Raw genomic sequence first — 55,482 nt, 5'->3', positions numbered from 1 at the left:
CGCCGGCCCGCGCGCCGGGGGTGGCCGGGCACGGCCCCGGCGAGGGCCTGTGGACCCCGGACGACGACGGCGGCACTCCTCGGTAGAGTGCCGCCGTCGTCGTCCGTGTCGTACCGTGACATGACCACAGCGCCCGCGCAGCACCGCCCCACCCCTACACCGTCGGAAAGCAGGAACGGATGCCACAGGCCCGCAAGCTCGTGATCGTCGAGTCTCCCACCAAGGCTCGCAAGATCCAGGGCTACCTCGGCGACGACTACGTCGTCGAGGCCAGCGTCGGCCACATCCGTGACCTGCCGCAGCCGTCCGACCTGCCGGCGGAGATGAAGAAGGGCCCGTACAAGAAGTTCGCCGTCGACGTCGACAACGGGTTCGACCCGTACTACGAGGTGTACGCGGACAAGAAGGCGAAGGTGCGCGAGCTGAAGGCCGCGCTCAAGGACGCCGACGAGCTCTTCCTCGCGACGGACGAGGACCGCGAGGGCGAGGCCATCGCCTGGCACCTCATCGAGGCGCTCAAGCCCAAGGTGCCGGTGCACCGCATGGTGTTCCACGAGATCACCCGTGAGGCCATCGCGCGCGCCCTGCAGAACACCCGCGAGCTCGACTCCGACCTGGTGGACGCCCAGGAGACCCGCCGCATCCTCGACCGCCTCTACGGCTACGAGGTGTCGCCGGTGCTGTGGCGCAAGGTCCGCCAGGGCCTGTCGGCGGGCCGGGTGCAGTCCGTGGCGACGCGGCTCGTCGTGGAGCGCGAGCGCGACCGCATGGCGTTCGTCACGGCCGACTACTGGGACGTCACCGGGTCGTTCGCGCCCGAGTCGGGCGACGACGCCGGCCAGCTCTTCCGTGCCCGGCTGACCGGGCTCGCCGGCGACCGCGTGGCGGCGGGCCGGGACTTCGACGACCTCGGCCGCCTCAAGGTGCGGACCGGCGTCGTGCACCTCGACGAGGCCGGTGCCCACGCCGTCGTCGCCGGGCTCGACGACGCGTCGTTCGCCGTCCGCTCGCTCGAGACCAAGCCGTACTCCCGCAAGCCCGCCGCGCCGTTCACCACCTCCACGCTGCAGCAGGAGGCGTCGCGCAAGCTGCGGATGGCCTCGCGGCAGACGATGCGCACGGCGCAGGCGCTGTATGAGAACGGCTACATCACCTACATGCGGACCGACTCCCCGGCGCTGTCCGCGGAGGCGACCGACGCGGCACGGCGCCAGGCCGCCGAGCTGTACGGCCCCGAGTACGTGCCGGGTGCGCCGCGGCTGTACGCCTCGAAGAACAAGGGCGCCCAGGAGGCGCACGAGGCGATCCGTCCCGCCGGGGACTCGTTCCGCACCCCGGCGCAGGTCGCCCGCGAGATCTCCGGCGATCAGTTCAAGCTCTACGAGCTCATCTGGAAGCGCACCGTCGCCTCCCAGATGGCCGACGCGAAGGGGTCGACGGCGTCCGTGCGGCTCGCGGCGCGGCTCGGCCAGGGCGCGGGCGAGCGTGCCGGCAGCGACGCGATCTTCTCGGCGTCCGGCACGGTGATCACGTTCCGCGGGTTCCTCGCGGCGTACGAGGAGTCGCGCGACGTCGACGAGGCCGAGGCTGGTGCGGGTGGCGCGGCCGGGGGCTCGGGCGCGACGAAGGAGAGCAGGCTGCCGCGCATGGCCGAGGGCGACGCCCTCGCGAGCACCGAGCTGGCGGCGGAGGGGCACTCGACATCCCCGCCCGCGCGCTACACGGAGGCCTCGCTGGTCAAGGCGTTGGAGGAGCTCGGCATCGGCCGTCCGTCGACCTACGCCGCGACGATCTCGACCGTCCAGGACCGCGGCTACGTGCGCACCAAGGGCCAGGCGATGGTGCCCACGTGGCTGGCGTTCGCCGTCGTGAAGCTCCTCGAGGAGCACTTCGGCCGCCTCATCGACTACGACTTCACGGCCACGATGGAGGCGGACCTCGACGAGATCGCGGCGGGTGAGCGGGAGCGCGTCGCGTGGTTGACCCGGTTCTACTTCGGGGAGGGCGAGGGCGCCGAGACCTGGGGCCTGCGCGACCTGGTGGCGGACCTGGGCGAGATCGACCCGGTGGCCATCAACTCCGTCGAGATCGGCGAGGGCATCCGCGTGCGGGTGGGCCGGTACGGGCCCTATCTGGAGGACCTGCGTGCCGAGCCCGACAAGGAGGGCAAGGCTCCGCGCGCCTCCGTGCCCGAGGACATCGCACCGGACGAGCTGACGGTGGCGAAGGCGCGCGAGCTGCTCGCCGCGGGTGCCGACGACGGCCGCGTGCTCGGCGTCGACCCGGAGTCCGGGAACGAGGTCGTCGCGAAGAACGGGCGCTACGGCCCGTACGTGACCGAGGTGCTCGACCTGCCGGAGATCGACCCGGACCTGTCGGCCGCCGCGAAGAAGAAGGCGAAGGCCGCCCAGCCGAAGCCCCGCACCGGCTCGCTGCTCAAGTCGATGGCGCTGGACACGGTGACCCTCGACGACGCGCTGAAGATCCTGTCGCTGCCGCGGGTGGTCGGCAAGGACCCCGAGTCGGGCGACGAGATCACCGCGCAGAACGGCCGCTACGGCCCGTACCTGAAGAAGGGCACGGACTCGCGCACCATCTCCTCGGAGGAGCAGCTCTTCACGATCACGCTGGACGAGGCGTTGAAGATCTACGCCGAGCCGAAGCGGCGGGGACGGGCTGCTGCGGCGCCTCCCCTGCGCGAGCTGGGCGATGACCCGAACAGCGGCAAGCCCATCGTCGTCAAGGACGGCCGGTTCGGCGCCTACGTGACCGACGGCGAGACGAACCGCACGCTGCCGCGGGACCTCACCCCCGAGTCGATCACGCCGGACCGTGCGATCGAGCTCCTCGCCGACAAGCGGGCGCAGGGCCCGAAGAAGCGCAAGGCACCGGCGAAGAAGGCTCCCGCCAAGAAGCCGGCCGCGAAGAAGGCGCCGGCAAAGAAGGCGGCCGGCAAGTCCTCGTCGACGTAGGCGGTCGCCTGCTCCCGGGTGTCCATGCCGGGGGCAGGCGCGGGCTGCCGGTTCCCCTCGGCGCCGCAGCGGGCGTCCACCCTGCCGCACGAGCTTCCCCGTGCCGCCCCGACAGTTCTTGTTAAACGTTTACGAGTCTTGTGGCGGCCAGCGGGTGGCGGGAGCGTGATCGGCGCGGGGGCAATCTCACGCCGAATCCGACTGCACGAGGGAGTGCTGGATCATGACTCGTTCGAAATCGATTTCTCCATCTCGAGGCCGGCGGGTGCGTCGCAGGTTGGCGGCGCTGGGTGCCGCGGCGACGCTGCTCGCGAGCGGGCTGGTGGCTGGTGCTCCGGCTGCGTCTGCGGTCTCGGAGAACACCGAGGACTTCCACGACGGGTACTTCTACTCGTTCTGGACTGATTCGCCCGGGACGGTGTCGATGGACCTCGGCCCGGGAGGCAACTACTCCACGCAGTGGAGCAACACGGGTAACTTCGTGGCCGGCAAGGGCTGGCAGACCGGGACGGACCGCACGGTGCAGTACTCCGCGGACTTCAACCCGCAGGGCAACTCGTACCTGACGCTGTACGGCTGGACCCGCAACCCGTTGGTGGAGTACTACATCATCGAGAGCTGGGGCACCTACCGGCCCACGGGTCAGTTCAAGGGCACGGTCACCACTGACGGTGGCACCTATGACATCTACACCACCGAGCGGGTCAACCAGCCCTCGATCGACGGGACCGCGACGTTCACGCAGTACTGGAGCGTGCGGCAGAACAAGCGCACCAGCGGCACGATCACCACGGCGAACCACTTCAACGCGTGGGCGCAGGCCGGAATGCCGCTGGGCAATCACTACTACCAGATCATGGCGACCGAGGGGTATCAGTCCTCCGGCTCCTCGAACGTCACGCTGGGGACCAGCGGCGGCAACGACGGCGGCAACGACGGCGGCAACGACGGCGGGAACGACGGTGGCAACGATGGTGGTGACGGGACCTGCTCGGTGTCTGTGACGCGCGCTGACGAGTGGGACGACCGTTTCAACGTCGAGATGGCCGTCAGTGGTGCGAGCGACTGGACCGTCGACATCGGGCTCAACGGTGGTCAGGAGCTGCAGAACAGCTGGAACGCGAACGTGACCGGGTCCACCGGGTCGCTCACGGCGACGCCGAACGGTAACGGGAACACGTTCGGGATCACGCTGTTCAAGAACGGCAACAACTCCACCCCGAGCGCGAGCTGTTCCTCCGGCAGCGGCGGCGACCCGAACGACGGCGGGAACGACGGCGGGAACGACGGCGGGAACGACGGCGGGGGTGACGGGACGTGCTCCGCTTCGGTGTCGGTCCCGAACTCCTGGAACGACGGCTTCCAGGCCGAGGTGACGATCACCGCTGGTTCGGCGCCGGTCAGTGGCTGGGAGGTCACCGTGGACGGGGTGACGGTCAGTCAGGCGTGGAACGGCACGGTGTCGGGGAACATGATCTCGGACGCCGGCTGGAACGGCAGCCTGTCTGCGGGGGCGTCGACGACGATGGGGTTCATCGGTCAGGGTGACCCGGACGCTGTGGCGGTCTCCTGCTCGGCGGCCTGATTCGTCCGTCGTGGCTGGATGTCGGCCCCGGTTCCCTCGTGGAGCCGGGGCCGACGTCGTGCTCGATCAGTCTTCCGGGCGTTCCACCAGGTAGGTGTTCCCGTCGGGTCCGGTGACGCGCTGCAGGGTCCGTCGCAGCTCGGCGTCGCGCGCCTGGTCCTCGGGGCGCGGGGAGACGGCCGGCCCGCGCCGGATCGACGCGGGACCGAAGATCGGCAGGAACGTCTCGGTGAGGCGCATGCCCCAGGTGCGGTCGTCGCCGGGGCGGCGGCTGAAAAGTCCCATCCGTGCTCCTTGGTGCGCCGGTGCCCCGGCCCGATGTTGGTGCACCAAGCGTATCCCCGCCGTACGATGATCGGCATGGATCAGCCTGACGACTCGCTCGCGCTCGAGGCCCAGGTGTGCTTCGCGCTCTCGGCGTCCGCCCGGGCCATGGTGGCCCTGTACAAGCCGATTCTCGAGCCGCTCGGCATCACCCATCCGCAGTACCTCGTGCTGCTCGGGCTCTGGGAGGACGCCGGGGCCGGCCGCACCACGACGGTGACGGGACTGGCAGGTCGCCTCTACCTCGACCCGGGCACGCTGTCGCCGCTGCTCAAACGGCTGGAGCAGCAGGGCCTCCTCGCACGACGCCGCGCCACCACGGACGCCCGGGTGGTCGAGGTGCACCTGACCGAGGCAGGAACCGCGCTGCGCCGGGAGGCGCTCCAGGTACCCCACCGTGTGGTCGAGTCCAGCGGGCTCAGCCTGGACGAGCTCCAGCGGGTCAAGGTGGCCGCGGACGCCGTCATCACGGCCGCGCACGGCACCGCTACGGTGAGCGCATGACCGACACCGCTGCCGCCGTCGACCCGGCCACCTACGCTGCCCGCCTGACCACCGCCGACCTGGCGGGCACCGTCCCGGAGCTGCTCGACGCACCTGCGCTGCGGTGGGGCGTGCTCGGCGCCGGGAACATCGCCGCCTCGTTCTCGGACGGCGTCCGGGACCGCACCGCAGGCTCCATCGTCGCCGTCGGGTCGCGCTCGGCGGACAAGGCGCGGGCCTTCGCCGACGCGCACGCGCCGGGCGCCCGTGCCCACGGCTCGTACGAGGCCCTGGTGGCGGACGAGGAGGTGGACGCCGTCTACGTCGCCACCCCGCACTCGCACCACCTGGAGCACGCGCTGCTGGCGATCGAGGCGGGCAAGCACCTGCTGGTCGAGAAGCCGCTGACGCGTTCGGTGTCCGAGTCCCGCACGCTCCTCGACGCCGCGGAGGCTGCCGGCGTGTTCTGCATGGAGGCGGTGTGGACGCGCTTCCTGCCGCACGTCGCGGCGATCCGCGGCGCGATCGCACGCGGTGAGATCGGCGAGGTGCGCACCGTCATCGCCGAGTTCGACGTGGCCTTCGCGTTCGACCCGTCGCACCGGCTCTTCGCGCCGGAGCTCGCGGGCGGCGCGTTGCTCGACCTCGGGATCTACCCGATCACGTTCGCCCACGACCTGCTCGGAGCGCCGGACACCGTGCTGGCGCACGGCACGCTCGCCGAGACCGGCGTCGACGACCACGTCAGCATGATCCTCGGGTACGACGACGGCGCGCAGGCGATCCTGCACACCTCGTCCGGGGCGTCGGGCGGTGCCGGGGCGCGCATCATCGGTACCCGCGGCCGCATCGAGGTCCCGCACTTCTTCTTCGGCCCGACGGGCTTCGAGGTGGTGCGCGACGACGGCCCCTCCTGGACCTTCACGTCGCCCGACGGCGAGGGCAAGGCGTACGAGGCCGCCGAGGTCGCCCGGTGCCTGGCCGCGGGGCAGACCCAGAGCGCCAGGATGCCCTGGTCGGACACGCTCGAGGTCATGGCCGTCCTCGACGAGGTGCGCGCCGGGCTCGGGGTCGTCTACCCGGGCGAGTGACGCCGTCGTCCGGGGACTCCCAGCGGGTCAGCGCGTCAGGCGCCGCCCGGACACCGTGACCGGTGTGATGCGGACCCAGACGCTCTTGCCGTCGTCGAGGTAGCTGACCAGGCCGGTGGCCTCCGCGGCCGCGACGTCGGTGTGGTGCTCGAGGATCTCGGCGGTGCCCTTGACCACCACGCTCGTGGCGACCTCCGGCGTCCACTCGTCGGACTCGAACGCCACGTGGGCGTTGATCGCGACCTCCGCCAGCTTGCTGCCCGGGTGCGTCACGAAGTACACGACGCGGTCGGCAACCCTGAACGACACGGGGAAGATCTCCGGGTCGCCGGCGACGGCGGTCGCGAGCCGGCCCACCGGTCGGTCGCGCAGGAACTCCCAGCACTCGTCCTCGGTGAGCTTCTCGACGGTCTGTGCGGTCATGCGCGGCCTCCCTGTGACGGTGGTGCTTGCCATCCTGCCACGCGGGCGTCCGCTGTGGGTGGCCGCGGCTAGGGTGGCAGCCGTGAGCACAGCACCCGGGTACTTCGTCTCGTTCGAGGGCGGCGACGGCGCCGGCAAGTCCACGCACGTGCGGCTCCTGGGTGAGTGGCTGGGCGAGGTCACCGGCCGAGAGATCGTGGTGACCCGTGAGCCGGGCGGGACGGAGCTCGGGGCACAGCTCCGGCAGGCCGTCCTGCACGGCGAGGACCTCGACCCCCGGACCGAGGCGCTGCTGTACGCCGCCGACCGCGCCCACCACGTCGCCACCGTCGTCCGGCCAGCTCTCGCGCGCGGCGCCGTCGTGGTCACCGACCGCTACCTCGACTCGTCGGTGGCCTACCAGGCCGGTGGCCGGGAGCTGTCCGAGAGCGAGGTGGAGAACCTCTCGCTCTGGGCCACCGAGGGCCTGCTGCCCGACGTCACGGTGCTGCTCGACCTGGACCCGGTCGAGGCCGCCGGCCGGCTCACCGGGTCGCCGGACCGGCTCGAGCGCGCCGGCAGCGCGTTCCACCACCGCACGCGCGACGCGTTCCTGCGGCGCGCCTCGGCAGACCCGGCCCGATGGCTCGTCGTCGACGCCGCCGCCTCGCCCGAGGACGTCCAGGGGCAGATCCGGGTCGACGTCGCGGTGCGCCTCGGCCTGCCGCCGGAGGTTCCGTCGTGACGGCCACGAGCGGGACCGTGTGGGACGACGTCGTCGGGCAGCCGGACGCGGTGCGCGTGCTGCAGCGGGCGGCGTCCGACCCCGCGGCGATGACCCACGCCTGGCTGGTCACCGGCCCGCCCGGCTCCGGCCGCTCCGTGGCGGCGCGAGCCTTCGCCGCGGCCCTGCAGTGCACCGGCAGCACGGACGGCACCCCCGGCTGCGGCCGGTGCCAGGCGTGCACCACCACGCTCGCCGGCACGCACCCCGACCTCACCGTGGTCGCGACGGAGAAGGTGGTCATCACCATCGACGAGGTGCGCGACCTCATCACGGCGGCCGCACGGACACCGTCGGTCGGGCGCTACCGGGTCATCGTCGTGGAGGACGCCGACCGCATGGCCGAGCGCACCACCAACGTGCTGCTGAAGTCCGTCGAGGAACCGCCGTCGCACACCGTGTGGGTGCTCTGCGCCCCCAGCGTGCAGGACGTGCTGCCCACCATCCGGTCCCGCTGCCGGGCCGTGGCGCTGCGGGTGCCGCCGCCGCCGGACGTGGCCGATCTGCTGGTGCGCCGCGACGGAGCCGACCCGGACCTGGCGCTGGACGCCGCGCGGGCGGCGCAGTCGCACGTGGGGCTGGCTCGCCGGCTCGCGCGGGACCCGGAGGCGCGCTCGCGGCGCACGGCCGTCCTGGAGGTCGCGCGGCGGATCCGAGGCGTCCCGGACGCCGTGCTCGCGGCGTCCGAGCTCGTCGAGGTCGCCAAGGCCGAGGCTGCCGCGGCCACCGTCGAGCGGGACGCGACCGAGAAGGCCGAGCTGATGCGGGCGCTCGGCGTGGGCGAGGGCGACACCCTCCCGCCCAAGCTGCGCTCGCAGCTCAAGCAGCTCGAGGACGACCAGAAGCGCCGGGCCACGCGTCGCCAGCGGGACGTGCTCGACCGGGCCATGGTCGATCTGCTCTCGCTCTACCGGGACGTCCTCGTGGTTCAGCTCGGCGCCGACGTCGATCTCGTGAACGCCGCGCACGCCGACGTCGTGCGCTCCTTGGCGCGCGACGCCACGCCCGAGCAGACGGTGCGCCGGATGGACGCCATCGGCACGGCCCGCGAACGCCTCGAGGGCAACGTCGCGCCGCTGTTGGCGCTCGAGGCGATGGCGATCGCGCTGCGCCCGCAGGGCTGACCAGAAGCCCAGGACCACGCCGCGCGTCAAGAGGGGGCTTGCGTTTTCACCCGCTTTGCTCTGTGATCGTCCGTGGCGTGCCACCCGGGCATTCCGACGACGATGAGGATGATGATGCGGATCCTGCTGCTGGTCTCGGCGTTCAACGGCCTGACGCAGCGCGTCTGGTGCGCGCTGAAGGACCAAGGCCACGACGTCGGGGTGGAGATCGCGCCGGCCTTCGACTCGCCGGAGGCGCTGACGGCCGCCGTGGCGGACGCCGACCCCGACCTGATCCTGTGCCCGTTCCTCAAGCACCGCGTGCCGCGGGACGTGTGGGACCGGTGGACCACCGTCGTCGTCCACCCCGGGCCGGTGGGGGACCGCGGGCCGTCCTCGCTGGACCACGCCATCCTCACGCGGCAGGAGCGCTGGGGCGTCACGGCGCTGTCCACCGTCGAGGAGATGGACGCCGGACCCGTCTGGGCGACGTCGAACTTCACGCTGCCCGACGCGCCCGTCGCGAAGAGCGCCCTCTACAACGGCCCCGTCGCGGACGCCGCCATGGCGTGCGTCGCCGAGGTGGTGCGCATGGTCGCCGCGGGCGAGCAGCCGGTCCCCGCCGACGAGATGCCGCGCGAGGTGCCCGGGACCGGTGAGCTGCCGCTCCTGCGGCGGCCCGCGTTCGAGGTCGACTGGTCGCTGCCCGTCGAGGAGCTGGCACGCCGCATCGCGGCCGCCGACGGCGCCCCGGGCGCCCCGGCACAGGTCGACGGCGCACGCTTCTGCCTGTTCGACGCCGTCGCCACCCTCGACGTGCTGGACCCGCAGGCCGAGCCGGGCGCCGTCGTCGGCCACGACGTCGACGCCGTGGCGCTCGCCGCCACCGGGGGCACGCTGTGGGTCGGCTACGCGGCCACCCTGGCCGAGCGGCGCGGCACCAAGCTGCCGGCGCGCATGGTCCTGGACCCCGCCGGCACGTCGCCGCGGCACGCCGGCCCGTCCGAGCTGGCCGAGACGCACTACGAGCGCGACGGCGACGTCGGCCTCCTGACGATCCGCTCCTACAACGGCGCGATGCACACCGACCAGTGCCACCGGCTCGCCGCCGCCGTCGGCGACGCGCTCGCCGAGGACACGAGGGTGCTCGTGCTGCGTGGCACGGAGAGCCTGTTCTCCAACGGCATCCACCTCGGCGTCATCGAGGCCTCCGACGACCCGGCCGCCGAGGCCTGGGCCAACATCCAGGCCATCGACGACCTGTGCGAGGCCGTGGCCCGTGCGGAGCAGCTCACCGTGGCCGCCTTCACCGCCAGCGCGGGCGCGGGCGGCGTGATGGCCGGGCTGTGCGCCGACGTCGTCCTCTCGCGCGACGGGGTCGTGCTCAACCCGTTCTACGACATGGGGATCTACGGCTCCGAGCTGCACACGTGGACCGTCGCAGCGCGCGTCGGGCCCGAGGTCGCGGACATGCTCCTCACGGGCCGGCTGCCCGTCTCCGCCGTCCGGGCGGCCGAGCTCGGGCTGATCGACGCCGTCGGTCCGCGCAACACCGGCGAGTTCGACGCGTGGCTCGCCAAGCGTGTCGCCGAGCTCGCGGGCTCCGCGGAGCTGGCCGCCGCGACCGAGGCGGCGGGCCGCCGGGCACCGGACCGCCCGCTGTCCTACCACCGGACCATCGAGCTGGCCGAGATGGCCCGCGACATCTTCGACGACCGCCACGGGTTCGCCGCCCGCCGGCGGGACTTCCTGCGCAAGTCGGCGGCACCGGAGACTCCCGAGCGGCTCCGGTTCGCGCTGGCAGGAGGCGCGCGCGAGGAGTTTCGGTGAATGGTCGCCGGACGCCCGGCCCTGGCCGGTAGGTTGGCCCCGTGATCTTCACCCACCGCCGCCCGAGCCCGCCGCCCGCCCGCTCGAACGGCCGGCGGGCCGTCGGCGTGACCGCCGTCGTCGCCGCGCTGCTCGTGGTCGCCGGATGCACGGCGGACGCCCCGGCGAAGGACCAGACCCCGGCCGACCAGGCGCCGACCGCCTCCGGGAGCGGGGCGCCCGAGGGCTTCGAGAAGCACTACTCCCAGGACATCGTCTGGACGGAGTGCCGCACCGAGTTCGAGTGCGCCACCGTCTCCGCGCCGCTGTCCTGGAGCGACCCGGACGCCGGCGAGATCGAGCTGTCGATCATGCGCACCCGCGCCACCGGGGACAAGATCGGCTCGCTCCTGATCAACCCGGGCGGACCGGGCGGGTCCGGCGTCGACTACCTCGAGGCCGCGGCGGGAACCTTCGGGGACCGGCTGCTCGAGGCGTACGACGTCGTCGGCTTCGACCCGCGGGGCGTGCGGGACTCGACGGAGGTCGAGTGCTACGACGACGCGGAGAAGGACCGGTACCTCAGCGAGGACTTCGACCGCTCGACGGACGAGGGTCTGGCGGCCGCGCGCGAGTCGAGCGCCGCCTGGGCCGAGGCCTGCGCGGAGAACACCGGGGAGCTGCTCGGCAACGTCGACACCCAGAGCGCCGCCAAGGACATGGACATGCTCCGTGCCGCCCTCGGTGACGACCAGCTCCACTACCTCGGCGCGTCGTACGGGACGAGCCTCGGGGCGACGTACGCGGGACTGTTCCCGGAGCGGACCGGCCGGCTCGTGCTGGACGGCGCCATCGACCCGCGCATCGACTCGGCCGAGATGTCGGCCGGGCAGGCCGTCGGGTTCGAGAACGCCCTGCGCGCCTACGTCGCCGACTGCCAGGGCGGCTCCGGGTGCCCGCTGACCGGCTCCGTCGACGACGGCATGCAGCAGGTGCGGGACGTCCTCGACCAGGCGCTCGACCGGCCGTACCCCACGGACAGCGACCGCGAGGTGACGCAGACGCTCGCGTTCTACGGCGTGGCCGTCACGCTGTACGACGAGCAGAACTGGTCGCTGCTCACGCAGGCGCTCGAGGAGGCCATCGACCAGCGCACCGGCACGATGCTGCTGTTCCTCGCCGACTTCTACAACGACCGGAACGCCGACGGGTCCTTCTCCACCAACTCGACCGAGGCGTTCACGGCGGTCAACTGCCTGGACGGTCGCAGCGACCCGGACGTCGAGGCCATGCGGGCCGAGGCGGCCGAGATCGAGGCGGCGGCCCCCACCGTGGGGACGTTCTTCAGCTATGGCGGGATCACCTGCGCCGACTGGCCCTACCCCGTGGCGGAGCAGGAGTACGACGTCGCCGCCCCGGACGCCGCACCGATCGTCGTGGTCGGCACCACCAACGACCCCGCGACGCCGTACGTCTGGGCGGAGGGCATGGCGGAGGCGCTGGACACCTCCGTGCTCGTCACCTACGAGGGCGAGGGGCACACCGCGTACGGGCGCTCCAACAGCTGCATCGACAACGCGCTGGAGGACTACCTCGTGGACGGCACGGTCCCCGAGGACGGCCTCACCTGCTGAGGTACTGGGTCGCTCGCCGGGGTAGTACCGGCTTGGCCGGGGTAGGAGGTCCGGCGCCGGGTGTGAGCCACGTGACGCCGTCGGCCCGGGCGATACTTTTGGAGTCGCGGCCAGGCGTCGGGTAGTCTGGGCGCGCCCGCTGAACGAGGCCCCGCCTCGCACGTCGTCGGGCGCGCCGCCTTAGCTCAGTCGGTAGAGCGGTTCACTCGTAATGAACAGGTCATCAGTTCGATTCTGATAGGCGGCTCAGCGCGCGGAAGGCCCCGGAACCAGACGGTTCCGGGGCCTTCGTCGTTCCTGGCGAACGGTGCGGACGGCGGGGCGCCGACTCAGCCGCGCGGCTGCGAGCTGGTCTGCTGGAACCGGTCCGGCGGGCTCGGCTCGGCCGCCGTCTGCGGCGAGGCCTTGCTCCCGTGCCGTGTCTCGCCCTGCGGGGGTGCCGCGTCCGGGTCGCCGCCCGAGGGGGTGGCGCCCTGACGCACCTCGTCGAGGCGCTGCTCGAGCACGGTCGGCCCGCATCCTCGCGTCGGACGCCGCGCTCGGTGAAGGATCACGCGCCGGGCGGGTGCTCGCTCTCCGGAACGGGTGCGGCCGGCTGCGCGGCCGGCTGCGCGGCCGGCGCTCCGGGAGCCGCCGGCGCTCCGGGTGCAGACCGCGCTCCAGGTGCGGGCCGCGCCCGGAACTGTCCGGTGGCCGCCAGGACGGCGATCAGCACGACCGGCACGATCCACCCGCTCCAGCCCAGGATCGTCGCTCGCGTGGTGTCCACGGTGGTGCCGGCCGCGCCGAGGACGAGGTGCATGCCCGCGGCGGCGTTGAGCGCGCCGTGCGCGAGCGCGGGCGCCCACACGGTGCCGCTGCGCAGGCGCAGCCACGAGAAGATCGCCCCGACGACGGTGCACGATCCCACCATCGTGACGAGCGCGAGCCAGGGCGAGGCGTTCGGGTAGTTGTACCCGAGGAGCACCAGCGGGGCGTGCCACAGCCCCCAGACCACCCCGGAGACGACGACGGCGGTCGCCACGTGCGTCCGGCATGCCAGGTGGGGGAGCAGCCAGCCCCGCCAGCCCAGCTCCTCGCCGAGCGCGGGGACGAGGTTGACCACCGCGCCGATCATGACGTTCACCAGCTGCAGGGCGACGAGCACCTGGATCGGGACGTCCACCTGGCCCGCCACGCCGACGGCGGCGAGCTGGCCGTCCACCACCTCCTGGAACCCGGAGAACGTCTCCAGGTCCATCTCGTAGAGCCCGAGGGCGGAGGCGACCGGCAGGGCGGCCAGGACGAGGAGGACGGGCACCAGGAACGCCAGCGCCAGCCACCCGAGGAACCGTCCCCACGGGCGTACCGGAGCCAGGCCGAGCGACCGGGCGAGAGGTCGGCGCTCCACGCACCGCACCACGACGAGCGCGGCGATCGCCGGCGCGAGCATCATGGTGATCGCCACCACTCCCAGCAGCGGGCTGTCCAGGCCGTCCCCGAGCCACAGCGGCAGCGCCGCCAGCCATGACAGGCCGAACGAGATCACGAGGTAGGTGGTCAGCGCGCGCACGCGGACACCGTAGCGGAGCGGCGCGCCGGTAGGCTCGGGCCCATGGCTTGGAGCTTCGGTCGGCGGCGTCCCACCACGTATCTGCTCGGCGAGGCGGTCGACCCGTACCCTGCCCAGGCGCCCGAGTCGCGGCGCGGCCGGGTCCGGCGGATCACGGAGATCGGTGAGCCTGTCCTGCACACGCCGGCTCGTGCCGTGGAGAAGTTCTCGACCCCGGAGCTGGCCCGCCTGGTGGACGACATGTTCGCGACGATGGAGGTCGCGCAGGGCGTCGGGCTGGCGGCCCCGCAGGTCGGCGTGGACCTGCGGGTCTTCGTCTACGACGTGACGGACGAGCGCGGCGACCGCCACGTGGGTCACGTGGTGAACCCGCTGCTCGAGATCGACACCTCGGCCGAGCTCGTCACGGAGGAGGAGGGCTGCCTCTCCGTGCCGGGTGCGTACGTGCCGCTGGCGCGCCGGTCCAGGGCGTCCGTCCGGGGCGTGGACCAGCACGGCGGCCCGGTCCAGCTCGAGGCCACCGGGTTCCTGGCGAGGTGCTTCGTGCACGAGTCCCAGCACCTCGACGGCACGCTCTACTGGGACCACCTGTCGGCGGAGGACCAGCGCGACGCCCTGCGGCAGCGGGACGAGGAGCGGGCGGAGGTCCTGGCGACGCGTCGCGAGATCGCGATCGAGCTGGACAAGACGCCGGCCGACTATCCCGCGGAGCCCGCGGGCGGACGCTGAGCCCTTCCGCGACGGGCGCCGTCAGTCGCCGCGTGCGCGGAGCCGCCAGACGACGACGCCGCCGGCGGTGAGCCCGGCCGCGGCGAGCCCGAGCCCGGTGACTGCCCACAGCTCGCCGTCGTTCACCGCCGGGTCCGCGGCCTCGTTCCGCTCGTCGACGGCGGGCAGCTCGCCGCTGAAGCTGCGGCCCAGCGCCTCGAACTGCTCGGCACCCATCGCCGCGCCGGTCGCCACGGCGGACGGAGACGGGCTCGGCTCGTCCGACGGGCTCGGCGTCGGGGTGGCACTCGGTGTCGGTTCCGGGGTGGGCGAGGCGCTGGGGGTCGACGACGGCGCCTCGGCCGACGGTTCCGCCGTCGGGCTGGGGGAGGGGTCGGCGGGCTCGCTGGGTGCTGGCGTCGGGGACGGCTCGTCCGGCGGGGCGGCCTCTGCGGCCGCGGGCTCGGTGCACTGTGGGTTGCGGTGGGACTCGTACCACTCGCCGACGCCGGGGACGTGGACGTAGGCGACGCAGTAGCCCTCGGGCATCTCGTCCGCCGCGGACGCGAAGGTCACGTAGCCGCGTCGGCCGCCGTCGAGCGACTCCGTGAGCCAGGCGTAGTCCCAGCCCTCGAGGCTGCGGATCGAGTAGCCGACGTGCCGGTCCCGGTCCCGGTGGTCGAGCTCCTTGCCGTCGAAGGCGACGCCGTCCGTGGTCACGTCGAGGTCGTCTGCCGTCGCTGGCAGCGGTGCCGCGAGGGCGAGGCCGGCGCCGAGGGCACCGACGAGCACGGCACGGACCGCAAGGCTGGCGACGCGCACGCGTGACCTTCCGACGCTGGGTGCCGGGGCTCCGGCGGGGGCGAACCACATCGTAGGGGACGCGCCCGTCCGGCCGGGACGCCTGGTCAGAACCCGGTGAGCCAGTCGGCGACGGCTTCCGCGACGGCGTCGTCCTGGTTCCGCACGTCGTGGGCGCCCGGCAGGGTGACCCGGGTGACGAGCCCCGGGATGGCGCCGGTGTGGGCGGCGAGCTCGGCGGGGCTGCCGAAGGGGTCCCGGTCGCCGGAGACGAACAGCACGGGGACGTCGAGGTCGCCGAAGTGGTCGACCCGCAGCTTCTCGGGCTTGCCGGGCGGGTGGAGGGGGTAGCTGAGGAGCACCAGCCCGGCGGACCGCAGCCCGTCGGCCACCGCCATCGAGCACATGCGCCCTCCGTAGGAGCGTCCGCCGAGCAGGATCTGGTCCGTGCCGACGTCGAGCTCCGTCGCGAAGCTCTCCGCCTCGGCCCGCAGGTGGGCGATCGCCACGGGCGGGCGGTCGGGCATCCGTCTGCCGGCGAGGCGGTACGGGAAGTCGACCCGCCGGACGGGCAGCGGGAGCCGCGTCGACCCTTCCGGAGGTGCTGCGAGCCGGTCGGCGACGGCGCGCAGGGTGTGGTGGTCGCGGCCGGCCCCGGCTCCGGGGGTCAGGAGGAGCCCGGCCGGGCGGGGGTGCTGCGTGGTCGACATGGACCCCAGTCTCGCGCACCAGGTACCGTGGCGTTCTACATCGTTGTATAAGACTGAACGAGGACATCCATGACGGACCAGGTCGCCACCAACCCGATCGTGCTCCAGCGCGCCGACCCGCACGTGCTGCGCCACGACGGGCAGTACTACTTCACCGGCTCGTACCCGGCGTACGACCGGGTCGTGCTGCGCCGGGCCGGCCGGCTCGAGGACCTCCAGGAGGCCCCCGAGGTCACCATCTGGACCCGCCACGAGTCCGGCCCGCAGTCCCACCTGATCTGGGCTCCCGAGATCCACCGGGTCGACGGCGCCTGGTACGTCTACTACGCCGCCGCGCCCGACGACCACGGCACCGCGGACGCCCCCGGTGCCGACGAGACCTTCAACCACCGGGTGTTCGTCCTGGAGTGCACGGCCGACGACCCCCTGACCGGCGGGTGGGTCGACCGCGGCCAGGTGGACACCGGCTGGGAGAGCTTCGCACTCGACGCGACGACGTTCGTCCACGGCGGCGACCAGTACCTCGTCTGGGCCCAGCAGGACCTCGCCGTCCGGGGCCACTCCAACCTCTACATCGCCCGGATGGCGAACCCGTGGACGCTCGCCACGGCGGCCGTGGAGCTCACCCGGCCGGAGCACGACTGGGAGACCAAGGGCTTCTGGGTCAACGAAGGGCCCTCGGTGCTCGTCCGCGACGGACGGGTCCTGCTGACCTACTCGGGTGCGGCGACCGGCGTCGACTACGCCATGGGCCTGCTGACCGCCGACGCGGACGCCGACCTCCTCGACCCGGCGTCGTGGACCAAGAGCGCGGAGCCGGTCTTCGTCTCGGACCCGGCAGCAGGTCAGTTCGGCCCGGGGCACAACTCGTTCACGCAGACGCCCGACGGCGAGACCGTCCTCGTCTACCACGCGCGCACGTACACGGAGATCGTCGGGGACCCGCTGTGGGACCCCAACCGGCACGCGTGCGCCCAGGTGCTGCCCTTCGACGCGGCCGGCAACCCGCTCTGGGGCGCTCCGGTGGCGGGCGCGCGCCCGGTGCCGACGTCGACCGAGGTGCTCGCCCCGGACGGAACCGGGGGCCGGAGCGCCGGCGACCTCACCCCCGCAGGACGGTGACCGGGCAGCCGGCGAAGTCCAGCACCTGACGGCTCGTGGAACCGAGCAGCAGGCGGTCGAAGCCGCCCAGACCGCGAGCGCCGACCACCAGCCGGTCCGCGCCCTGGGAGGCCTCGATGAGGACCTTCGCGGCCTGCCCGTGCACCACCCGAGGGCGCAGGCGGCCCGCCGGCAGGTCGACCTCGGCCGCGGAGATCGCTGCGTCGAGGCACTCCCGCGCGAAGTTCTCGTAGTCGTCGATCGGCGGCGCCCAGCCCCACGAGCCGGGCAGCGGCGCGAGCGTCGTGATCTGCCAGGCGAACACGGGTTCCAGCAGGGCCCCGGAGTGCGCCGCGACCTCCGCGGCGTGCCGCAGCGCGGCGACGGACGGGGTGGACGTGTCCACACCCACCACCACGCGCGGGCCGTCCGACGGCGGAGGGACGTCGAGCGGATCGCCGGTCGGCCGGTCGATGTGGCGCACCACCGTGACGGGTACCTTCGCGTTCTCCACGACGGTCGTGGAGACGGAACCGAGCACGCGGCGCCCGATCCGGCCACGCCGTCGTCGGCCGAGCACGAGCATCTGTGCGTCGGCGCTCGCGGTGAGCAACGCGTCGGGGACCGGGCCGGGGAGCACGGCGTACTCGGCGTCGAACGGTTCGTGCCGCTCCCGCGCGCGGTCCAGGATGGCCGCCGTCTCGGCCCGCACCTCCTCCAGGACGCCGGTGAGCCGGGCCTCGTCCACGGCCGGGGCGACCCGGACGACGGTGAGCGGGTGGCCGCTCGACGAGGCCTCCCTGACCGCCCAGTCCAGCGCCTCGTCGGCCTCGACGGTTCCGTTGACGCCCACGAGGATGCCTTCCATGCGGCCAGCCTAGTGGTGCCGGGTCAGCGCCGCCCGGGCGGGTGCAGCAGGGAACGGATCGGCCGGGTGACGACCTCGACCCGGTCGACCAGGTCCGCGGGGCCCGTCACGACGAGGCCGCGCCCGCGCAGCGCGACGTGCACGGCCGCGACGTCCCGGACTCGGACCCGGGTGGCCGGCCGGGCCGTGCCGTCCACGGTGAGCTCCGAGGACTCCAGCGGGACGCCGTCCACCTCCGCCACGATCGACTGCATCGCGCTGCGGTAGTCCGCGAAGTCGTCGGCGAAGTCCGAGGTGCCGCGCGGCGTCTGCGTCGTGTCGGGTTCGACGGGGGAGGCGATGTCGGCGTGCAGCGGGGCGACCAGCGCGCCGCTCGCCGCCGCACGGACCACGTCCTCCACCGCGTCGGCCGCCACCGGTGTCCGCAGCGTCTCCACCTCGAAGGACTCCCGCGCGAAGGTGCGGTACGACCGGACGAACCGGTCCGACGTCGGGTCCGTCTCGTCGTCGTACCCTGTCAGCGCCTCGTCCTCCAGGTCGAGGCCCCACGTCAACGGGTCCACGACCTCGCCGACCACTCCCGAGAAGCGCGCCATGCGGGCGTCCACCGGATGATCCGGGCCGGGCCGGGCCCCTCTCGGCCGACTGTTCCTGCCCTGCCCCGCCTCGTGCCCGACGTCGTCCATGGTGGCCCTCCCCGTGTGCGGCGACCTGTTCCGACCACCATTGCTCCGGGGGCGGCGTCTCGGCAACGGGGCGCGCCGTCACGCCCCTGGCGAACACGGGCATCTGGAGGGGGGTCGGCGTGTTGGGAGCGAATAGAGTCGTAGCGGTCAGGCTGTCGCCGTCGATCCGACGGGGCCAGGAAAACGCCGCTCGTGAGGGAGCAGCACATGTTCGAGAGATTCACGGATCGAGCCCGTCGGGTGGTCGTCCTCGCTCAGGAAGAAGCGAGGATGCTCAACCACAACTACATCGGCACGGAGCACATCCTCCTCGGTCTCATCCACGAGGGTGAGGGCGTCGCCGCCAAGGCGCTGGAGTCGCTGGGCATCTCGCTCGACGGCGTGCGCGCGCAGGTGACCGAGATCATCGGTGAGGGCCAGCAGGCGCCGAGCGGGCACATCCCGTTCACTCCGCGTGCCAAGAAGGTGCTGGAGCTGTCGCTGCGCGAGGCGCTGCAGCTCGGCCACAACTACATCGGCACGGAGCACATCCTGCTCGGTCTCATCCGCGAGGGTGAGGGCGTGGCAGCACAGGTGCTCACCAAGATGGGTGCCGACCTGAACAAGGTGCGCCAGCAGGTCATCCAGCTGCTGAGCGGCTACCAGGGCAAGGAGCCCGTCGCCGCCGGCGGTCCGCAGGAAGGGCAGCCCTCCGGGTCCGCCGTCCTGGACCAGTTCGGCCGCAACCTGACGCAGGCCGCACGCGAGGGCAAGCTGGACCCGGTCATCGGGCGCAAGCCCGAGGTCGAGCGGGTCATGCAGGTGCTGTCGCGCCGCACCAAGAACAACCCCGTCCTCATCGGCGAGCCCGGCGTCGGCAAGACGGCCGTCGTCGAAGGGCTGGCGCAGGACATCGTGCGCGGCGACGTGCCCGAGACGCTCAAGGACAAGCAGCTCTACACGCTGGACCTGGGCGCCCTCGTGGCCGGCTCGCGCTACCGCGGTGACTTCGAGGAGCGCCTGAAGAAGGTGCTCAAGGAGATCCGCACGCGCGGCGACATCATCCTGTTCATCGACGAGATCCACACGCTCGTCGGTGCCGGCGCTGCTGAAGGAGCGATCGACGCGGCCAGCATCCTCAAGCCGATGCTGGCCCGCGGCGAGCTCCAGACGATCGGTGCCACGACGCTCGACGAGTACCGCAAGCACGTCGAGAAGGACCCGGCGCTGGAGCGTCGCTTCCAGCCCATCCAGGTCAACGAGCCCTCGATGGAGCACGCGATCGAGATCCTCAAGGGCCTGCGCGACCGTTACGAGGCGCACCACCGCGTGTCCATCACGGACGCCGCGCTCGTCTCGGCCGCCCAGCTGGCCGACCGGTACATCAACGACCGGTACCTGCCGGACAAGGCGATCGACCTCATCGACGAGGCGGGCGCGCGCCTGCGCATCCGCCGGATGACGGCCCCGCCGGAGCTCAAGGAGCTCGACGAGCAGATCGCGGAGGCTCGTCGCGACAAGGAGTCGGCGATCGACGACCAGGACTTCGAGAAGGCCGCGGGCCTGCGTGACACCGAGAAGCAGCTCACGCAGCAGCGCGCCGAGAAGGAGAAGGCCTGGAAGTCGGGCGACCTGGACACCGTCGCCGAGGTGGACGAGGAGCTCGTCGCCGAGGTGCTGGCGATGTCGACCGGCATCCCGGTCGTCAAGCTCACCGAGGAGGAGTCGAGCAAGCTCCTGCACATGGAGGACGAGCTGCACAAGCGGGTCGTCGGCCAGGACGTCGCGATCAAGGCGCTGTCCCAGGCGATCCGTCGCACGCGCGCCGGCCTGAAGGACCCGAAGCGTCCCGGTGGCTCGTTCATCTTCGCGGGGCCCACCGGCGTCGGGAAGACCGAGCTCGCCAAGGCGCTCGCCGAGTTCCTGTTCGGCGACGACGACGCGCTCATCCAGCTCGACATGTCGGAGTTCTCGGAGAAGCACACGGTCTCGCGGCTGTTCGGCTCGCCCCCCGGGTACGTCGGCTACGACGAGGGTGGCCAGCTCACCGAGAAGGTGCGCCGCCGTCCGTTCTCCGTGGTCCTGTTCGACGAGGTGGAGAAGGCCCACGCGGACATCTTCAACTCGCTGCTGCAGGTGCTCGAGGACGGTCGCCTCACCGACTCCCAGGGTCGCGTGGTCGACTTCAAGAACACCGTCATCATCATGACGACGAACCTCGGCACGCGGGACATCGCCAAGGGCGTCCAGACCGGCTTCAACGCCGGCGGCGACCTGGTGACCGACTACCAGCGGATGCGGGCGAAGGTCAACGAGGAGCTCAAGCAGCACTTCCGGCCCGAGTTCCTCAACCGTGTCGACGACACGATCGTGTTCCCGCAGCTCTCCGAGCAGGAGATCATCGAGATCGTCGACCTCGAGGTCGCCAAGCTCGACAAGCGCCTGCGCGACAAGGACATGGCCATCGAGCTCACCCCGGCGGCCAAGAAACTGCTGGCGGAGAAGGGCTACGACCCGGTCCTCGGCGCCCGGCCGCTCAAGCGGGCCATCCAGCGGGAGATCGAGGACGCGCTGTCCGAGAAGATCCTGTTCGGCGAGCTCAAGGCCGGCGAGATGGTCCTGGTCGACGGCGAGGGCGAGGGGATCCTCGGGGAGTTCACCTTCCGCGGGGTGCCCAAGTCCGAGCACGACCGCGGACCCGTCTCGGTCGGTGCCGCGGCCGCTCTGGACGCACCGACCGGTGTCTCCGTCTCCGACCTGCCGCCCACCGGGCAGATGCAGGCCGGCGCTGAGTAGCACGGCCGCGTCAGCTGCCTGACGACGCCAGGCCCCGGACCCTCCTCACAGGGTCCGGGGCCTTCGTCGTGCCTGCGGGCTCGCCGCGGGGCGCCGGCGGCGGCCGGCTCAGCGCAGCCGAGCCAAGATCTCCCGTGCCAGTGCCGCGACGTCGTGGACCTGCCCGACGGCGCCGGCCGCCTCGAGCTCGCCGGGTGCGGCGTAGCCCCAGGTCACCCCGAGGCAGTCGATGCCGTGCGCGGCGGAGCCGTGCACGTCGTGCTCGCGGTCGCCGACCATCAGCACCGGGCCGTCCTCGGGCGCGGCCGGGGAGTGTCGTCCGAGCGTGGCGAGCGCCTTCGCGATCACGTCGGCCTTGGTCGACGTCGCCTCGTCGAGCGGCGCGCCGAAGACGCCGTCGACCAGCTCGGTGAGGCCGAACCGGTCGCAGATGGGTCGCGCGTACACCTCGGGCTTGCTCGTGGCCACGGCGAGCATGACCCCGGCCGCGCGCAGCTCGCGCAGGGCCGCGGCGACGCCGTCGAACACCGAGTTGTCGAACATGCCCCCGGCGGAGTACGCGGCCCGGTAGGCGACGATCGCCTCGCCGACGCGCTCGCGGGGCACGCCGTGGACGGGGAAGGAGTCCGGGATCGGCGGGCCGACGAACGAGCGCAACGCGGCGGCGTCGGGCACCGGCAGCCCGAGCGTGCGGTAGGCGTGCGCCACCGACGCCGTGATGCCCGGCGCGGAGTCCATGAGCGTGCCGTCGAGGTCCAGCAGGACGAGAGGTGTGGTCACGGCGCCAGGCTACGTGCCGCGCTCAGATCGACCGGGCATGCTGCACGAGCCGGTCGAACGCCGCGTCGAGCACGGCCTCGGGCGCCTGCGCCTCCGGGTGCGCGTCGTACCAGGCGATCTGCTCGTGGGCGGCCTGGTCGTAGGTGATGGTGGTGGCGAACTCGGGCACGAGCGCCTGCAGCTTGGCGCAGTCGAACAGCATCGAGTGGGCCTTGTCACCGAGCAGCCCGTCGCCGACGTCGGGCAGGACGCGCGCGATCGCCTCGGACGGCACGTGCACGATCTCCGGGTCGGGGACCCCGGCGGCGGCGCCCAGCCACGTGTAGACCTGGTCCCAGGTGGGGGCGTGCGTGCCCATGATCTGGAACGTGTCGCCCACGGCGTGCGGGTGGCCGAGCAGGCCGACGAACCCGACGGCGAAGTCGTCCGTGTGCGTCAGCGTCCACAACGACGTGCCGTCGCCGTGCACGACGACCGGCCTGCCGGCCCGCATCCGGGCGACGTCGGTCCAGGCGCCGAGCGTGGGCAGCAGCGTGCGGTCGTAGGTGTGGCTGGGGCGCACGATCGTGGCAGGGAAGGCATCGTCGCGGTAGGCGCGGACCAGGAGGTCCTCCCCGGCGATCTTGTCGCGGGAGTACTGCCAGTACGGGTTGCGCAGCGGCGTGGACTCGGTCACCGGCAGCCGGGACGGCGGCGTCTGGTATGCCGACGCGCTGGAGATGAACACGTACTGGCCGGTGCGCCCCGTGAACCGCTCGATGTCGCGGGCCACGTGGTCGGGGGAGAAGGCGCGGAACTGGGCGACGACGTCGAAGTCGCGGCCCGCTATCGCGGCGTCGACCGCGTCGTCGTCGGTGATGTCCGCGACGAGCGTCTCGACCTCGGGCGGCAGCGGGCGGGTGGTGGACCGGCCGCGGTTGAGGACTGTGACGCGGTGGCCCTGGGCCACGGCGCGAGCGACGGACGCGGCACTGATGATGCCGGAGCCGCCGATGAAGAGCAGGTCGAGCGGGTTGCGAGGGCGCGTGGAGGTCATGGCAGCCATGGTGCCCGACGGGCGCCGGTCAGGACCGCTGCCCGACGGGCGCCGGTCAGGACCGCTGCCCGACGGGCGCCGGTCAGGACCGCCTTGATGCTGCCGCGATGCTCAGGCCGACCGGCAGGTGCTCAGCGAACGTCTCGGTGAGGGCGCCGATCCGCGCGTCGCGGGCCGCGCCGGTCATGCGTTCGGCGGGTGCGGTGATGGACACGGCGGCGAGCGGCCGGCCCGCCCGGAGCACGGCGACGGCGGCGCAGGCGATGCCCGGCTCGTTCTCCTCGGTCTCGGTGGCGTACCCGAGGCGGCGGGCGGCCGAGACGGCGTTGCGGAGCCGGTCCGCCGTCGTGTCCGTGTCGGCGTAGCGGGCGAGCTCGTCGTCGTCGAACGGCCCGGCGGCCAGGAGCGCGCGGCCCAGCGCCGTCGTCGCGGCCGGGCGGCGGCGTCCGACGGCTGACCAGACGCGCACCGCCCGCTGCGGCTCGACCTTCTCCAGGTAGACGACCTCGCGACCGGCGAGGACGCCGAGGTGGACGAGCTCGTCGACGTCGGCGCTCAGGGCGTCGAGCGCGGGGCGCAGGAGGGCCGGCAGGTTCTCCTCGGCGAGGAACGTGCTGCCGAGCGCGAGGACGGCGGGGCCGAGGCGATAGGTGCCGTCCTCGGCCTGCTCGGCGTAGCCGCGGTGGCGCAGCGCAGCGAGGGTGCGGTGCAGGGTGGACTTGTTGGCGCCGACCTCCGCAGCGAGGTCGGCGAGGGAGGTGCCGTCGGCGCCGGCGCGGCCGAGGGCGTCGAGGGTGAGCAGGGCCTTGTCGACGCTGCCGAGCGGGCTGGGTTCCATGGGACCGTCCTGCTAGGGTGCATTCCGTAGTGAACAACAGGCGTTCACCATAGCGAAACGGAGAGCAGATGTCACCCGGCGACACCCTGAAGACCCTCGAACAGCACCGTCTCGTGCCCGTCGTCGTGGTCGACGGCGCGGACCAGGGCGTGCGGCTCGCCGAGGCCCTCGTCGCGGGTGGCCTGCCCGTCGCCGAGATCACCCTGCGCACCGCCGGCGGGCTCGACGCCGTCCGCGCCGTCGCGCGCCGCCACCCCGACGTCGTCGTCGGCGCCGGGACCGTCGTCGACGCCACCCAGGTGGACGCCGTCGTCGACGCCGGCGCGCGCTACATCGTCTCGCCCGGCCTGTCGCGCAGCGTCGTCGAGCGCGCCCAGCACCACGGCGTGCCCGTGCTGCCCGGTGTCGCCACGCCGACCGAGATCATGGCGGCGCTCGACCTCGGCGTCGAGACCGTCAAGCTCTTCCCCGCCTCCGTCGTCGGCGGCGCCGCGGCCCTCAAGGCGCTCGCGGCGCCCTTCGGCGACGTGCGGTTCGTCCCGACCGGCGGCATCAGCGCCGCCAACCTCGGTGAGTACCTCGCGCTGCCGTCCGTGCTCGCCGTCGGCGGCTCGTGGATGGTCGCCAAGAACCTGGTCGACGCCGGCGACTGGGCCGAGATCACCCGCCTCACCGCAGAGGCTGTCACCCTCGTGAAGGAGAACTCATGACCAACCCCTCGATCACCACGCGCCCCGCCGCGGACTGCCGCTACGACGTCGTCGCGCTCGGCGAGGTCATGCTCCGCATGGACCCGGGCGACCGCCGCATCCGCACCACCCGCAGCTTCGACGTCTGGGAGGGCGGCGGCGAGTACAACGTCGCCCGGGGGTTGCGCCGCTGCTTCGGGCTGCGGGGCGCCATCGTCACGGCGCTCGCGGACAACGAGGTCGGCCGACTGGTCGAGGACTGCATGCTCACCGGCGGCCTGGACACGTCCTGGGTGCAGTGGCGCGATTTCGACGGCATCGGCCGCGAGGTGCGCAACGGGCTGAACTTCACCGAGCGCGGCTTCGGCGTGCGGGGCGCCGTCGGGGCCAGCGACCGCGGGCACACCGCGATCTCGCAGATGCAGCCCGACGACGTGGACTGGGACGCGCTGTTCTCCTCCGGCGTGCGCTGGCTGCACACGGGCGGCATCTTCGCGGCGCTGTCGGAGTCGGCCGCCGACGTCGCCGAGGCCGCCATGTCCGCCGCCCGCCGGCACGGCACGATCGTCTCCTACGACCTCAACTACCGTCCCTCGCTGTGGAAGGGCATCGGCGGGGTGGAGCGGGCGCGCGAGGTCAACCGCCGCCTCGCGCACCACGTCGACGTGATGATCGGCAACGAGGAGGACTTCACGGCCTCGCTCGGGTTCGAGGTCGAGGGCGTCGACGAGTCGCTGACGGACCTCGACACCGGGGCCTTCCGGGCCATGATCCGCACGGCGGCCGAGGCGTACCCGAACTTCCAGGTGATCGCCACGACGCTGCGCGGCGTGAAGTCCGCCTCCGTCAACGACTGGGGTGCGATCGCGTGGTCGCGCGCCGAGGGCTTCGTCGAGGCGACCCACCGCGCCGACCTGGAGATCTTCGACCGCGTCGGCGGCGGCGACTCGTTCGCCTCGGGCCTGGCGTACGGGCTCCTGGAGCGGGAGTCCCTCGCCGAGGCCGTGGAGTACGGCGCCGCGCACGGCGCGCTCGCCATGACGACCCCCGGGGACACGACGACGGCGACGCTCCCCGAGGTGGCCAAGCTCGCCGCGGGCGGCAGCGCGCGCGTCCAGCGCTGACCCCCTGACCCCCCACCCCTGCGTCAGGGGGTCAGGGGTGGGGGTGCGGTCGACTCCCGGACCACCAGCTCGGTGGCGAGGTTGACCCGGGTGACCGCCGGGGTGCTCCCGGCGGCCAGCTCGAGCACCATGCGGGTCGCCGCGGCCCCCATCTCCGCCAGCGGCTGCCGCACCGTGGTCAGGGCCGGGACGGTCCACTGCGCGAGCGGGAGGTCGTCGTACCCGACCACCGAGACGTCGTCGGGGACCCTCAGGCCGAGCTCCTGCGCGGCGCGCAGCGCGCCGATGGCCTGCATGTCCGAGCCGGCGAAGATGGCCGTCGGCCGGTCCCGGCGGTCGAGCAGGCGTCGCGCGGCGTCGTAGCCGGCCTCCACGTAGAAGTTGCCGGAGTCCACGAGCGAGGGGTCGACGGCGATCCCCGCCGACTCGAGAGCGCTGCGGTAGCCGTCGATGCGGGCCCGGCTGCACAGCATGTCGGACGGCCCGGAGATCGCGGCGACCCGGCGGTGCCCGAGCTCGACGAGGTGGCGCGTCGCCGCGAGCCCCCCGTTCCAGTTGTCGGACCCCACGGTGGGCACGTCCGGCGGGGGCTCGCCGTCGGTGTCGATGACGACGAACGGGATGGACCTGCTCGTCAGCCGCCGCTGCTGCGCCGCGGTGAGCTGGGACGCCACGAGCAGCACGCCGAGCGGGGGCCGGGCCAGGGTGGTCTCCAGCCATGTGCGCGGCGGGCGGTGCCGGCCGCCGAGCTCGGACAGGATCACGCTCGTACGGCCCGCGGCGGCGGTGTCCTCGACGCCGCGGATGATCTCGAGCGACCACGTCGAGCCCAGCCGGTGGAAGACCAGGTCGATGAGCCCCGCCCCCGTCGGGGGGATGCCTGGCCGCCGGCGGCGGTAGCCGTGCCGGTCCAGCGCCTCCTCGACCCGCGCGCGCGTGGCGGAGGCGACGTCGGGCCGCCCGTTGAGCACCTTCGAGACCGTCGGGACCGAGACGCCGACCTCTCGGGCGACCTGGGCGATCGTCGGCGCGGTGCGGGAAGCGGTCATCAGGGCTCTTCTCAGGGTGCGGTTGAACGAAACTTTCGGAGCCATGGTAGCGCCGATGGACTGGCCGACGGCGACCAGAACGCCGTGTCGTGACACGAATGTGACCGCCCGCCACTTGACCGCTCTGGCTGCTCCGCCTAGTGTCACTCGCGTTGACAACGTTTTCAACACCGAAAGTTTTCGGTAGGCATAGGTGCCACAGGGCTCGACGGCCCGCCACGACGACGTGACGAACCAGGAGCAGCACATGACACAAGGGACCGAGGCGGTGCGCACAGCCCCCGCCGTGGTCGTCGACACGACGGAAGATCCGCCGTCGGGCGCAGGGGCACGCCGACGTCGCCGCGAGACCTGGGCCAGTGCGCTGCGCAAGGACTGGCGGCTCTACACGTTCCTCGTCCTGCCGATCGCGTTCCTCCTGCTGTTCCGGTACGTGCCCATGGCAGGCAACGTCATCGCGTTCCGGCGCTTCCGGCCGGGCGGGTCGATCTTCGGCGACGAGTGGGTCGGGTTCCACTACGTCGAGATGTTCCTGAACGACCCCACGTTCTGGCGGGTGTTCACCAACACGGTGATCCTCGGCGCGCTGACCCTCGTCATCGTCTTCCCACTGCCGATCGTCCTGGCGCTCATGCTCAACGAGCTCCGGTCGCGCCGCTTCAAGAAGGCCGTCCAGACGATCAGCTACCTGCCGCACTTCATGTCGATCGTGATCGTCGCCGGGTTCGTCTACGAGCTGACGGCGCTCAACGGCACGATCAACCAGATCATCACGGCCGTGGGCGGCGAGGAGATCTCGTTCATGCAGCGGGCCGACTGGTTCCGCTCCGTCTACGTGGGCTCGGAGATCTGGCAGGTCGTCGGGTTCGGCACGATCCTCTACCTCGCCGCGCTGACCACCATCGACGACCAGCTCTACGAGGCGTCGCGCATCGACGGGGCCAACCGGTGGCAGCAGATCTGGCACATCACGCTGCCCGGCATGCGCCCCACCATCGTGGTGCTGCTCATCCTCAACATCGGCACCTTCCTGGCGGTCGGGTTCGAGAAGGTACTCCTCCTCTACAACCCGCTGACCTACTCGACGGCGGACGTCATCGCCACCTACCTCTACCGCGTGGGCCTGACGAGCGGCAGCTTCTCCTACGCGGCGGCGATCGGCCTCTTCGAGGCCCTCATCGGCCTGACGCTCGTCCTGTCGGCCAACGCCATCTCGAAGCGACTGGTTGGAGCGTCCCTGTGGTGAGCACGACGCCGAGGACACCGGACATCTCGGCGGTCCGGTCGGTCCCGACGACGGTCAAGGACAGCCGTGGTTACACGATCTTCCGCGTGGTCAACGCGGTGCTGCTGGTCCTCGTCTGCCTGGTGACCCTGTACCCGTTCGTGAACCTGATCGCCCAGGCGTTCAGCTCGCAGGGGTACATCGTGGCCGGCGAGGTGAACCTCTGGCCCAAGGGGTTCAACCTGACCACCTTCGAGACGGTGTTCGGCGACGAGCGCTTCTGGACCGGCTACCGCAACACGATCATCCAGACGGTCCTGGCGACCGGGGTCGCGATGGTGCTCACCACCACGATGGCGTACGCGCTGTCGAAGCGGCACCTCAAGGGCAGGTCGTTCTTCATCGGGCTCGTCGTGGTGACGATGTTCTTCAACGGCGGCCTCATCCCGAACTACCTGCTCATCACCAACCTCGGCCTGAAGAACACCATCTGGGCGATCGTGCTGCCCAACGCGATCAGCGCGTTCAACCTGCTGGTCATGAAGTCGTTCTTCGAGAACTTCCCCCAGGACCTGGAGGAAGCGGCGTCGATCGACGGGCTGACCACCTACGGGATCTTCGGGCGCATCGTGCTGCCGCTGTCGAAGGCGGTGGTGGCCACCATGATCTTGTTCTACGCCGTCTCGTTCTGGAACGCGTGGTTCCCGGCGTTCCTCTACCTGAGCGACCCCGGGCTCCAGCCCGTGACGCTCTACCTGCGCAACCTGCTGGCCGGCGCGACCGGCAGCGGCGTGGAGGCGGGGATGGAGACGGTGCAGATCGGCGCCAACATCCAAGCCGTCGCGATGCTGCTGACGGTGCTGCCCATCATCTGCTTCTACCCGTTCATCCAGAAGTACTTCGTGTCGGGCGTGATGCTCGGCTCGGTCAAGGGCTGAGGCCCGCCCCACCGTCGCGAACAACGACGTTCACCACAGGAGGAGACCCATGAGGATCATCCGGAGCAAGATCGTCGCGGGAGGCGCCGTCGTCGCGCTGACCGTCACCCTGACCGCCTGCTCGGGCGGCAGCGAGAACCCCGAGGAGGGAGGCGAGGCCGGCGCGATCGACACGGCCTCACAGATCGGCTACATGGAGGACTTCGCGGCCGGCGACACGTTCGTGGCCACCGAGCCCGTCGAGTTCGGGCTGCTCTACCGCGACCACCCGAACTACCCCTTCAAGGAGGACTGGTCGCTGGTCCAGCACCTCGAGGAGGACAACAACGTCACGTTCGACTACGAGAACGTGCCGCTCGAGGACATGCAGCAGAAGCGCTCGGTGCTCATCGGTTCGGGCGAGGCGCCCGACATCATGCCGGCCACGTACCCGGGCGACGAGATCCAGTTCATCGGCGGTGGCGCGATCCTGCCGATCTCCGACTACGTGCAGTACATGCCCAACTTCCAGCAGAAGGTGGAGGAGTGGGGGCTGACCGAGGAGATCGAGGCGCAGCGCCAGGCCGACGGCAAGTACTACATGATCCCGGGCCTGCACGAGGTCGCCAAGCACCAGTACTCCGTGGCCATCCGCCAGGACCTCTGGGACGACGCGGGGCTCGAGCACCCGAAGACGTGGGACGAGTTCGCCCAGCAGCTCGCCGTCATCGCCGAGGAGAACCCGGACCTCGACCACGCCATGACCGACCGGTGGTCGATCAACGGCCCGATCGAGGCCACGATGAGTGCCGCCGCGCCGAACTTCGGGACCGTGGCCGGATGGGGCTACGGGCTCGGCCTGCAGTGGGACGCCGAGGCCGGCGCCTACGAGTACGCCGGCGCCTCCGACGAGTACCGGTCGCTGGTCGAGTACTTCGCCGACCTGGTGGCGGACGGCCTCCTGGACCCCGAGGCGCTGACGCAGGACGACGACCAGGCCAAGGAGAAGTTCGCCTCCGGTCAGGCCGCGGCGATCGGCTCCAACGACCAGGTGCTGCTCGAGTACCGCGACGCCTTCGCCGAGACCGGTGACGACGACGCCGAGATCAAGCAGATCGTCGTCCCCGGCGGTCCGGCCGGCGACAACATCCCGGGCGGCACGCGCCGCGAGTCCGGCCTGATGTTCTCCGCGCAGGCCGCCGAGCAGGACGACTTCCTCGCGATGCTGCAGTTCGTCGACTGGCTCTACTACTCCGACGAGGGCCTCGAGTTCGCCAAGTGGGGCGTCGAGGGCGAGACGTTCGAGCGTGAGGGTGACGAGCGCGTCCTGGTCGACGAGGTCGGCTGGGGCGAGCTGAACCCGGACGCCCCCCAGCTCCTCAACGCCGACTTCGGCTACTACAACGGCGTCTGGTCGATCGCCCACGGCTCCACCGAAGACCTCGACAAGTCGATGATGAGCGACGAGGTCATCGAGTTCATGGACGGGATGAACGCGGTCAAGGAAGAGCTGCCGATCCCGCCGACCGTCCAGTACGACGAGATGGAGCAGGAGCAGGCCGGCCTGCAGCAGACCACCCTGCAGGACGTCGTCATGCAGAACACCGCCCAGTTCATGCTCGGTGACCGCCCGATGTCCGAGTGGGACGCGTACGTCGCCGAGCTCGAGGGCGCCGGCATGACCGACTACGTCGACCGCGCCAACGCTGCCGCCGGCGTCGGCGACTGACTACCCGAAGGAGCCCCGTGCCTCGCCTCACCGTGCCCGCCGAACCCGTAGGAGAGCTCAGCGACGCCTGGCGGTCCTGCGTCGGCACGGGCCGCTTCAACCTCGCGCTGCGCCAGGACGTCCAGGAGTCCCTGGCCCTGGTGCAGCGCGAGATCGGCTTCCGGTACGTCCGGGGCCACGGCCTGCTCTCCGACGACGTCGGGGTGCACCGGCCGTACGACGTCGCCGGCCACACCGCGACACGCTACGCGTTCACCTACGTCGACCAGATCGTCGACGCCTACCTCCGGCTCGGGATCAAGCCGTTCATCGAGCTGGGTTTCATGCCGACCGGCCTGGCGTCCGGCGACCAGACGGTGTTCTGGTGGCGGGGCAACGTGACCCCGCCCCGGGACCACCGCGAGTGGGCGGCGCTGGTGCGTGCCGTCGTCGGCCACCTCGTGGACCGCTACGGGTTGGACGAGGTGCGCACCTGGCCGATCGAGGTGTGGAACGAGCCCAACCTGACGCACTTCTGGCAGGGCGCCGACCGGGACGCCTACCTGCGGCTCTACGAGGTGACGGCGCACGCCGTCAAGGACGTGGACGCCTCGCTGCAGGTGGGCGGCCCGGCCCTCTCCCCGGGTGCGGACGACTGGTGGGAGCCGTTCGCCGAGTTCGTCCTGGCGCGCGACGTGCCGTGCGACTTCGTCTCGGTGCACGCCTACACGTCCGGCCAGGCGCAGCACGTGCCGTTCGGCGTCTACCAGACCGTCCGTGAGCCGCAGCGCCTGCTGGAGCAGTTCGCCCGCCCCAAGGAGCTGCTCGCCGGGACGCCCCTGGCGGACCTGCCGATGCACGTCACCGAGTTCAACACCTCCTACCGGCCGGACAACCCGGTGCACGACACGGCGTACAACGCCGCGTACCTCGCGCCCGTGCTCGCGGCGGGCGGCGACCTGGTCGACTCGTTCTCCTACTGGACGTTCAGCGACACCTTCGAGGAGGAGGGCGTGCCGACGTCGCTGTTCCACGGCGGCTTCGGCATGGTCACCCACCGGCAGGTCCGCAAGCCGACGTTCCACGTCTACGCCTTCATGGCGCGGATGGGACGGCACGTCCTCTCGCGCGGTGCCGACCACCTGGTCACGCGCGACGACGCCGGACGCGTCACGGTGCTCGCCTGGCAGCCGGTGGGCGGCACGGACGACCCGGTCGAGCCCGAGCGCCACGAGCTGCGGCTCTCGGTCCCGGTGCCGGGGTCCCGCACGGTGTACGCGCACCGGTCGGTGGTCAACGAGACCGAGGGGAACGCCTGGGCGGCGTGGCGGGAGATGGGCCGGCCGGCATCCCCGCGTCCCCGGCAGCTCGAAGCCCTGTACGAGGCCGCCGGGCCGGCGCGCAGCCACCGGTCCCTCGAGGCGGTCGACGGGCGGGTCGCCCTCGACCTGACCCTGGGGCGCCACGAGGTCACCCTCGTGGAGCTGGACGCCGTGCACGACGAGACCCCGCCGTGGCTCGACGACTCCCGGATCCTGGGCCGGGGGCCGTACGGTACGTGATGTGACGACCTCAGACGCGCCGGTCCCCGGCGACCACGACCACGGGCCCGCCGGCCGGGCGACGTCGACGGTGTACCGGCTGCTGGTGGTCGGGCTGCTCCTGGCGATCAGCGTGTCGCCGACGGTCGTGCTGCTCTTCCTCATCGCGCCGGACCCGTCGAACGTGCCGCTGGCCGTCGGCTCGGCGGTGTTCGTCGGGCCGGCACTCTCCGCGGCGCTCTTCGCCCTCGGGGCCAAGGCCCGAGACGACGGCCTGACCCCCGGCCCGGCGTTCGTCAAGGGGTACCGGATGAACCTCGGCGACGTGCTGAAGGTGTGGGTGCCGGGACTCCTCGCGCTCGCGGTGCTGTCCTGGACGACCGTGAACATCGCCGTGGCCGGCGTGCCGGTCTGGTGGGCCGGGATCCTCATCGGCCTCGCCGTCATCCTGCTGCTCTGGATGGTCCAGGCCACCGTCATCGCGTCGTTCTTCAGCTTCCGCGGCCGTGACACCGCGCGGCTCGCGCTGTACTTCCTCGGCCGCCTGCCGCGCGTGACCCTGGCGGTGGTGTCCGCCGTCGTGCTCGCCGGTGCGGTCGTGTTCCTGACCGCACCGGCGGTGCTCGCGGCGTTCGGCGTGCTCCTCGTGGCGCTGCTGCTGCGCTGGGAGAAGCCGCTGCTCGCCGAGGTGCGACTGCGGTTCGTCGAGTCCCCGTGAGCCTCTCCCAGGACCCGCTCTGGCCGCGCGCCGGAGGCTGGCCCGCGCCCGGTCCCGGTCCCGCTGACGTCGCGCTGCTGGGGATCGGCACCTGGCGTACCTCCCTGTCCCCGACGGGTGCGCACGCGACGCCCGCCGCCGTGCGCGAGGCGCTGCGCCGGTACAGCCCGGCGCTGAGGCATCCCGACCCGCGCCGGGTGCTCGACGGCGGCGGCACGGTCGACCTGGGCGCTCTCGCCGTCGTCGACCACGGCGACGTGCCCGACCCCGACGGACCGGCAGGGGAGGAACGGGCGCGCGCCGCCGTCGCCGAGGCCGTGCGTGGTGCCCGGTTGCTGGTCGCGCTCGGCGGGGACAACGCGCTGACGGTGCCCGCGGCGCTCGGATCCTGGGGACGGGAGATCGGGACGGCCGGGCTCGTCACGCTCGACGCGCACCACGACCTGCGCGACGGCGTCTCGAACGGTTCCCCGGTGCGGCGGCTGATCGAGGCGGGCCTCGACCCGGCGCGGGTCGTGCAGATCGGGATCGCGGACTTCGCGAACTCAGCGGCGTACGGGCGGCGGGCGCACGAGCTGGGGATCCGGGTCGTGTCGCTCGACGAGCTGCGGTCCCGAGGGGTCGCGGCTGTGGTGGCCGAGGCGTTGGAGGTCGCCGGGGCCGCGAGCGGGCCCGTGCACCTGGACGTCGACGTCGACGTCTGCGACCGGTCCGTCGCCCCGGGGTGCCCGGCGAGCGTCCCGGGCGGGATCGCGGCTCACGAGCTCCGTGCGCTCGTGCGGGGGCTCGTGCAGGGCCGGGGCGTGCGCTCGGTGGACGTCGCCGAGGTGGACGCCACGGCCGACGCCCCCGACGGCCGGACGGTGCGGCTCGCCGCGCTGTGCGTGCTGGAGGCGCTCGCGGGTCTCGCGCTGCGCACCGGGTAGCCCTACCTCGACGGGTGGAGCTCGCGTCCTTCCTTCCAGACGTGGGACACCAGCGGCACGCCCGGCCGGTAGGCGAGGTAGGTCCGCGACGGCGCGTCCAGCACCACGAGATCGGCCCGCGCGCCCGGGCTGAGCCGGCCGACGTCGGAGCGCCGCAACGCTGCCGCCCCGCCCGCCGTCGCGGCCCGCACGGCCTCGGCGACGGTCATCCCCGTCTCCTGCACCGCGAGCGCCACCATGAGAGGCATCGAGCTCGTGTAGGACGAGCCGGGGTTGCAGTCGCTCGCGAGCGCTACGACGACGCCGGCGTCGAGCAGCCGGCGCGCATCCGGGTAGGGCTGCCTGGTCGAGAGCTCGACGCCCGGCAGCAGCGTCGCCACGGTTCCCGTGCCGGGGACCGCCGAGGTCCACGAGGACGCGAGTGCCGCGACGTCGTCGTCCGACAGGTACGTGCAGTGGTCCACCGAGGCTGCGCCGAGCGAGACAGCGAGCTGCACGCCGTCGCCGGGGCCGAGCTGGTTGGCGTGGACACGCACGCCCAGCCCCGCGGCGGCACCGGCCGTGAGCACCCGCCGCGCCTGGTCGGGTGTGAAGGCTCCCGTCTCGCAGAAGACGTCGACCCACCGCGCGGCCGGCGCGCACGCGGCGAGCATCTCGCCGCACACGAGTTCGACGTACTCGTCCTCGCGCCCCTGGAGCTCGGGAGGGACCACGTGCGCCCCGAGGAAGGTCACCTCGTCGGTCACCTCCCGCGCGAGCCGCACGGAGCGTTCCTCGTCGGCCACGGTCAGCCCGTAGCCGCTCTTGATCTCGAGGGTCGTCGTGCCCTGGGCGGCGGCCTCGGCGACGTGCCGCGCCAGTCCGGCGCGCAGCGCGTCGTCCGACGCCGCTCGTGTGGCGGTGACGGTGGTGCGGATCCCACCGGCCGTGTAGGGGCGACCGGCCGCGCGCGCCTCGAACTCGGCCGCGCGGTCCCCGGCGAACACCAGGTGCGTGTGCGAGTCCACGAACCCGGGGATCACGGCCCGCCGGCCGACGTCGACCGTCCGGTCGGGCGCCCGCCCGATCGCCGCCTCGACCCCGGCCGCGGCGTCGGCCTCCCGTCCCACCCACGCGACACGGTCTCCGTCGAGGAGGATCGCGGCGTCGCGCACGACGGCGGTGGGGTCGTCCGGGCCGTCGGCGCCGGCCACGCCCGGCACGTTGGTCGTCAGCTCGCCGATGCCGAACAGCAGCGTCGCCCCGTGCTCGTGGTGCTCGACCTCGTGCATCATGCCTCCCGGCCGGGCACGCGCAGCCCGCCGCGCCCGGCGGCGGCCACGGCGCCGTCGTACCCGGCGTCGACGTGCCGCAGGACGCCGAGCGCCGGGTCGTTGGACAGCACGCGCTCGAGCTTCTGCCCGGCGAGCGGCGTGCCGTCCGCGACCGAGACCTGCCCGGCGTGGATCGACCGACCCATGCCGACGCCGCCGCCCTGGTGCAGCGACACCCAGGTGGCCCCCGAGGACGCCGCGGTGAGCGCGTTGAGGAGCGGCCAGTCGGCGATCGCGTCGGAGCCGTCGGCCATGCCCTCGGTCTCGCGGTACGGCGACGCGACGGACCCGGCGTCCAGGTGGTCCCGCCCGATCACGACGGGCGCACGGACCTCGCCGGAGGCGACCAGCTCGTTGAACGCGAGCCCGGCGCGGTCGCGCTCCCCGTGCCCGAGCCAGCAGATGCGCGCCGGCAAGCCCTGGAACGCGACCCGGTCCTGTGCGGCGCGGATCCAGCGGTGCAGGTGGTCGTCGTCGGGGAAGAGCCGCAGCACGGCGTCGTCCGTGGCCGCGATGTCCCGCGGGTCACCGGACAGCGCGGCCCACCGGAACGGTCCCTTGCCCTGGGCGAAGAGCGGCCGGATGTACGCGGGGACGAAGCCGGGGACGTCGAAGGCCCGGTCGAACCCGCCGCGGCGTGCCTCGTCGCGGATCGAGTTGCCGTAGTCGAACACCTCGGCGCCCGCGTCGAGGAACCCGACCATGCCCTCGACGTGCCGGGCCATCGACTCGCGCGCCCGGTCGGTGAGCTCCTCCGGCTTCGCGGCGGCGTAGTCGACCCACTCGTCCACGCAGACCCCGAGCGGGAGGTAGGACAGCGGGTCGTGCGCCGAGGTCTGGTCGGTCACGACGTCCACCTCGATGCCGCGTCGTAGCAGCTCGGGCACCACGTGCGCGCTGTTGCCGACCACGCCGACGGACAGGGCACGGCGCTCGCGTCGGGCGGACTCGACCCGCCGGACGGCGTCGTCCAGGTCGTCCGCGACCTCGTCGAGATACCGTTCGCGCACGCGCCGCTCGAGGCGCGCGTGGTCGACGTCGACCACGAGGCACACGCCGCCGTTGAGCGTCACCGCGAGCGGCTGCGCGCCGCCCATGCCGCCGCACCCGCCCGTCAGGGTGAGGGTCCCGGCCAGCGTGCCGCCGAACCTCTTGGCCGCGACGGCCGCGAGCGTCTCGTAGGTTCCCTGCAGGATGCCCTGCGCGCCGATGTAGATCCATGATCCGGCCGTCATCTGCCCGTACATCGTCAGGCCCATGGCCTCGAGACGTCGGAACTCGGGCCACGTCGCCCAGTCGCCCACGAGGTTCGAGTTCGCGAGGAGCACGCGTGGCGCCCACTCGTGCGTGCGGAGCACCCCGACGGGCTTGCCGGACTGCACGAGCAGCGTCTCGTCGTCGCGCAGGTCGGTGAGCGTGCGCACGATCGCGTGGTAGCTCGGCCAGTCGCGTGCGGCACGGCCGGTGCCGCCGTAGACGACGAGGTCGTCCGGCCGCTCCGCCACCTCCGGGTCCAGGTTGTTCATGAGCATGCGCAGCGGCGCCTCGGTCTGCCAGCTGCGCGCGGTGAGCGTGGTCCCGCGCCGGGCGCGGACCGGGACGGGAGTGCCGCGGTCGAAAGACATCGTCGTCTCCTTCGGTGTGGGGTCAGCGGAGCGGGCCGACGGCGGCGCTCGCGGCGGCGGCCACGTCGCCGCCCACGACGAGCCGGGTCACGGCGTCGATCTCGGGGGCGAGGAAGCGGTCCGGTCCAGGTCCGGCGACAGCGGTGCGCAGCAGGTCGCGCACCGCGCCGGTGCCGGCGGCAGGCTCGAGGCCGCCGGTGCAGCGCAGGTCGAGAGCACGGGTGGCGGTGAGCAGCTCGATCGCGAGCACGCGCCCGAGCCCGTCGACGGCGCGGCGCAGCTTGCGCGCGGCGGCCCAGCCCATGGACACGTGGTCCTCCTGCATCGCCGAGGACGGGATCGAGTCCACGCTGGCGGGTGCCGCCAGCCGCTTGAGCTCGCTGACGATCCCCGCGGCCGTGTACTGGGCGATCATCAGGCCGGAGTCCACGCCGGGGTCGTCGGCGAGGAACGGCGGCAGGCCCTCGCTGCGCGCCACGTCGAGGAACCTGTCGGTGCGTCGCTCGCTCATCGACGCGACGTCGGCGACCGCGACGGCGAGGAAGTCGAGCACGTAAGCGACAGGCGCCCCGTGGAAGTTGCCGTTGGACTCGACGCGGCCGTCGACGGTGACGACCGGGTTGTCGATGGCGGAGGCCAGCTCGCGGTCGGCGACGGCGGCGGCGTGGTGGAGCGTGTCCCGTGCGGCCCCGTGCACCTGCGGCGCGCAGCGCAGCGAGTAGGCGTCCTGCACGCGCGTGCACTCCGGCCGGCCCGCCGCGTCGAGGGTGCGGTGGCTGGCGACGACGGGGGACCCGTCGAGCAGCGCCCGCAGGTTCGTCGCCGACGCTACCTGGCCGGGGTGCGGGCGCATCGCCACCAGGTCTGCGGCGTAGGCGGCGTCGGAGCCGAGCAGCGACTCGACGCTGGCGGCCGCGGCGACGTCCGCGGTGGTGAGCAGGAGGCGCAGGTCCGCGACGGCCAGGCACAGCATGCCGAGCATGCCGTCGGTGCCGTTGATGAGGGCCAGGCCCTCCTTCTCGCGCAGCACCAGGGGCTCCACGCCTGCCTCGGCGAGCGCGTCGAGCGCCGGGCGGGTGCCGCCGTCGGCGTCGTGGACGGTGCCTTCCCCGAGTGCGGCGAGCGCCACGTGGGCCAGCGGCGCGAGGTCGCCGGAACAGCCCAGGGAGCCGAACTCGTGGACGATCGGCGTGATCTGCGCCTCGAGCATGGCGGCGTACGTCTCGGCGACCACGGGGCGCGCGCCGGTGCGGCCGGTCGCCAGGGTGTTCAGCCGCAGGAGCTGCAGCGCGCGCACCACCTCGCGCTCCACCTCGGGGCCGGTCCCTGCCGCGTGGGAGCGGACCAGGCTGAGCTGGAGACGTGCACGCTGCGAGGCGGGGACGTGTCGACGGGCCAGCGCTCCGAACCCGGTGGTGACGCCGTAGTGCGGGCGGTCGTCGGCGGCGAGGTCCTCGATGACGGCGCGGCCTGCGGCCATCGCCGCCCGGGCCCGGTCGGCGACGCGGACGGGCGTGTCGTGCCGGGCGACGGCGACGACGTCGTCGACGGTCAGGGGGTCGCCGGTGATCGAGACGGCGGCCGTGCCGTCGGCGTGGCCGGCCGGTGGGGCCAGGGTGTCGGTCATACGCCCAGGACACCTCATGGGCAGCGGGCTGGACAGACGCTGCGCGGCGGTTGAGTCTGGGATCCCAGACAACGGGAGGCAAGGATGGGTGACGTCCCCGCCGCGCGCAGCGTGCTGCGTGTGCTCGGCTACCTCGCGGCGCAGGCCGGACCCTCGCCGGCGGCCGCCGTGGCGCACCACCTCGGCCTGCCCCGCTCGACCGTCTACCACCTGCTGTCCGTGCTGGCGGACGAGGGCTACGTCGTCCACCTGCCCGAGGACCACCGGTACGGGCTCGGCACGGCCACGTTGTCGCTGGGGTCGGCCTACGCCCGGCAGGCGCCGCTCGCGCGGCTCGCCCGCCCCGTGGTCGCGCACCTCGTCGAGTCCACCCGCGAGAGTGCCCACCTCGCGGTGCTCCACGGTCGCGAGGTGCTCTACCTCGTCGAGCAGCGCGCGCCGCACCGCCCCAGCCTCGTCTCCGACGTCGACGTCCGGCTGCCCGCGCACCTGACGGCCAGCGGTCGGGCCGTGCTCGCCCGGCTGCCCGCCGCGCAGGTCCGTGCCCTCTTCCCGAGCGCCTCGATCCTGACCGACCGGACCGGCGTCGGGCCGCGCACGCTGCAGGCCCTGCGCGCGGTGCTGCGCGACGCGCGCCGCCGAGGTCACGCCGTCGAGGACGGCGAGGTCACCGACGGACTGTCCTCGGTGGCGCACCCGGTGGTGGACCACACGGGGTACCCGGTCGCCGGGATCGCGCTCACGTTCCGGTCCGACGACGTCACGGGAGCCCGGCGCGAGGCGCTCGCGGCCGCCGTCGGGCGGGCGGCGGCGCAGGTCTCGCGTCGGCTCGGGGCCTCGGGCTGACGCCCGGCGGTCAGTAGATCGTCCGGCCGCGGAGGTCGCCGATCCCCGACTTGCGCAGGAAGTACGTGTTGACCTGGTCGCGCCACTCGACGGCCGAGGCGAGCTGCTCCGCCAGCCGGTCGCGCACCCGCTGCGCGACGTCGTCGGTCACCAGGGGGGCGACCTCCTCCCAGCGCTCGACCATGGCGCGCACGCGCTCGACGCCCTCGAAGTGGGTGTCGTAGACGTGCTGGACCACCGTGGTGCCGCTGTGCAGCACGTGGGTGTACGGCACGTGGTGGAAGAACAGCAGCAGCTCGTCGGGACAGGTCTCGCGCGACTCGTAGACGTCCCGCCACGGCGCGGGGTACTGGCCGGTGTACCCCGTGCCGGTCGCGCGGGTGCGGTCCACCCCGATGCCGTCGCGGTCGGCGAAGTGGTACGTGCCCCACGGCGTGTACTCGTACCCGTCCACGTCCGGGCCGTAGTGGTGGCCAGGGCGCACCATGAACCCGACGCCGAGCGGAGCGGTGTACAGCTCGTAGGTGCGCCACGACGTGTCGAGGATCGCGTGGATCGCCTCGCGCAGCTGGGTGGGCGCGTCCGGGAAGGTCAGCGTGATCCACTCGTCGAGGACGGCGGTGGCATCGAGCGTCGGGTCCCAGGTCAACCGCCCGTAGGCGTACAGGTTGGCCTGGGCCAGGGGGTGACCGGTCCAGAACCGGTCGTCGCCGACGTTCGACACGGCGGCGAACCCGCCCGAGGGCGCGACGACGTCGGCCACGGTCACGCCGCCGTCGCCCCACGGGCGCCAGCGCAGGATCTCGCTCCACGCCGGGCCGAGGTAGACCGCATGGCGCTGCTGGCCCGTGTACTCCTGGGTGACCTGCAGCTCGAGCGCGACCCGGGTGCGCGGCATCGCGGCGAGCACGGGGGAGACGGGCTCGCGCACCTGGAAGTCGAGGGGGCCGTGCTTGACCTGGACCACCACGTTCTCGGCGAACCGGCCGTCGAGCGGGGCGAAGTGGTCGTGGGCGGCGCGGGCGCGGTCCGTGGACCGGTCCCGCCAGTCCTGGGTGTGGTTGTAGACGAACGCCCGCCAGTGCACCAGACCGCCGTGCGGGGCGACCGCCTCGGCGAGCATGTTCGCACCGTCGGCGTGGTCGCGACCGTAGGCGAACGGTCCCGGCTGGCCCTCGGAGTCGGCCTTGACGACGAACCCGCCGAAGTCCGGCACCGCCGCCCAGATGCCGTCCGCGGCGTCACGCCACCAGGTCCGGACGTCCTCGTCCAGCGGGTCCGACGTCGTCAGGCCGCCCAGGGTCATCGGTGCCGCGAAGCTCACGGCCAGGTGGACGCGCACGCCGTACGGGCGCAGCGCGGCGGCGAGGCGGGCCACCTCGTCCCGGTCCTCGGTGAGCAGCCGGGCCTCGCGGGCGTGGACGTTGACGTTGTTGAGGCACACGCGGTCGATGCCGACGGCCGCAAGCAGCCGGGCGTACGCGGTGACGCGCGTCAGGTCGGTGCGGACGTGGCCGGCCTCGTAGAAGATCGAGCCGCCCGCGTACCCGCGCTCGACCTGGCCCATGACGGGATGGACGTCGACGTTGTCCCAGTGGTCGAGGACCTGCAGGGCGCTCGCGGGCGCGTGGTGCTCGACGTCCGGGTCGCCCGGCCCGCCCGTGAACGCCGGCTCGCCGAGGCGCACCACGTGGAACCAGCCGTGCAGCAGCGCGGTCGGGTCGGCCGCGGTGACGGTGACCCGGCCCGCGGTGCGCTCGCGCCGGCCCCCGGGCGCGGCCGAGGCGGACAGCCGCCCCCGGGGGGGGGGGGGGGGGGCGGGCCCGCCGACGGCACCTGCGTGGGTGGTGGTAGCCCGGTCGAGCTCGGCCCGCAGCGCGGCGAGCACCTCGGACCCGGCCGGGGTGCCGCCGTCGTCCCCCTGTGCACCGGGTGACCGGAGGGCGAGGCGACGGCTGCCGACGGGCCGGAACGCGGCGTCGGGCAACCAGGCCGGGTGGACGACGGGCCGGCCAGTGGTGGCGGGCATGGGGCTCTCCTTCGAGCGAGGGCGTCAGGCGTACCGTTGTGGGCGCGATTTCTGGGCTCGAGACCAGGACGAAACGGACGAGACGGGCCAGAGATCGCGCCCACAACCCTCAGCGGGGGGCGGGGTAGGCGGCCAGGGGGAGGCGGTAGGCGAGGTCGACGGCGGTCTGGGCCGCCTCGTCCAGCTCCAGCCGGTGCTCGGCAACGAGCCGGCCGAGGTACCCCGCGTCCACCCGGCGGGCGAGGTCGTGGCGGGCCGGGATGGAGCAGAACGCACGGGTGTCGTCCACGAACCCGCTCAGGTTGTCGAAGCCCGCCGTCTCGGTCGCCGCCTCGCGGAACCGGCGCATCGCGTCCGGGGAGTCGAGGAACCACCACGGGGCGCCGAGCCGCAGCGCGGGATAGACCCCCGCCAACGGGGCGAGCTCGCGCGAGTACACGTCCTCGTCCACCGTGAACGCGATCATCCGGAAGCCTGGGTGGTGCCCGAACGCGTCGAGCACCGGCCGCAGCGACCGCGTGAACTCCGTGACGACCGGGATGTCGTACCCCTTGTCCGGGCCGAACGCCGCGAAGGGCGCCGACGCGTGGTTGCGCAGGACGCCGGGGTGCAGCTGCATGACCAGACCGTCCTCGGCGGACATCGCCGCCATCTGGAACAGCATGTGCCCGCTGAACGCGCGGGCCTCCGCGGCCGTGACCGTCCCGGCCAGCGCGGCGTCGAACACCCGGCGCGCCTCGGCGTCGTCCAACGGGGTGGTGTCGGCGTAGAGGTGGCCGTGGTCGGTGGCCCGTGCGCCCGCCTCGATGAACTGCTGGCGCCGCGCGCGCAGGACCGTCAGGAAGTCGTCGTAGCCGTCGATCTCGTGGTCGGCGGAACGGGCCAGCAGGACGATCTCGTCGCGCCACGTGGGGCGGTCGACGTGCAGCAGCGGGTCGGGGCGGAACGTCGGGAGCACGCGCTCGCCGAAGCCGTCCTTCGCCAGGCGCCGGTGGTCCTCCAGGGGGGCCCACGCGGCGTCGGTCGTCGCGATGACCTCGATGTTGAACTCGTCGAGGAGCGCGCGCGGACGGAAGCTCGGCTCGGCGATCCGGGCGGCGACCTGGTCGTAGATCGCGTCGGCCGTCGCGGCCGAGGGGCGCTGGGTGACGCCGAAGATCTCCACGAACGCGTGCTCGAGCCAGTACCGCGTGGGGGTGCCGCGGAAGTGCTGCCAGCCGGCGCAGAACCGCCGCCAGATCTCACGAGGGTCGGTCTCCGCCGCCTCCGTGCCCGTGGAGCCGACCCCGAGCCGCGGCAGCGTCTCGCCCTGGGAGACCAGCATGCGCGTGAGGTAGTGGTCGGGGACGACGAAGAGCTGCGCGGGGTCACCGAACGACGAGTCCTGCGCGAACCACTCGACCGGGACGTGACCGTGCATCGACACGATCGGCAGGTCCCTCGTGGCCGCGTAGATCTCGCGGGCGATGCCCCGCGTGGTCGGGTCTGCGGGCAAAGCCCGGTCGGGGTGCAGGGTCCACGGGTCGCTCACGTGCGCCTCCTCGTCGAGAATGTGACAACGTTTGCATGTTACGCGGTCGAGGATCGCGACGCCACGATCGCGACGCGCTAGGGTGGCCCGGAACGGCCGCTGCAAACGTTCGCAGCGCATCGAAGGAGGCTCATGGTCACGGTGCACGATGTCGCCCGGCTGGCCGGCGTGTCCATCTCCACCGTCTCGCGGGCGATCGCCACGCCGGAGAAGGTGGCCGACGCGACCAGGGACCGGGTGCAGTCGGCCGTGCGCGAGCTCGGGTACCGGCCCAACCGGGCGGCCGCCGTCCTGCGCGCCGGCCGGTCGGGCGCCTACGGGCTCGTGGTCCCCGACTTGGCCAACCCCTACTTCGCCGCCGTCGCCAAGGGCGCCCAGGAACGTGCCCGCGAACATGGCACCGGGCTCTTCATCGTGGACACCGACGAGGACCCGGACCTCGAGGCGGAGGCGATCCGCGCCCTCGCCCCGCAGACCGACGGCGTCGTGCTGTGCTCGCCGCGTGCCGCCGCACGCGCCATCGAGGCCCTCGACGGACGCCCGGTCGTGCTCGTCAACCACGACGTCGACGGCGTCCCCGCGGTCGAGGCCGACCATCGCGGCGGCATGCGGCGTGCCCTCGAGCACCTGCGCGCCCTCGGCCACCGCCGCATCGCGTACGTCGGCGGACCCGAACGCTCCTGGAGCGACCGCCGTCGTCGGGCCGGGCTCGCAGAAGCCGCGAACCGCTACGACGACGTCGAGGTCGTGGAGCTCGGTGCCTTCCGCCCGCAGATGGAGGGCGGGCAGGCGTCGGCCGACCTCGTCGTGGCCTCCGGCGCCACCGCCGTCATCACGTTCAACGACCTGGTCGCCGTCGGGCTCGTCGACCGGCTGCGCACCCGCGGGCTCGACGTCCCGCGCGACCTGTCCGTCGTCGGCTGCGACGACTCCTACGTCGCCTCCCTCGTCACCCCGCCCCTGACCACCCTGCGCGTCGACCTGCGCCGGCTGGGCCGGACCGCCGTCGACCGCCTCGTGGCCACGGCGTCCGCGACCGCGTCCGACGTCACGCCGGACGTGCCGGTGCTCGACGTCGAGCTCGTGGTGCGGTCGTCCACCAGACCGCCCGGCGCAGACCATCTCGAAGGAGCCCCGTGAACGACCGCCTGCACCGCACCACCGCCCCCACCCACGTCGAGGCGCCGACGAGCCCCGAGTCGGTGGGCATCGTCCACCTGGGGATCGGTGCGTTCCACCGCGCCCACCAGGCCGTCTTCACCGAGCTCGCCGCCCGCTCCCGCGGCGACCTGCGGTGGGGCATCCTCGGCGTGACGCAGCGGTCCGCCACCGTGCGGGACCAGCTCCGGCCGCAGGGCGGCGTCTACTCGGTGCTCACCGCGGGGCGCGAGGAGTCCACCCTGGACCTCGTCGGGTCGGTGCTCGACGTCGCGTGGCCCGCCGAGGAGACGCCCCGCGTCCTCGCGACGATCGCCGCGCCCACCACCCACCTGATCACGCTGACCGTGACCGAGAAGGGCTACTGCCGGGACGCGGCGGGCAACCTGGACCTGGCACTCGTGCGCCCGGATCTCGACGCCCTACGCGCCGAGCAGGAGATGACCCCCGCTCAGGACGAGGACGCGCCAGCGGCGACCAGCGCCGTCGGGCTGCTGGTACGTGGCCTGGCAGCGCGCTACCGGGCGGCCTGCGACGCGGGGGAGGCGCTGCCCCTCACCGTGCTCACCTGCGACAACATGATGGACAACGGCCACGTGCTCGAAGGGCTGGTCCGCGCCGCCCTGGACGCCGCCGTGCCGGGTGACACCGGTCTGCCGGCGTGGCTCGACGCGCACGTGACCTTCCCGTGCTCGATGGTGGACCGGATCGTGCCGGCCACGACCACCGCGCAGCGCGACGACGTCGAGCGGCGGCTCGGCGTGCGCGACGAGGGCCTGGTGGTCGGCGAGCCGTTCCGTCAGTGGGTCATCGAGGACAGGTTCGCCGGCCCCCGGCCCGCCTGGGAGGACGCGGGCGCCACGCTCACCGACGACGTCGCCGTCTGGGAGCGAGCCAAGCTGCGGTTGCTCAACGGGACGCACTCGCTGCTCGCCTACGCCGGCCGGCTCGCGGGGCACACGACGATGGCTGAAGCCGTCACGGACCCCGAGATCGGCGCCCGGGCGCGCCGGCTGCTGTTCGACGACGCGTTGCCGACCCTCGTCGCCCCGGCCGGGGCCGACCTGGAGGCCTACGGCGAGTCCCTGCTGGAGCGGTTCGCGAACCCGGCGACCGGGCACACCACGCTGCAGGTCTCCATGGACGGCACGCAGAAGATCCCCTACCGCTGGGGCGGCACCATCGCCGAGCGTCTGGCCGCGGACGCGGTCCCGCACGGCGCCGCCTACGCGCTGGCCGCGTGGTCCGAGGTGGTGCGGCGCGAGGCCGTGGCCGGCCGGCTCGTCGACGACCCGCGCGCGGCGGAGCTGCGCGACGTCGTCGCGGCGGTGGGCCGGGGCTCGGTGGAGTCCGCGCGCCCTGCGGACGTCGCACGGGCGCTGACGGCGCTGCCCGGACTGCTGCCCGCCGGTGCCGGCCTGGACGTGCGGCTGCTGGACGCCGTCGCCGCCGAGGTAGCGCACCTCCCGTCGAGGTAGGGCTGGCTCCGCCGAGGTAGGGCTGGCTCCGCCGAGGTAGCGCACCTCCCGTCGAGGTAGGGCTGGCTCCGCCGAGGTAGGGCCGCACGAGGTGGTCGCCGACCGGCCCGACCGCCTACGCTGATCCATATGTGAGCGCTCACATCTGACCTGCTCGCGACTCCGCCCCTGTGCCGCAACGCGACCCGCTCGTTGCCGGATCGTGATAAAGCGCTTTCCAGGAGGGGCTGGACACGAGCGCTGAGACCTGTATTGTATCGTTTCAAGCCGGCGGGACAGGGGCGCCACAGGAGGCATCTCGGCGTCGGCGCACCTGAGCAAGGAGGCTCCGATGAGGATCACGCGCAAGGCCGCAGGTGCGGCCGCCGCGACCGCAACGGTCGCTCTCGTCCTGACCGCGTGCAGCGGCGGCGATTCGACCGACTCGGCCGACGGCGAGGGCGGGGACGTCACGCTGACCGTCGCCTGGTGGGGCAACGACGACCGTGCCGCGAAGTACGAGGAGTCGATCGACCTCTTCGAGGAGGCGAACCCGAACGTCACGGTCCAGACGCAGTTCCAGGCCTGGGACGACTACTGGACCGCCCGCAACACCGAGGCCGCGGGCCAGTCGCTGCCCGACGTGTTCCAGATGGACCTGTCCTATCTGCGTCAGTACGGCAGCACGGGCCAGCTCGCCGACCTGTCCGGCAGCAGCATCGACACCGCCGGCTTCGAGGAAGCGCTCCTCAGCTCGGGTCAGATCGAGGGAGCCCAGTACGGCATCCCGACGTCGCAGAACACGCTGGCCCTGTTCTACAACGCCGACCTGCTGGACGAGCTCGGCATCGAGCCGCCCGCCGAGGGCTACACCTGGGAGGACTACAACGCCTTCGCGGCCGAGGTCTCCGAGGCGGGCGCAGGCATGGACCCGCAGATCTACGGCACCGGCGACTACACCGGGACCTTCTGGTTCTTCCTGCAGTGGCTGATCCAGCAGGGCACCGAGCCGTTCACCGCCGACGGCCAGCTCGCCTTCGACGAGGCGCAGATGACCGAGTTCCTCAACCTGGCCTCCGACCTGCGTGACGCCGACGCCCTCTTCCCGGCGGAGCGCACCACGCAGCTCCTCCCGCTCGGTGGCTTCACCGTCAACGAGGCGGCCTCCGAGATGAGCTGGGACAACTTCCTGGCCGGCTACATCTCCGACTCGGGCACCGAGAACATCCAGATGCTGCCGATGCCCTCCGGCGACAACGGCCCCCAGCAGTTCTGGAAGCCGTCGATGCTGCTGTCCTCCGGCTCCAACTCCGAGCACCCCGAGGAGGCCGCCGAGCTGATCGACTTCCTGGTCAACGACCCGGAGGTCGGTACGATCTTCGGCACCTCGAAGGGTGTGCCGGCCGTGGCCGCCCAGCGCGACGCCATGAACGTCGAGGAGGGCTCGGTCGACGAGACCGTCCTCGCCTACGAGGAGGCCGTGGCCGCCGACGTCACCGAGGCCGCACCGCTGCCCGTCGAGGGCTTCGGCTCGATCGAGGCCGAGTACAAGCGCCTCGCGGAGGAGCTCGGCTACGGCAACATCACGGTCGACGAGTTCGTCGAGCAGTGGTTCATGTTCGCCGCCGACGCCGTCGGCCAGTCCTGACGCTCTCTATGCAGCGTGCGGCCCCCCCCCGCCCGGCGCGGGGGCCCCCCCCCCCCGGGTGCCCCCAAAGCGCCTCTAACCGGCCCCGCGCCTCCGGGCGCGGGGCCGCACGCCCGGAGGTTCCACCATCATGGCTTCTACCGATCCGGGTGTGGTCGCCGCCCCGGGACAGCCCGTCCCGGCGCAGCACCTGCAGCGCACCGACGCCGAGACGCCCCTGCTGAACGGCCCCCAGCGCAAGTACAGCCGCTCCGACACGCGGGCGGGGTTCGCCTTCCTGTCGCCGTGGATCATCGGCTTCGTGGGGCTGACGGCGTTCCCGATGCTGGCGTCGTTGTACCTGGCGTTCACGGACTACAACCTGTTCACCTCCCCGCAGTGGGTGGGGCTGGACAACTTCGTGGACCTGTTCAACGATCCGCGGTTCATCCAGTCGGCGCAGGTCACGGCGGGGTACGTGCTGCTGGGCACGCCGATCAAGCTGGCTGCGGCCCTGGCGGTCGCGATGCTGCTGAACATGAAGCACCGCGGTCAGGGCGCCTACCGGTCGATCTTCTACGCCCCGTCGTTGATCGGTGCGAGCGTCTCGATCGCGATCGTGTGGAAGGTGATGTTCACCGACGACGGGATCGTGGACCGTATCCAGCAGGTGTTCGGCATCGAGCTGGGTGGCTGGGTGGGCAACCCCACGATGAGCCTGCCCATGCTGATCCTGCTGGGGGTGTGGGGCTTCGGCGCTCCGATGGTGATCTTCCTGGCGGGGCTGAAGCAGATCCCGGGCGAGCTCTACGAGGCCGCCGAGTGCGACGGCGCGGGCCCGGTGCGCAAGTTCTTCAACATCACCCTGCCGATGCTGAGCCCGGTGCTGTTCTTCAACCTGCTGCTCGAGACCATCGCGGCGTTCCAGGTGTTCAGCTCCGCCTACATCATCTCCGGCGGTACCGGCGGACCGGCCGGCTCGACCATGTTCTACACCCTGTACCTGTACCTGCGCGGATTCCAGGACTTCAAGATGGGCTACGCCTCGGCGATGGCCTGGGTGCTGGTCATCGTGGTCGCCCTGATCACGGCGATCCTGTTCCGCACCTCCAAGGGCTGGGTCCACTACACGGGAGACGAACGATGACCACTCTCACCGCACCTGCGCCGTCCGCCCCGGTCGACGAGGCGGCCGTCGCACGACGGGCCGCCGCGAAGAACCGCCGCCGCGTCAAGTCGGTCATCTTCCACACCGTGGCCATCATCGCGACCGTCGTGGTGCTCTACCCGGCGGCGTGGATGGTCTTCGCGTCCATGAAGCCCAACTCCGACATCATCGGCAACACCCAGCTGCTGCCCGACGTCTGGACCATCGAGCACTACGTCTCGGCACTGTCCGGCATCGGTGGCGTGAGCTTCTGGACGTTCTTCGGCAACTCGCTGCTGCTGGCCGCGCTGTCCGTCGTCGGGACCGTGCTGTCCTCGACCGTGGCGGCCTACGCGTTCGCACGCATCAGCTTCCCGGGGCGCAACGTGATGTTCGCGATCATGATCGGCACGCTGCTGCTGCCGTTCCACGTGACGATCATCCCGCAGTACATCCTGTTCAACAATCTCGGGATGGTGAACACGTACATCCCGCTGCTGGCGCCGAAGTTCCTGGCCGCCGAGGCCTTCTTCATCTTCCTGATGGTCCAGTTCATCCGCGGGATCCCCCGCTCGCTGGACGAGGCGGCACGGATCGACGGCTGCGGGCACGCGCGCACCTTCTGGCAGATCATCCTGCCTCTGATGCGCCCCGCGATCGTGACCTCCAGCATCTTCACGTTCATCTGGTCCTGGAACGACTTCCTCGGCCCGCTGCTCTACCTCAAGGACCCGAGCCTCTACACGATGCCGATCGCGCTGCGTCAGTACGTCGACCAGACCTCGGTGTCCGACTACGGCGCCCAGATGGCCATGGCCGTCCTCGCCCTGCTGCCGGTCATGCTGTTCTTCGTGGTCTTCCAGCGGTTCCTGATCAACGGCGTCGCCACGCAGGGGCTCAAGGGCTGACGATGGCGCGCCGCGACGACACCTCGGGTGCCCGGCCTCGTCCCCCTCGCGGACGAGGCCCGGGCGGGGGCATGCTGCGCAGCCTGCACCTGTTCGCCGAGGTGGCGATCACCGGCGTCCTGGTCGCCGTCGGCTCGATCGCCCTGGTCACCCTCGTGCCGTCGCTGGCCGCCGGCGTGGCGCACCTGCGGCGCGAGGTCTCGGGCCGGGAGACGTCCGTCCGCCGGTTCGCCGTCGAGTGGTGGGCCGCGGCACGTGCGCTCTGGCCGCTCGGGCTGGCCACCCTGGCCCTCGCCGTGCTGCTGATCGGTGACTGGCAGCTCGCGGCCTCGGGTGTCGTCCCGGGTGCGACCGTCGTCGCCGTCGTGGTCGCGCTCTTCGCGGCCGGGGCGGTCGCGGTCGTGCTCCGCGCCGTCGGCGCCTGGTCCGACGACGACGGCGAACCCGTCCCGGGCGCGACGACGCGCGGCACGCTGTCGGTCGCCACGCAGCGGGCGGCCGACGACCTCACCGGATCTGCCCTGCTGGCGGCCGCCGTGCTCATGGCCGGCGTCCTGGTCTGGATGCTCGTGCCGCTCGTGCTCGTGGTGGGCGGGCTGCTGGCGCTGGCCGTGGTGGGCGTCGAGGTCCGCCGTCGGGCGCTGCCGAACGACTGAGACTTTCCTGCCCCGAGGGGTGGGGGAGGGCCTGCCAGAACCCGGCGGGTCTCGCGACTGCACTGATTGCAACGATGCAAGGAGGATGCGAGCGATGAGGATCAACCGCACGACGGCCTGCGCCGTCGCCGCCGCGACCGTCGGGGCCCTGGCCCTGGGGTCGTCGGCCACGGCCGCACCGGGCGGCCATCACGGCCCACCGGGGCACGGTCACGACGACGGGATCGTCCTGGAGGACCTGGACCGCGGCCTGGTCGCGGCCAGCACCAGCGAGGGAGTGTTCCTGAGCTGGCGGCTCCTCGGCGATGAGGTCACCGGAGCCACCGACAGCGGCATGGCCGGGACCGGCTTCGCCGTCTACCGCGACGGGCGCCAGGTCGGGACCGTCACCGACTCGACCAACTACGTCGACCCCGACGGCGAGGCCACCTCGCGCTACGTCGTCGCGCCCCTGCGCGACGGCCGCAAGGGCAAGGGCAAGGGCCACGGCAAGAGCCACGTGCGCTGGGGCGAGCGGAGCGAGACCGTCGTGCCGCTGGCCGGCGACCACCTCGACATCCCGCTGAACAAGCCGGACGACGGCGTCACCCCGGTGGGCGAGGAGTACACCTACTCCGCCAACGACGCGTCGGTCGCCGACCTCACCGGTGACGGCGCGTACGAGGTGATCGTCAAGTGGGACCCGTCGAACTCCAAGGACGTGTCGCAGAAGGGGTACACCGGCAACCAGTACCTCGACGCGTACACGCTGGACGGTGAGCAGCTGTGGCGCATCGACCTGGGCGTGAACATCCGCGCCGGGGCGCACTACACGCAGTTCCCCGTCTACGACTTCGACCAGGACGGCCGGGCCGAGGTCATGGTCAAGACGGCGCCGGGCACCAAGGCCACCACGTACCGGCACGGCGAGCCGGCCCGCGAGAAGCTCGTCCAGATCCCGAGGGACGACCGGGCCGCCGGTGTCACCCACGCCGACGACTACCGGTACAGCGCGGACGACTACTACGAGCACGTCGTGGAGATGTTCCGCGGCTGGGCCGACACCCCCGAGGTGGTGGACGGCGAGTGGCCCGCCACCCTCGAGGAGGCGTTCGGCATCGAGCCGCAGTACGAGTACCCGCTGTCGGACGCGGACGCGCGCGAGCTGGCCGACCACTTCATGGACGTCTACGCCCCGGAGCGCTCGGGCCGCAACGACCTGCGCACCTTCGAGGGGTTCGTCATCTCCGGCCCCGAGTACCTGACGGTGTTCGACGGCCGCAGCGGCCGCCCGATGGACACGGTCGACTACGAGCCAGCCCGGTTCGACGACGGGCTGCGCTGGGGCGACTACGCGATGAGCCGCATCGAGCCGGGCAACCGCGTCGACCGGTTCCTCGCCGGGGTCGCCTACCTGGACGGCGAGACGCCGTCGGCCGTGTTCGCCCGCGGCTACTACACCCGCTCGACGATCGCCACGTACGACTGGGACGGCAAGCGCCTGTCGCAGCGGTGGATGGCGGACTCCGGCTGGACGCCCATGTCGAACCCGTTCAACGCCGGGCCGCACGGGACGCCCGGGACCGACCCGGAGTTCGGCTCGATCACGACGCAGGGCTTCCACTCGATGTCCGCGGCCGACGTCGACGGCGACGGCAAGCAGGAGATCGTCTACGGCTCGGCGACGATCGACCACGACGGCTCGCTGCTGTACTCGTCGTTCGACGAGCTCCCCGAGGGCTCGGCGGACCCGGGTGCGCAGGCCGGCCTGGGCCACGGCGACGCCATGCACGTCACGGACATCGACCCGTCGCGTCCCGGTCTGGAGGTCTGGACCTGCCACGAGGGCGGCGCCTGGGCGCCGTACGGCACGGCGATGCGCGACGCCGCCACCGGCGAGGTGCTCTTCGGCGCCTACTCCGGCCGGGACACCGGCCGGTGCATGATCGGTGACGTCGACACCGACGTGCCGGGCATGGAGGTGTGGGGCTCGATGCCGGGCGGCTCGGACGGTTCCGGCACGCTCAGCGCGACGGGCGAGCAGCTCGCCGACTCCACGCCGGTGACGAACGCCTCCGTGCGCTGGGCGGCCGACGGCAGCACGCAGCTCGTCGACGGGTCGGGTGACGCGACCCCGCGGATCGTGGCCGGCGACGGCACCGTGGTGGAGACCCTCGACGGGACGCTGACCAACAACGGCACCAAGGGCAACCCGTCGCTGGTGGCGGACGTCCTCGGCGACTGGCGCGAGGAGGTGCTGGTGCGCACCGAGGACTCCTCGGCGCTGCGGGTGCACCTCTCCACCGAGGTCACCGACCTCAAGATGTACACGCTGATGCACGACCCGCAGTACCGGGTGGAGGTCGCGCGGCAGCAGACCTCCTACAACCAGCCGTCCTACCCGGGGTTCTACCTGGCCTCGGACACGGACTGGTCGCAGGTGCCCGTGCCGGGCGCGGCCGGGTGACCTGACCCGTCCGAGCCGACCGATCCGCCAGGACGGGCGTGGGGCCGCCCCGCGCCCGTCCTGGCTGGTCACCTGAACGACACGACTGAAAGAGTGGGACCCATGAGGGTGAGCATCCTGGGGGCGGGCGCGATCGCGCACGCCCATGCCGACGCAGTGCGATCGCTGGCGCAGCACGACGGCCTGGAGGGCGTCGAGCTCACGGGGGTGGTGGACGTCGACCCGGTCCGGGCCGAGGAGTTCGCGGCCCGGCACGGCGTCGCCCGCCACGGCACGGACCTGGCGGCGCTCCTCGCCACGGGCGAGGTGGACGTGCTGCACGTGTGCACCCCGCCGTCGCTGCACCTCGAGCAGGCTCGCGCCGCGCTGGCCGCCGGCGTGCACGTGGTCGTGGAGAAGCCGGCGGTGCTTTCCCTGGCCGAGATCGACGCCCTGGCCGAGGCCGAGCGCGCCGCGACGGGCGGTGCCCGGTTCACGCAGATCGTCCAGCACCGCTTCGGGGCGGGTGCCGTGCGCCTGCGCCGTCTCCTCGACGAGGGCGCGCTGGGCCGGCCCCTCGTCGCGCGGTGCGACACCCTCTGGTTCCGCCCGCCGTCGTACTTCGAGGTGCCGTGGCGCGGCCGTTTCGACACCGAGGGCGGTGGCCCCACCATGGGCCACGGCATCCACCAGTTCGACCTGCTGCTGTCGATCCTGGGCGAGTGGACCGAGGTCCGGGCGATGGCCGGCCGTCTTGCTCGCGACGTCGACACCGAGGACGTGTCGATGGCGATGGTCCGGTTCGCCTCGGGTGCGATGGCCACCATCACCAACTCGTTGCTGTCCCCGCGGGAGACCTCGTCCCTGCGGTTCGACACGGAGCGCGCCACCGTCGAGCTCGACCACCTCTACGGGTACGACGACGCGGCGTGGCGCGTCACGGCGGCTCCCGGCTCGGAGGACTCCGTCCAGGCGTGGGCCGACGACGTGGCCGCGGCGGGCGAGCCGGTCGACGGCGGACGCTCGGGCCACCTCGCCCAGCTCGTGCCCACCTATCGCGCGCTGGTGGGCGGCCAGGCGCCGCCGATCACGGTGGCGGACGCCCGCGGCACGCTCGAGCTGGCGGCCGCGATCTACCGTTCCGCGTTCACGGGGGAGCCCGTCGTCCGTGGGCAGATTACCGCGGGCGACCCGTTCTACGACAGCATGGGCGGCAGGGGGGCACCGTGGCCCCCGGTCAAGGACGTCCCGGCTCAGGAGGCCACCGCATGAGCGTCACTCTGAACAGCGACCGCAGCGCGATGACGGGCTCGCGCGGCGACGTCGACCTCTTCACGTACGTGTACCGGCCCGACGACGTCGCGTACGAGAGCCCGCGACCCTACCTGCACCCGTTGCGTACCCGCGACGGCGCGGTGGTCTCCGCGTACCGGCCGTGGGACCACGTGTGGCACAAGGGCATCGCCTGGTCGCTCCCGCACGTAGGGCCGTGGAACTTCTGGGGCGGCCCGAACTACGTGCACGCCGAGCAGGGCTACGTCGACCTGCACAACGACGGCTCGATGGAGCACGAGCAGTTCACCGCCGTCGGACCCTGCGGGTTCGTCGAGGAGCTGTCCTGGCGCACCCCGGCGACGACGGGACCGGACGGCAGCGCCGTCCGGGGCGACGTCGTGGTCCGTGAGGAGCGCACCGTGCAGGTCCTCCTGCCGGAGTCGACGCCCGACGCGTGGGTGCTCACGTTCACGTCCGTGATGACCAACGTCTCCGACGGCGCGCTCGACATCGGCAGCCCGACGACCAACGGCCGTGAGAACGCGGGCTACGGCGGCCTGTTCTGGCGCGGGCCGCGATCGTTCACCGGGGGGCGCGTGCTGCTGCCCGGCGAGGACGGTGCCGGCACGGTCGCGGACGCCGAGGACGCTCGCGGCCTGCGGGCGGAGTGGCTGGGGTTCGTGGGCCGGCACGACGGCGCGGCCCCCGGGGCCGTCCGGGCCGACGAGCAGCAGGGCGGTTCACGGGCCTCCACCGTGCTCATGGTCGACCCCGGTACCAACCCCGGTGGCACGCCGCAGTGGTTCGTGCGCTCCGAACCGTTCGCGTGCGTGTGCCCCGCGCCCTTCTTCAGCGAGGAGGTCCCCTTCCCCGCCGATGCCACGCTGCGCTTCACGTACGCCGTCGTGATCGCCGACGGCGAGTCCGACGGCGCCCGGGCCGTCGAGCTCGCCGCGCTCGGCCGGCAGGTGCTCGCCGGTGAGGGTGACGTGCTCGAGCCCGGGCACGTCGATCCCGCCGAGCAGCCGGCGAGCCGGGCGTGACGGCACTGCCCGTCTTCCCCGGCGGGACCTCGGTCAGCCATCTGCAGGTCTACGACTGGCCGGCGCCCGACGCCCCGCAGGGCAGCGGGTCGCCGCACCTGCACACCACGTCCACCGAGGCCTACGTGACTCTTGCCGGCAGCGGCCGGGTGGAGACGCTGGGCCCGGACGGCTTCGCCGTGCACGACCTGGCGCCGGGGCGGATCGTCTGGTTCGGCCCCGGGGTCGTGCACCGCGCGGTGAACGGGGGCGGGCTCGAGGTGCTCGTGGTGATGTCGAACGCCGGGCTGCCGGAGGCCGGGGACGCGGTCATCACGTTCCCCGCCGACGTCGTCGCCGACGCCGACCGGTACCAGCGGGCCGCGGCGCTGCCCCGCCTGGAGGACGGAGCGGCCGACGGCGACGTGGCGGCAGCCGCCCTCGCACGGCGTGACCTGGCGCTCGCGGGCTACGCGGCGCTGCGGGACGCCGTCGGGCAGCACGGTCCGGCCGCGCTGGACCCGCTGCGCGACGCCGCGGCGCGGCTCGTCGCTCCTCGCACGGCAGGGTGGCGGGAGACCTGGGAGGCGTCGGTCGGCCAGGCGGCAGGTCAGACGGACGCCGCCCTCGAAGCGCTGGCCGACGCCTCGGCGGTCACGCTGGACGAGGGCCGCGTAGCGGTCGCCGACGCGGCCGACGGTCCCCGGCGTTACGGCATGTGCGGCCGCCTGCGCACCTGGCCGCTCGCCTGACCCACGGCGCACCCGCTGCCCGTACCCTGTCGCCCGTCACTCCCGTCACGCCCGTCACGCCCGTTTTACCGATGTCGGTAGTTCGTGGGGGGGGGGGGGCGGGTGGCGGCGCCGGGCGGCACCCCAGAACACGCGCGGCGGGAGG

Annotated in this window: 47 protein-coding genes and 1 tRNA gene; 31 read left to right on the top strand and 17 right to left on the bottom strand. The window is 72.6% G+C overall.

Features of this window, described 5'->3' with window-relative positions:
• The first annotated feature begins 179 nt into the window (after positions 1–179).
• Both topA and ACH5HR_RS04870 read left to right on the top strand, forming a co-directional pair.
• On the top strand, positions 180–2,972 hold the full coding sequence (topA, locus tag ACH5HR_RS04875) for a type I DNA topoisomerase (RefSeq protein WP_416476560.1): 2,793 nt from the start codon (positions 180–182) through the stop codon (positions 2,970–2,972).
• Positions 2,973–3,237: 265 nt separating this feature from the next.
• Positions 3,238–4,557 carry a glycoside hydrolase family 11 protein gene (locus tag ACH5HR_RS04870; protein WP_416476558.1) on the top strand — a complete coding sequence of 440 codons (1,320 nt, stop codon included), beginning with the start codon at positions 3,238–3,240 and terminating at the stop codon, positions 4,555–4,557.
• A gap of 66 nt (positions 4,558–4,623) precedes the next feature.
• On the opposite strand, the gene ACH5HR_RS04865 is transcribed toward ACH5HR_RS04870, so the two are convergent.
• A complete protein-coding gene (locus tag ACH5HR_RS04865) occupies positions 4,624–4,842 on the bottom strand; it encodes a hypothetical protein (protein WP_402373810.1) in 219 nt (72 codons plus the stop codon).
• Positions 4,843–4,917: 75 nt separating this feature from the next.
• Here ACH5HR_RS04865 and ACH5HR_RS04860 point away from each other — a divergent pair, with 75 nt between their 5' ends.
• Positions 4,918–5,385 carry a MarR family winged helix-turn-helix transcriptional regulator gene (locus tag ACH5HR_RS04860; RefSeq protein ID WP_416476556.1) on the top strand — a complete coding sequence of 156 codons (468 nt, stop codon included), beginning with the start codon at positions 4,918–4,920 and terminating at the stop codon, positions 5,383–5,385.
• Positions 5,382–6,455: a Gfo/Idh/MocA family protein gene (locus ACH5HR_RS04855; protein ID WP_416476554.1), complete on the top strand. Its 1,074-nt coding sequence runs from the start codon at positions 5,382–5,384 to the stop codon at positions 6,453–6,455. The genes ACH5HR_RS04860 and ACH5HR_RS04855 overlap by 4 nt, the downstream gene beginning before the upstream one ends.
• A 27-nt stretch (positions 6,456–6,482) precedes the next feature.
• On the opposite strand, the gene ACH5HR_RS04850 is transcribed toward ACH5HR_RS04855, so the two are convergent.
• A complete protein-coding gene (locus ACH5HR_RS04850; RefSeq protein WP_402373818.1) occupies positions 6,483–6,878 on the bottom strand; it encodes a pyridoxamine 5'-phosphate oxidase family protein in 396 nt (131 codons plus the stop codon).
• A gap of 82 nt (positions 6,879–6,960) precedes the next feature.
• Here ACH5HR_RS04850 and tmk point away from each other — a divergent pair, with 82 nt between their 5' ends.
• The 5 genes from tmk to ACH5HR_RS04825 all read left to right on the top strand — a co-directional run bounded on the left by tmk (position 6,961) and on the right by ACH5HR_RS04825 (position 12,434).
• Complete coding sequence (gene tmk, locus ACH5HR_RS04845; RefSeq protein WP_402373821.1) at positions 6,961–7,602, top strand: dTMP kinase; 642 nt, start codon at positions 6,961–6,963, stop codon at positions 7,600–7,602.
• Positions 7,599–8,765, top strand: a complete 1,167-nt coding sequence (locus ACH5HR_RS04840) for a DNA polymerase III subunit delta' (RefSeq protein WP_416476552.1) — start codon at positions 7,599–7,601, stop codon at positions 8,763–8,765. The genes tmk and ACH5HR_RS04840 overlap by 4 nt, the downstream gene beginning before the upstream one ends.
• Positions 8,766–8,876: 111 nt before the next feature.
• Positions 8,877–10,574, top strand: coding sequence for an enoyl-CoA hydratase-related protein (locus ACH5HR_RS04835; RefSeq protein WP_416476550.1), 1,698 nt, complete (start codon positions 8,877–8,879; stop codon positions 10,572–10,574).
• A 41-nt stretch (positions 10,575–10,615) separates the two neighbouring features.
• Positions 10,616–12,187, top strand: coding sequence for an alpha/beta hydrolase (locus ACH5HR_RS04830; protein ID WP_402373826.1), 1,572 nt, complete (start codon positions 10,616–10,618; stop codon positions 12,185–12,187).
• A gap of 174 nt (positions 12,188–12,361) precedes the next feature.
• Positions 12,362–12,434, top strand: a tRNA-Thr gene (locus ACH5HR_RS04825).
• Positions 12,435–12,516: 82 nt separating this feature from the next.
• Here ACH5HR_RS04825 and ACH5HR_RS04820 read toward each other — a convergent pair.
• Both ACH5HR_RS04820 and ACH5HR_RS04815 read right to left on the bottom strand, forming a co-directional pair.
• The gene (locus ACH5HR_RS04820) at positions 12,517–12,693 is read right to left on the bottom strand and encodes a hypothetical protein (protein WP_416476547.1); all 177 of its coding nucleotides are present in this window, start codon (positions 12,691–12,693) and stop codon (positions 12,517–12,519) included.
• 44 nt (positions 12,694–12,737) lie between these two features.
• On the bottom strand, positions 12,738–13,739 hold the full coding sequence (locus ACH5HR_RS04815) for a CPBP family intramembrane glutamic endopeptidase (RefSeq protein ID WP_416476545.1): 1,002 nt from the start codon (positions 13,737–13,739) through the stop codon (positions 12,738–12,740).
• A 42-nt stretch (positions 13,740–13,781) separates the two neighbouring features.
• On the opposite strand from ACH5HR_RS04815, the gene def reads away from it, so the two are divergent.
• Positions 13,782–14,468, top strand: coding sequence for a peptide deformylase (def, locus tag ACH5HR_RS04810; RefSeq protein WP_416476543.1), 687 nt, complete (start codon positions 13,782–13,784; stop codon positions 14,466–14,468).
• Between the two features lie 21 nt (positions 14,469–14,489).
• Here the strand turns inward: def and ACH5HR_RS04805 are convergent, their stop codons facing one another.
• Positions 14,490–15,269, bottom strand: coding sequence for an RAD23 family protein (locus tag ACH5HR_RS04805; RefSeq protein WP_416476541.1), 780 nt, complete (start codon positions 15,267–15,269; stop codon positions 14,490–14,492).
• An 86-nt stretch (positions 15,270–15,355) separates the two neighbouring features.
• Positions 15,356–15,958 (bottom strand): alpha/beta hydrolase family protein, encoded by a 603-nt coding sequence (locus ACH5HR_RS04800; RefSeq protein ID WP_416476539.1) that lies wholly within the window; start codon positions 15,956–15,958, stop codon positions 15,356–15,358.
• A gap of 69 nt (positions 15,959–16,027) precedes the next feature.
• Here ACH5HR_RS04800 and ACH5HR_RS04795 point away from each other — a divergent pair, with 69 nt between their 5' ends.
• On the top strand, positions 16,028–17,080 hold the full coding sequence (locus ACH5HR_RS04795) for a glycoside hydrolase family 43 protein (protein WP_416476537.1): 1,053 nt from the start codon (positions 16,028–16,030) through the stop codon (positions 17,078–17,080).
• Here the strand turns inward: ACH5HR_RS04795 and ACH5HR_RS04790 are convergent.
• Positions 17,061–17,927 carry a universal stress protein gene (locus ACH5HR_RS04790; RefSeq protein ID WP_416476535.1) on the bottom strand — a complete coding sequence of 289 codons (867 nt, stop codon included), beginning with the start codon at positions 17,925–17,927 and terminating at the stop codon, positions 17,061–17,063. The two genes, ACH5HR_RS04795 and ACH5HR_RS04790, sit on opposite strands and share 20 nt — an antisense overlap.
• Positions 17,928–17,950: 23 nt before the next feature.
• Complete coding sequence (locus ACH5HR_RS04785) at positions 17,951–18,535, bottom strand: hypothetical protein (RefSeq protein WP_416476534.1); 585 nt, start codon at positions 18,533–18,535, stop codon at positions 17,951–17,953.
• A 285-nt stretch (positions 18,536–18,820) separates the two neighbouring features.
• On the opposite strand from ACH5HR_RS04785, the gene ACH5HR_RS04780 reads away from it, so the two are divergent.
• On the top strand, positions 18,821–21,388 hold the full coding sequence (locus ACH5HR_RS04780) for an ATP-dependent Clp protease ATP-binding subunit (RefSeq protein ID WP_416476532.1): 2,568 nt from the start codon (positions 18,821–18,823) through the stop codon (positions 21,386–21,388).
• Between the two features lie 108 nt (positions 21,389–21,496).
• On the opposite strand, the gene ACH5HR_RS04775 is transcribed toward ACH5HR_RS04780, so the two are convergent.
• The 3 genes from ACH5HR_RS04775 to ACH5HR_RS04765 all read right to left on the bottom strand — a co-directional run bounded on the left by ACH5HR_RS04775 (position 21,497) and on the right by ACH5HR_RS04765 (position 24,042).
• Entirely contained in the window at positions 21,497–22,168 is a 672-nt protein-coding gene (locus ACH5HR_RS04775) for an HAD hydrolase-like protein (RefSeq protein WP_416476531.1), read from the bottom strand.
• A 22-nt stretch (positions 22,169–22,190) separates the two neighbouring features.
• Positions 22,191–23,204 (bottom strand): NAD-dependent epimerase/dehydratase family protein, encoded by a 1,014-nt coding sequence (locus ACH5HR_RS04770; RefSeq protein ID WP_416476530.1) that lies wholly within the window; start codon positions 23,202–23,204, stop codon positions 22,191–22,193.
• 82 nt (positions 23,205–23,286) lie between these two features.
• Complete coding sequence (locus tag ACH5HR_RS04765; protein ID WP_416476528.1) at positions 23,287–24,042, bottom strand: IclR family transcriptional regulator; 756 nt, start codon at positions 24,040–24,042, stop codon at positions 23,287–23,289.
• Positions 24,043–24,110: 68 nt separating this feature from the next.
• Between ACH5HR_RS04765 and eda the strand changes: the two genes are divergently transcribed.
• Positions 24,111–24,752 (top strand): bifunctional 4-hydroxy-2-oxoglutarate aldolase/2-dehydro-3-deoxy-phosphogluconate aldolase, encoded by a 642-nt coding sequence (gene eda, locus ACH5HR_RS04760; protein WP_416476527.1) that lies wholly within the window; start codon positions 24,111–24,113, stop codon positions 24,750–24,752.
• Positions 24,749–25,855 carry a sugar kinase gene (locus ACH5HR_RS04755; RefSeq protein ID WP_402373874.1) on the top strand — a complete coding sequence of 369 codons (1,107 nt, stop codon included), beginning with the start codon at positions 24,749–24,751 and terminating at the stop codon, positions 25,853–25,855. Before eda ends, ACH5HR_RS04755 begins: the two co-directional genes overlap by 4 nt.
• A 23-nt stretch (positions 25,856–25,878) precedes the next feature.
• Here ACH5HR_RS04755 and ACH5HR_RS04750 read toward each other — a convergent pair whose 3' ends face one another.
• Complete coding sequence (locus ACH5HR_RS04750; RefSeq protein WP_416476526.1) at positions 25,879–26,904, bottom strand: LacI family DNA-binding transcriptional regulator; 1,026 nt, start codon at positions 26,902–26,904, stop codon at positions 25,879–25,881.
• A gap of 247 nt (positions 26,905–27,151) precedes the next feature.
• On the opposite strand from ACH5HR_RS04750, the gene ACH5HR_RS04745 reads away from it, so the two are divergent.
• The 6 genes from ACH5HR_RS04745 to ACH5HR_RS04720 are packed head-to-tail and all read left to right on the top strand — an operon-like array spanning position 27,152 to position 33,939.
• The gene (locus tag ACH5HR_RS04745) at positions 27,152–28,150 is read left to right on the top strand and encodes an ABC transporter permease (RefSeq protein WP_402373880.1); all 999 of its coding nucleotides are present in this window, start codon (positions 27,152–27,154) and stop codon (positions 28,148–28,150) included.
• Positions 28,144–29,067 carry a carbohydrate ABC transporter permease gene (locus ACH5HR_RS04740; protein ID WP_402373883.1) on the top strand — a complete coding sequence of 308 codons (924 nt, stop codon included), beginning with the start codon at positions 28,144–28,146 and terminating at the stop codon, positions 29,065–29,067. The genes ACH5HR_RS04745 and ACH5HR_RS04740 overlap by 7 nt, the downstream gene beginning before the upstream one ends.
• Positions 29,068–29,116: 49 nt before the next feature.
• Complete coding sequence (locus ACH5HR_RS04735) at positions 29,117–30,775, top strand: ABC transporter substrate-binding protein (RefSeq protein ID WP_416476524.1); 1,659 nt, start codon at positions 29,117–29,119, stop codon at positions 30,773–30,775.
• Between the two features lie 17 nt (positions 30,776–30,792).
• Complete coding sequence (locus ACH5HR_RS04730) at positions 30,793–32,316, top strand: GH39 family glycosyl hydrolase (protein ID WP_416476523.1); 1,524 nt, start codon at positions 30,793–30,795, stop codon at positions 32,314–32,316.
• Between the two features lies 1 nt (position 32,317).
• Positions 32,318–33,013: a glycosyltransferase gene (locus tag ACH5HR_RS04725; protein WP_402373891.1), complete on the top strand. Its 696-nt coding sequence runs from the start codon at positions 32,318–32,320 to the stop codon at positions 33,011–33,013.
• Complete coding sequence (locus ACH5HR_RS04720) at positions 33,010–33,939, top strand: arginase family protein (protein WP_416476521.1); 930 nt, start codon at positions 33,010–33,012, stop codon at positions 33,937–33,939. Before ACH5HR_RS04725 ends, ACH5HR_RS04720 begins: the two co-directional genes overlap by 4 nt.
• 2 nt (positions 33,940–33,941) lie before the next feature.
• Here the strand turns inward: ACH5HR_RS04720 and hutI are convergent, their stop codons facing one another.
• From hutI to hutH, 3 genes are read right to left on the bottom strand one after another with little or no spacing between them, the layout of a single operon-like run.
• The gene (hutI, locus tag ACH5HR_RS04715) at positions 33,942–35,210 is read right to left on the bottom strand and encodes an imidazolonepropionase (RefSeq protein ID WP_416476519.1); all 1,269 of its coding nucleotides are present in this window, start codon (positions 35,208–35,210) and stop codon (positions 33,942–33,944) included.
• Entirely contained in the window at positions 35,210–36,877 is a 1,668-nt protein-coding gene (gene hutU, locus ACH5HR_RS04710; protein ID WP_416476518.1) for a urocanate hydratase, read from the bottom strand. The genes hutI and hutU overlap by 1 nt, the downstream gene beginning before the upstream one ends.
• Positions 36,878–36,899: 22 nt before the next feature.
• Complete coding sequence (hutH, locus tag ACH5HR_RS04705) at positions 36,900–38,504, bottom strand: histidine ammonia-lyase (protein ID WP_416476516.1); 1,605 nt, start codon at positions 38,502–38,504, stop codon at positions 36,900–36,902.
• 84 nt (positions 38,505–38,588) lie between these two features.
• Here hutH and ACH5HR_RS04700 point away from each other — a divergent pair, with 84 nt between their 5' ends.
• A complete protein-coding gene (locus tag ACH5HR_RS04700) occupies positions 38,589–39,350 on the top strand; it encodes an IclR family transcriptional regulator (protein WP_416476515.1) in 762 nt (253 codons plus the stop codon).
• A gap of 10 nt (positions 39,351–39,360) precedes the next feature.
• Here the strand turns inward: ACH5HR_RS04700 and ACH5HR_RS04695 are convergent, their stop codons facing one another.
• Entirely contained in the window at positions 39,361–41,379 is a 2,019-nt protein-coding gene (locus ACH5HR_RS04695; protein WP_416476513.1) for an alpha-glucuronidase, read from the bottom strand.
• 109 nt (positions 41,380–41,488) lie between these two features.
• Positions 41,489–42,910 carry a glucuronate isomerase gene (gene uxaC / locus ACH5HR_RS04690; RefSeq protein WP_402373909.1) on the bottom strand — a complete coding sequence of 474 codons (1,422 nt, stop codon included), beginning with the start codon at positions 42,908–42,910 and terminating at the stop codon, positions 41,489–41,491.
• A gap of 132 nt (positions 42,911–43,042) precedes the next feature.
• Between uxaC and ACH5HR_RS04685 the strand changes: the two genes are divergently transcribed.
• The 10 genes from ACH5HR_RS04685 (at position 43,043) to ACH5HR_RS04640 (ending at position 55,337) form a co-directional block, all read left to right on the top strand.
• Entirely contained in the window at positions 43,043–44,050 is a 1,008-nt protein-coding gene (locus ACH5HR_RS04685) for a LacI family DNA-binding transcriptional regulator (RefSeq protein WP_402373911.1), read from the top strand.
• A complete protein-coding gene (locus ACH5HR_RS04680) occupies positions 44,047–45,546 on the top strand; it encodes a mannitol dehydrogenase family protein (protein WP_402373913.1) in 1,500 nt (499 codons plus the stop codon). The genes ACH5HR_RS04685 and ACH5HR_RS04680 overlap by 4 nt, the downstream gene beginning before the upstream one ends.
• A gap of 331 nt (positions 45,547–45,877) precedes the next feature.
• Positions 45,878–47,173 (top strand): ABC transporter substrate-binding protein, encoded by a 1,296-nt coding sequence (locus tag ACH5HR_RS04675; RefSeq protein WP_402373915.1) that lies wholly within the window; start codon positions 45,878–45,880, stop codon positions 47,171–47,173.
• 130 nt (positions 47,174–47,303) lie between these two features.
• On the top strand, positions 47,304–48,299 hold the full coding sequence (locus tag ACH5HR_RS04670) for a carbohydrate ABC transporter permease (RefSeq protein WP_402373917.1): 996 nt from the start codon (positions 47,304–47,306) through the stop codon (positions 48,297–48,299).
• Positions 48,296–49,207: a carbohydrate ABC transporter permease gene (locus tag ACH5HR_RS04665; RefSeq protein ID WP_402373919.1), complete on the top strand. Its 912-nt coding sequence runs from the start codon at positions 48,296–48,298 to the stop codon at positions 49,205–49,207. The genes ACH5HR_RS04670 and ACH5HR_RS04665 overlap by 4 nt, the downstream gene beginning before the upstream one ends.
• Before the next feature lie 71 nt (positions 49,208–49,278).
• Complete coding sequence (locus tag ACH5HR_RS04660; protein ID WP_402373921.1) at positions 49,279–49,863, top strand: hypothetical protein; 585 nt, start codon at positions 49,279–49,281, stop codon at positions 49,861–49,863.
• A gap of 94 nt (positions 49,864–49,957) precedes the next feature.
• The gene (locus ACH5HR_RS04655) at positions 49,958–52,309 is read left to right on the top strand and encodes a rhamnogalacturonan lyase (protein ID WP_416476510.1); all 2,352 of its coding nucleotides are present in this window, start codon (positions 49,958–49,960) and stop codon (positions 52,307–52,309) included.
• A gap of 102 nt (positions 52,310–52,411) precedes the next feature.
• Positions 52,412–53,560, top strand: coding sequence for a Gfo/Idh/MocA family protein (locus ACH5HR_RS04650; RefSeq protein WP_416476509.1), 1,149 nt, complete (start codon positions 52,412–52,414; stop codon positions 53,558–53,560).
• Positions 53,557–54,606, top strand: coding sequence for a DUF6807 domain-containing protein (locus ACH5HR_RS04645; RefSeq protein ID WP_416476508.1), 1,050 nt, complete (start codon positions 53,557–53,559; stop codon positions 54,604–54,606). The genes ACH5HR_RS04650 and ACH5HR_RS04645 overlap by 4 nt, the downstream gene beginning before the upstream one ends.
• Positions 54,603–55,337: a cupin domain-containing protein gene (locus tag ACH5HR_RS04640; RefSeq protein ID WP_402373928.1), complete on the top strand. Its 735-nt coding sequence runs from the start codon at positions 54,603–54,605 to the stop codon at positions 55,335–55,337. Before ACH5HR_RS04645 ends, ACH5HR_RS04640 begins: the two co-directional genes overlap by 4 nt.
• The last annotated feature ends 145 nt before the right edge of the window (positions 55,338–55,482 follow it).

The organism is Isoptericola maris (genome assembly GCF_048065335.1).
In the GTDB taxonomy this organism is placed as follows: domain Bacteria; phylum Actinomycetota; class Actinomycetes; order Actinomycetales; family Cellulomonadaceae; genus Isoptericola; species Isoptericola rhizosphaerae.
This window is presented reverse-complemented; position numbering and strand designations above follow the sequence as displayed.

What these genes read in the sequence shown, in the direction of transcription:
- topA (WP_416476560.1), top strand. Translation starts at nt 180, where the DNA reads ATGCCACAGGCCCGCAAGCTCGTGATCGTCGAGTCTCCCACCAAGGCT.
- ACH5HR_RS04865 (WP_402373810.1), bottom strand. Translation starts at nt 4,842, where the DNA reads ATGGGACTTTTCAGCCGCCGCCCCGGCGACGACCGCACCTGGGGCATG.
- ACH5HR_RS04860 (WP_416476556.1), top strand. Translation starts at nt 4,918, where the DNA reads ATGGATCAGCCTGACGACTCGCTCGCGCTCGAGGCCCAGGTGTGCTTC.
- ACH5HR_RS04855 (WP_416476554.1), top strand. Translation starts at nt 5,382, where the DNA reads ATGACCGACACCGCTGCCGCCGTCGACCCGGCCACCTACGCTGCCCGC.
- ACH5HR_RS04850 (WP_402373818.1), bottom strand. Translation starts at nt 6,878, where the DNA reads ATGACCGCACAGACCGTCGAGAAGCTCACCGAGGACGAGTGCTGGGAG.
- ACH5HR_RS04835 (WP_416476550.1), top strand. Translation starts at nt 8,877, where the DNA reads ATGATGCGGATCCTGCTGCTGGTCTCGGCGTTCAACGGCCTGACGCAG.
- def (WP_416476543.1), top strand. Translation starts at nt 13,782, where the DNA reads ATGGCTTGGAGCTTCGGTCGGCGGCGTCCCACCACGTATCTGCTCGGC.
- ACH5HR_RS04800 (WP_416476539.1), bottom strand. Translation starts at nt 15,958, where the DNA reads ATGTCGACCACGCAGCACCCCCGCCCGGCCGGGCTCCTCCTGACCCCC.
- ACH5HR_RS04795 (WP_416476537.1), top strand. Translation starts at nt 16,028, where the DNA reads ATGACGGACCAGGTCGCCACCAACCCGATCGTGCTCCAGCGCGCCGAC.
- ACH5HR_RS04790 (WP_416476535.1), bottom strand. Translation starts at nt 17,927, where the DNA reads ATGGAAGGCATCCTCGTGGGCGTCAACGGAACCGTCGAGGCCGACGAG.
- ACH5HR_RS04780 (WP_416476532.1), top strand. Translation starts at nt 18,821, where the DNA reads ATGTTCGAGAGATTCACGGATCGAGCCCGTCGGGTGGTCGTCCTCGCT.
- ACH5HR_RS04770 (WP_416476530.1), bottom strand. Translation starts at nt 23,204, where the DNA reads ATGACCTCCACGCGCCCTCGCAACCCGCTCGACCTGCTCTTCATCGGC.
- ACH5HR_RS04765 (WP_416476528.1), bottom strand. Translation starts at nt 24,042, where the DNA reads ATGGAACCCAGCCCGCTCGGCAGCGTCGACAAGGCCCTGCTCACCCTC.
- eda (WP_416476527.1), top strand. Translation starts at nt 24,111, where the DNA reads ATGTCACCCGGCGACACCCTGAAGACCCTCGAACAGCACCGTCTCGTG.
- ACH5HR_RS04755 (WP_402373874.1), top strand. Translation starts at nt 24,749, where the DNA reads ATGACCAACCCCTCGATCACCACGCGCCCCGCCGCGGACTGCCGCTAC.
- ACH5HR_RS04750 (WP_416476526.1), bottom strand. Translation starts at nt 26,904, where the DNA reads ATGACCGCTTCCCGCACCGCGCCGACGATCGCCCAGGTCGCCCGAGAG.
- ACH5HR_RS04745 (WP_402373880.1), top strand. Translation starts at nt 27,152, where the DNA reads ATGACACAAGGGACCGAGGCGGTGCGCACAGCCCCCGCCGTGGTCGTC.
- ACH5HR_RS04735 (WP_416476524.1), top strand. Translation starts at nt 29,117, where the DNA reads ATGAGGATCATCCGGAGCAAGATCGTCGCGGGAGGCGCCGTCGTCGCG.
- hutI (WP_416476519.1), bottom strand. Translation starts at nt 35,210, where the DNA reads ATGCACGAGGTCGAGCACCACGAGCACGGGGCGACGCTGCTGTTCGGC.
- hutU (WP_416476518.1), bottom strand. Translation starts at nt 36,877, where the DNA reads ATGTCTTTCGACCGCGGCACTCCCGTCCCGGTCCGCGCCCGGCGCGGG.
- hutH (WP_416476516.1), bottom strand. Translation starts at nt 38,504, where the DNA reads ATGACCGACACCCTGGCCCCACCGGCCGGCCACGCCGACGGCACGGCC.
- ACH5HR_RS04700 (WP_416476515.1), top strand. Translation starts at nt 38,589, where the DNA reads ATGGGTGACGTCCCCGCCGCGCGCAGCGTGCTGCGTGTGCTCGGCTAC.
- ACH5HR_RS04695 (WP_416476513.1), bottom strand. Translation starts at nt 41,379, where the DNA reads ATGCCCGCCACCACTGGCCGGCCCGTCGTCCACCCGGCCTGGTTGCCC.
- ACH5HR_RS04685 (WP_402373911.1), top strand. Translation starts at nt 43,043, where the DNA reads ATGGTCACGGTGCACGATGTCGCCCGGCTGGCCGGCGTGTCCATCTCC.
- ACH5HR_RS04675 (WP_402373915.1), top strand. Translation starts at nt 45,878, where the DNA reads ATGAGGATCACGCGCAAGGCCGCAGGTGCGGCCGCCGCGACCGCAACG.
- ACH5HR_RS04670 (WP_402373917.1), top strand. Translation starts at nt 47,304, where the DNA reads ATGGCTTCTACCGATCCGGGTGTGGTCGCCGCCCCGGGACAGCCCGTC.
- ACH5HR_RS04665 (WP_402373919.1), top strand. Translation starts at nt 48,296, where the DNA reads ATGACCACTCTCACCGCACCTGCGCCGTCCGCCCCGGTCGACGAGGCG.
- ACH5HR_RS04660 (WP_402373921.1), top strand. Translation starts at nt 49,279, where the DNA reads ATGCTGCGCAGCCTGCACCTGTTCGCCGAGGTGGCGATCACCGGCGTC.
- ACH5HR_RS04655 (WP_416476510.1), top strand. Translation starts at nt 49,958, where the DNA reads ATGAGGATCAACCGCACGACGGCCTGCGCCGTCGCCGCCGCGACCGTC.
- ACH5HR_RS04650 (WP_416476509.1), top strand. Translation starts at nt 52,412, where the DNA reads ATGAGGGTGAGCATCCTGGGGGCGGGCGCGATCGCGCACGCCCATGCC.
- ACH5HR_RS04645 (WP_416476508.1), top strand. Translation starts at nt 53,557, where the DNA reads ATGAGCGTCACTCTGAACAGCGACCGCAGCGCGATGACGGGCTCGCGC.